Source organism: Ralstonia sp. OTU4908, assembly GCF_038440115.1.
Taxonomy (GTDB): domain Bacteria; phylum Pseudomonadota; class Gammaproteobacteria; order Burkholderiales; family Burkholderiaceae; genus Ralstonia; species Ralstonia pickettii.
In genome coordinates this window covers 1-46,183 of sequence record NZ_JASATD010000033.1, presented here as the reverse complement: position 1 = coordinate 46,183, position 46,183 = coordinate 1, and the positions used below count along the sequence as shown (strand labels likewise).

Genomic DNA, 46,183 nt, shown 5'->3' with positions numbered 1-46,183 from the left:
CGCGAGATTGCCAAGGCATATCATCAAGTCGAGGAAATCGCCGAACTGCGCGTCTTCGGGCCACGTGGTCAATTTCGGGAACACGCTGCCCAATTCTTCTTCCAGCTCCTGTCGAAACCGTCGCCGAATCTCCTTGGCTAGATTGCATGCGGCGGAGCTCGCAGGTAGCACAGCGGCGCTGCGTAGGTCAGCCCCACATATACATGTGAAGTACCTGTTGCGAAACATGTTCAGAGGCGTCCTCGGCCTGCAAGCGCAACGATCAACCAGATAGGCGCCATGCTCGGCACAGACGGCAAACGGAGCAAGACTCCATTCAAGTGCGCCGTAACCGCGCTCAGAGACGCACAACGGACAAAAACGACTGGCGTGCCGAACAATGTGGCGGTCACGCAAGAGTTGGTTCCCCAACAGGTGAAGGTCCCCGTCAACTGCCGTAGGTATCATCGCCGCCAACGAGGCAGGTTCAATACCAAGCAACGGACTAAGATGTTTATAGCAATAGCGCGACGGGTTCCCACAATGTGCACCAAGCGCCCGGAGCGTGGCACTGGCAGAGTCGAATGCGTTGTACTCGGCCACCCGCAAGATGAAGCTCTCAAAGCTCTCGTAGGGATAAGGCGAGACCTGAATGGGCGGAGCCACAGATGGTGTCGACCACTGACGCACGTCGCGCCGCCTCCATAGCGTCGCTTCTGCCTGTGGAACCTGAGGCCCCCCCGTCTCTCCGATCGGACAAAACATAGAATGAACTGATCCATATGGGATGCATGCAGATGCGGCCCAGCGCCTACGCTGGGCCGCGCCGGGCTAGCGCAAAGCGATATCAAAATTCTCGAAAGGTTCGTGAATTCCAATCAATGGGGCGAAAGTGAACTCTTCGGCAAACGGGTTCCTATTCGGCGGTACGTCGGCCCACACTTCGTCGCGGAACGCACGCGCCAGAACAGCGCGATCGATACCGCTCGCGCGGCCACTCAGAACAGTCCATACAGCGCGATCCAGACTCTTGATCAGGTAGTCGATTAGACCAAAGCAGGCGTGATAGAGACGGAGCAACGTATCACTCTCGGTAAGGTCAACGGTCGGGACGGGCAATATCCTCCCGATGCTGCCAACCAAGGAAGCGAATCGCCGTTGATCCTCGCTCGTTGCCCAACCGAATCGCTCCAGTTCAACGATGGCGGAGAACCTTCTGCGCAACTGCTCGTTAACCCAAAGCAGTTTACGGGCACGTTTCAAGCCGACGAGAACGACGGTGATTTCGGCGCTATTCATCAAGTTCTTGAGCCAGTCGGCAGCGTCGTAGGTGCTGCTTCGCTTGTAGTCAACCAGATGCTGCGCCTCGTCGAGGACTAAAACTTCGGTACGCAGATTCCGAAGAAGAGTCGCGACGCGGGCCATCTTCAGTTCTGCGGAGTGCCTCTGTGCGGTTGCGAGAGGATCACCAAGGCCGACCAAGATCGACGTTGCGAGAGATTTCTGCGTCGGCGAAGCCGGAATCTCAACATGCACGGCCCGACATGATTGTCCGGGAACACGTACTTGCGGAAATGTTGTGCTTAGGTACTCCCTAACGGTTGTGGTTTTGCCAGCCCCGCTCGGCCCCAATACCATAAGCCCTCGACTGCTTCGTGAACAAAGGACATCCTGATGCACTTCGCCAACTCGATCGAAAGCCTTCGATACTTGATCCGTCTTGATGAACTGATGGCGCAGAGAGAATTCACTCGATGCACTCATGATTGATCTCCTGGAATGGCGGGAAGGGTTCGAGGCCGGATTTCGAGCGTCGGCGACGCTGGCTCAAAGTCGAAAAGGATGGACTGAGCAGGAGGTGGTGACTCGTTTGCCACCGGTTTGACGTCGCGTTGACGCCCCTCCTTGTCGAGCTCCATCTGCGCGGCGTAACGTCGTTGGCGCAGCTTGTTGGACCTCTTCGCCGTCTCAACGTCAGCCATGATTTGACGATAGGCTTCGAACACTGCATCGGGGTTGCCGGAATCTCCGCGACGTTCCCTGACCCGCTGGCGAGCTGCGCGGTAGACGTCTCGGCTCATCCCGACCATCGTCGAATCCTTGTTCGGCACCTGTAGAAACAGATTTCGATCGGGATCGCGCACCCATACGTGCCCCATTTCATCCCGAAAACGGACGTCGACTCGCGCTTTTTCCCCTAAGCGCAACCGCAGCTCGGATAGCTCTTCTGAGTGGTACTGCTGACGATCGACCTCGACTCCATAGTGATGGAGGCGTGGAGTTGCCCGATGAGAAAGGACGCACTCAAGCTCATCCAGATCCAGGGGCAAAAGGGGGGAACGCTCAACTTCACCTTGTTCCCATGCCTTAGCGGGCGTAAGACCACCTAAACCTCGATGCGGCGTCTGGAGGTAACGATCGACTACCCATTTCATGACGGCCTTCTCGAGATCAGCGAGGGTGAGACAGGCGAACTTCTCTGACGGGTAATCACCGCGCTCACGCGTGTTGGAGAACGTAGTTCCCGGCAAACGGTGAATCAGATCCTGGGCCATGGTGCGAAAGAAACGCTCAACCGCGCCCTTCATCTCGGGCCCCCGTGAACGGGGAAAAAGAACCTCGATACCGAGTTCGTTGAACGCTAAGATCAGCCCATCCGCATGAAACTCGGCGGCATTGTCAGGAACGATGTAGCGAGGCAGCCCACGAGCACGCCACTCGTTGACGACCATCGGATAGTTGGCGAGCCATGCATGTTTTGGGCGGATAGCTCGCTCGATTGTTCTGAGAACACTTTCGGTGTTCGGTGCGGACAGGTGGATAAAGAAGGCCATAACCATACGGCTATGGCGATCGAGTATGACCGTGATGTACGGGCGACCAATGACCTCACCACTTTTCGGGTCGACGATAAGCACGTCCAGCAGCGTGTGATCGATCTCCCAGCGCTCTAGGATCTTGTCGACCGTCAATTGACCCGTTGCGTTACGGTGCTTTCTGTCCGCCGCATGTCTTCCGAGACGCTCGCAGTCCCTCTCATATCGATCCAGTCGATCGATATAGCGCCTAAGCGTCATTTCAGACGGTAGCCTCAACTGCTGAGACGGCAAACGCCCCCTATTCACGCCGTTCACGCGCGATCGAAGGTCCTCATAGACTTGACTGATGGTTGGTCGCTCGGACTTGAGATATGCCTCCTCGAGGGACATCTGGAGCAGATCCTCCAGATCACCGCGGATAACCGCGGTGCGGCCCTTCTTGCAGTGCTGCGGGACAAGCTGAACGACACACGTTGTGCGATAGCGACGTGCCCATCGTCGCACAGTCAGCGGCGAAGGTACCGGCTTCGCATCGTTTAGTGCCGCATGGATTGCCGTTAGCCGCTTGCGTAGCTCGTGGTCGTTGGGCAACCTTGAACCATCTGGCTGGAAGAGCGCCTCGAGGTAGGACCGTCGGCGCAGCGCTTCATCTGAGTGCGCTTTGGGAAAACAGGTCAGATCTGGCGGCGCGTTCCTGATCAGGGGAATGGTGTCGATGTAAGGCTGCTCCGGATCAAGCACGAGTTCCCGCCGCTCATACAGCCGATAGAACTCGGCTTCAGCCAGCACGACCGGCTCGCCAAAGTCATCCTTGAATGCAAGCCGCCTGTCCATCAGCCGATTTGCGAGCATCAATCGCCTGCCATTAAGGAGAACACTTAGTCGCGCTCTAAGCGAAAACGTCTGCATGACGATGCCCTCCTTCAAGGTAGATGGCAGCGTCCGGAGCGATTGGCTGATCGAGATCAACGCCCACGGTGCCCAGTCCCAGCAGACGCCAAGCATCACAAAGGCCTACCAACGAAATGAAATCCGACATCGCCTGAGGAGACTCGCTCTCAAGCTTGTGCCGAACGTGCGCGAGTTCGACGCTAGAGAGGGATGCTCGCCGGTGGTACATCACCTCCAGCACGTTTGACGCGCGAGGTTCTGTGTCCAGCTGCTTGTCTGTGACTACACGGAACCGTCGCCCAGATTGAGCAAAGTGATCTGCTGCAGCATCCAGACGTCGCGCCACCCGCTTTGATTTGAGTCGGACGTCAGGTTTCACTTCGAACCAGCCCTCCGTACCGTCTACGAAGCGGATACGGACATCGGGAACATATCGCTCGGGACTGCCCCCGACAGAGATCGACTCGAATGAAGGCTGAACTTCGTAGCTATGCACCATGGGGGACAGCTCACACAAGCGGATGAATTTTCCCTCGAGCATTGATTCGCATTGCGTTGGATGCCCATTCTTTAGTGACGGGATGTACGCTCTGAAATGGTTAGAGCGCCGTGTAATGACTTTGCGTACAGGCATATAGATCTCCCAGCCCGCTACCTCAGTGCCTCACGCACTGACGCAGCAAAGGCATGCAGTTCTTGAGCGTGCAGCACGCCCTCCAGACGACACGTGGCTGTCCTGGATTCGTGTGGAACGCACGAGCGGCGGCCCTCGCTCGACCACAATCGGTCAAGCCAGTGGCTGTCAGCTAGAAGAAGCAAACGGAGGCTTGACGCTTTCGGCGGGAAGGAAGAGACTGGCTTTGCGAAGCTGGGCCTCTACCGAGGTTCCGTCAGAAAGCGCTGCAGCCCCGGGTTGTGGCGCTTTTTGTTTTTTTACATGGCTCCTCCTTGGTCAGGTCGGCAAATCTTTCCGTCTCGTTGCGCTTCAGGCGAAGTGCGACAAGAGCGTTCGCAAGAATCTCAACTTCCGCCCCCGTCGAGATAGGGTACGGATCCGTTGATATCGAGTTTGAGCGGGGGAGAGGTGCCGTCCCGGGAGATCGGCGTAGGCGAACTGCGGTCTGTCACGATAGGTCTCTTCTAGCTTTTCAGAGGCGACCACCGGCGGGCGGCGCCGATGCGAGAGAGCTGCCAAGAAAACTTCAGTTTTTGGGCGTAATAACTCCCCTCTTTGGGTTGTGATTCCCAAAGCCAACCGAAGTTAACCGATGGTCGATGTGCGAGCGGCCTTGACCAGCCGACAGCGAGGAGGGATACTTCAAGCGTCAACGAGAAGTATTGGCCTCCACGCGAGGTCAGCGACGGGGCAGACCGCCAAGGTTTGTCCCGTTTTTACATTTCGGCATCCTCCTTTGCTGTACGTCGGCGCAACCTTGCCGGGCCGTACATAGGCTGATCCACAAGCAGCTCATCAATCCGAACCAGTTCACGTATCGCTCGGATCTGCGCCGGATACAGCCGGTCAATTTTTTCCCAGAGCTCGTGGCACAGCAGATACGTCTCTGTTGGTACATCCACGGGAAGCACAAAGCGTCGCCTCGACCTTTCCGCCGCGTGCCGCATCTCCAAGTTGTCTTTCTCGTTGAGAGTCAGACTTCTGTTGAGCTTTCCCAGAAACTCTTCGCTCGGTGGTTTGTTGCCAAGCTCTAGGGCGGACACGTACGCCTGCTCGTACCCCAGCTGTCTGGCCAGCTCATGCTGACGCATGCCACTACGCACACGTAGGGCCCGAAGAAAAGTGGCGAATGGACTGGTCATTGAGCCGTATCTGGACAAGGCACTTAGTACACAGGAAAGCGGTGCTCCGCAGCTATTGAAGTACATGTCCGCCCCCATGCCAAGTACAATTTCTCTCGTAAGCCATTGATTTACAAGGAAAAATTAACACCTAATTAACACTTAGGTGAACGTAACTCGACGTAAGTCGTTGATTCCATTGAGGGGACGCAACTCATAAGCGAAGGTCGCTTCGAGGCCGTGGACACTCACGACGATGGTGGGAACCGGCCGTTGAGTGAGCTGTTCGCGCCGCCCCACGGCCAGAGCAACAGATCCTGTCGAAGACGCTCTACAAGCCATGGTCCCGGATGTACCGTATTAGCTGGGCCCGGCAAACATGACGCCAATGCGCACCTACGGGCCGGTCAACATGCGCGACGCCCAGTGCGTCGAGCGGTCGTTCGGGTAGGACAGGGCATGACCTGACCCGGAAAGGGAGGAAACCCGATGAATAAGCAAGATCTGCAAAACTTGCGCATGCATCAAGAGGCAGTTCGGATGGTTCGCGCAGATCCGTCGCTAGAGGCGCAGGCACTGGAAATCCTGCAGCGCTGGGATACGGCGGCCTCTATCCGCTCCAAGCCGCTTCACGATGAATGGAAGCGCATCATTGCCGAGCGCGATTGGAAGCTGGCCTTGGAAGAGTCCGATCGTGGCCAGCAACTGCGCCAAGCCTCTCCCATGATGACCCTGCTGCCCGAGCAAGGCCGGCTTGACATCATCCAGTCTGCGCGCACCATGCGTGCATCCAAAGGCCCGCGCAGCCCGTGGAAGATGCACTACTTTGTCGATACCGAGTTCACCGACTTTATCGATTGCCAGCTCATCAGCCTGGCAATCGTGGGCGAGGATGGGACTGAGTTCTACGGAGAGGTGTCGGACTTCGAGCTGTCCGCGTGCAGCGAGTTTGTGCGGGCGGCTGTGCTGCCGCAGCTCGGCCAGTTTCCCGGCCGCTCGATGCCGGCCGCACAATTGCGCGACGAGCTAGTGGCGTGGCTGCTCGCCGCGCCGGCAAAGCCCAAGCGGGTATTGTGCTTCGACTATCAAGGCGACTTCGACCTGGTGCTCGATCTGCTCGATGCCGAAATCCCCACTGGCTGGAAATGCGAGCACGTAGGCGGCCGGCTTGATATGGAACGACTAGAAACGTATTTCCGTGAGCACGGTGGCCGGCATCACGCGTTGCACGATGCGCGCGCCAACGCCTTCGCTTTCATGTGAGACCGCGGAGTTTCAATGACACGTGATGATCTGATCCTGGCAGTCCCTCTTTATGATTACCACGACCGTAGCTACGTCTGCGTGGTGGACGTGCCGGAGCCATGGCGCCAGCAATTTGCCGCGGCACTCGCGGGGAGTGCGTGCGTGTTGGTGCCAGGCAAGGGAGTTTGCGCGTTCGTGCACGACTGGGAGGCTTGGGTCCGTGACCAATGGTACGACCGGCCCGGACCAACAGGGCTCGATTAGCGCAAAACCATTCAGGTCCTTGCACCGAGGTGCCAACTGAATCTGAAATGATGTCTCAGTGCTAGATGCAAGGATTCGCCTCACTGACAACGATTCCTTCACGACCATGTCGGCACCAGCCCGCCGTGTCAACACACTCAGTCTGACGCGTCCCGCCGCCACTCCGGGAGCTCGGGGAAGGTGCGACGCTGAGAGATCCTAGCGTTGGCGCGCAACTGCTCTTTCATCTCAGGTGTGACTACTCGCCTCCGCTTGGAACGGCGAATCACTACCTTGGGTGGTTTTGCATCCGCCGCGGTTGGCTTTGCCGCATTCATCTGGCGCATCTCGGCATCCTTTGGATGTACTTAGTCTAGTGCCTCTCGTCGTACGGCGGTACGCGATGACCAGACACATTTTGAGGCTTTGCCATAGGCGGACGAACCCAAACAGAACGACAATTGCCAAGAAAGCTCAGCAGATCCGGCGCCCCAACAAAGTGTAGAGACAGGCGCCTCCGCGCCACGCTCCGCGTGGCACTCAATTGGCCAGCTACATTGGGCTTTCCAGATACCACGTGAGGCACACCATGAGCACCAAAGCGACCCTCGCCAATCACCCTTCCGAAGATAACGAGCCGGCGTGGCACCTCTATGAGGAAGTACTCGAAGCGGGGGTCGTGTATCTGGAGCTTTGCGGGGTAAGCGCGATATTAAGTACGCGCGAGCAGGGTGGCGCCGATGTAGTGCTGCGCCTGCCAATCGAGACGGCGAAGCAACTTGGATTGCATACGATTGTGCCATCCGAGCGATGGGAGCGAGCCTGCGACAGCAAGAAATAGCTCTGTGCTGTCGCGTGACTTGCCACAGGTCTGTTTTGTGGTGGCCCAGAAAAACCTACGCAGATAGCTCCGGTCCGGTTTGGGGGCGAATTACAAAAAATTAGAGCCCTCAATCGTTGACCGCAACCCGCGTGGCACCGCCGTGCTGCGTCACACGAGGCCTGCACCGCAGTTTGACGGCACCCTTCGAGAACGACTCGTCAGTGGCCTTGCTTGACCATATGTAGGCCTCACCGGCCTTAAGTTGAGCCATGCGTTCAGGCGTCAGATTGCCGAGTGCAGCGTTGGCTTTCTGGATGTGCTTCAGCCAAGCAGGCGAGTTGAACTTGTGCATGATGATCTGGCTGGACAGCTCGATCAAACTTACCGGCACGGACGGCGGATCTTGGCTCGCCACCATGATGCTCACACCCTTATGCCGCATCTCACGAACCACTTCGATGAGACCGGCGACCAAATCGGGGCTCTCAATGTACTTATGCGCCTCATCGAATACCACCAGCTTGTTGAAGCTGCGCCCATCGATCCGTGCATCGGCAAACAACTGTAAGAGCACGACAAACAGCCCGAGCGCCTCGTCCTTCTCGATGAATTCGTCTCGGAGGTCCACGATGATCAGCCGCCCAGGCTTCACCACGTCGGTAAGCGAAGTAGAGTCGTTGATGTACTCGGCGGCCAGGTCAAGTCGCATCCGAGCCAGTTCCTTCAGGTGATCAGGAATCGATGACGCTTCGATTCCTGCTCGCAAACCGTCAAGACTGATGTCATCGCGCATCGCCTTCATGATGCGCATGATCTGGCGGAGGTATGTGGCCTGATTGCCCACAGCTCCCATTAGGAACTTCCAGTGCGGCGCCTTCAATTCCGATGCGGAGAACTGCAAGGGCAGCACTTCGATATCGGGGTACTCTGCCTTTCGTTCTTCGATTTTGTCTGCGGGCACAAGTAGCAAGACATCGGCGAGTGCCTTCGGCTCTGCACCGTACACCTCCTTCAGCGCCCGGACCTGATCTTCAACACTGTTCGCACCCACCATCGACGTGAACTCTGGCTTGTAGTCCATGGTCGGACTGTAGTGGAAAATCACCGTGGACAGCGGCTCGGGCAAGCAGTTGATGCTTGGTATAGCCAGCGAGGCCATCTCCGCAACACTGCCCAATGTGTAGCTCTTTCCGCCCCCCTGCACACCGAAAAGGCTTATGGTGTGAGTCTGATTGAGGTCCAGCGCAACCTTGCGCCCGGATACCTCGCCCAACAGGCCATACTGCGGCGTCGATCCAGTCGCGCCGAGCATGATGTCGTAGGCAACCCGACTGTTCGGAGCTAGGTCTTCTCGCGCTGGCTGTGCGACGACGGGAACGTCCTCAGGTACAACCCCTTCACCTTCCGGCACCCGCACCGACATTGGAGGCGGAGGCTGCTCGTTCACCAGAGTTGGCGTTGGTTCAGGGGTGACGATTGGCGACTGCGCCGTTGCAATCGACAGAGGGCTCACCTGAACTACAGGTTCTGGCTCGCGCATCTGCACACCAACCTCGGGCAGCCGATACCCAACCCCTGCTCTGTCATCCCAAGCAAGCGTTCGATCACGCGGCGGACTGAGGAAGGCTGCTGTCTCAAATGTCGGCACGGCGGGCGCCAACTCGCGGCGGCGCAGCAGCTCTTGTGTAACTTCCCGCGCCACATCCGCAGACCCGGAGACTTGCAAGCTGGAAATGGTCTCGGTGTCCGTAACCGCAGACTCCACCAGTTGACGAATCAGGTCACTGCCAATTCGGTAGAACTCAATGCCGTTCTCGTGCTCGGCCGGTTCTGTTCCGGGCTTACTGAAGTCAAACACCACGGCGCTTCGCGTGAACTTCAGGGTGTAGGGAAGCTCATCCAGGCGCCGCAAAAAGTAATGCGCTTCTTGTGCCGCCTCTGGCAAAACGACGCCGTACCGCTCGGAGCGATCCAAGTAGAAACCCAGCAACGCCGCAAGGTCACGATTCTTGATCGGACGATCTGGACGATCTACCTGAGCTCGCCTTGGGTCAAAGTGGTAAGCAAGAACCTCTTCCGTTTGCGCAATTTGCTCGGCAATGGATGCCTTCAATTGGACGTAGGCGGCCACATCACCAACTTGGCTGTAGCACTTGACCTCAACCAATCGGCAAGTCACCTCGCGGCTGGATGGGTCGAGATCAAAAAGCGCAAGATCGGTTCTCCGGAAGTTGACCTCATCCCCCAACTCTTCGGCGTTCTGCCGGAGCGCCTTGTACAGTTCCAGATGCGCGTCCAACGGCACCACGATTTGGTTCTGGAAAACGCCTTGATGCTCAAGGAACAAGCGTGAGAGCGCGAGCCCCATCGCCTCGGCTCGTTGCGACGAGGAGGACAACAACTTCAGGGCCAATCGACCGGACAGCGAGCGAAGCTGATCCAGCATTACCAAGGCATGGCGACCTGTGTTTGGCAGACCATACTCGCCCAGGATGGGCACGAGCAAAGACTCAAGCTCGGCGACGGATCGCGAAGTGATCGCCAAGCGATGGCTCATCGCGTTCGCCATATCGGGCGAGTGATCGATCAGATAGTCCGGCCGCGTGGAGTGCCGCCGATGATCGAAGAACTCGATGCCGAGGTTCCGATCAATTGTGAGCACCCAATCACTGACCTCGTGCACCTGATGGAGCATCGCGCGCTCGTCGGCTGACAAGCTCAAGGCAACCACAGGGCGCGCGTGTGGCAGGTACTGGCTGCGTGCGACAGTCGCCACGGCTACCGATACGGCCCGGGGAATGCTCCCCATCAGGTCGGACAGCGCCTCCGCTCCGTCCAGGGGCTGTGCGACACCATGTAGCGGACGACGAAGCCAGGTGATGGACTGTTCGTCCTCCAGATAGTCCACTTCAAAGGGCTGAACGAGACCATGGACGAAAGAGGAGTCGTCGGTGTCACGGACATCTACGGCTCGAATTTCCTCTGCAGGGAACAAGTCAAACAGGAACGACAGATGCGCCACATGTAAGTCTGGGGCGTCTCGGAACTCCTTGATCGCCCGGATGGCCAATCGCAACTTCGGGTGCAGATGGCTATCGGTCGGTGTTGAGAACGCATCAGCTTCCTTCGCAGTTGTGCCAGAGTCGGGCGCCAATAGTTCCAGCAACGCTTCCCCTGTCGATGGAGCAGCCGGGTCAAGCACGAACAATCTAATGTCGTACCGCAGATCAGAGAATCCCGGATGCCGCTGCAGGGCCAGCAGGACTTCGGCCAATGCCCCTGCTCGTCCGGCGTTAAAGGCATTGATCGTCAGGGTCTCGACATACGGGTGTTGAATCAAATAGCGCTGCACACGCGCAGCCAGATAAGCACTGTCAATGGTGGCACCGCCGATTGCTGGCTCCGGCAATCCGAGCGCTGCACACACCTCTCCGACCAATCCACGGGGGTCTTTCTCATCGGTTGCGGCATACAGCGACCAGAATGGGTTGATGTTGTCCACGGCCAGCGCCGTCCGTCCCAGATCCTCGCCAAAGGGGATCACGGGGGGAAAAGCTGCCGGTGCAAGCTGCTTGATCACCGCATCACGAGTAGGGACTACGAACTCCTTGCCGCTAGACCGACTCAGCTCCATCCACGTCTGTCCGAGTTGGCCCCAGGCGACATGCCAGTTGGCACGCAGCGGATGCGTCGGACCCAGCAGCACAGCGTCTCGCCGCCTGCCCTGATAGTCCTCCAACACTAGAGCAACAGAATCAATGGTCAGCGCACATCGCAGCTCATCCATAGCTTGGCGTGCGACAGCGGTGTCGGTTGAGCTGGAGCGAACCAGCGCAGCATCCATCCAAGCTAAATAGGCTGCAGCGTAGTTTTGAGCAGGTTCCTGCAGATGCAGGAGGTCGCTCGCCTGCATGATCAGTCGGTGTTCGCCCTGCACAACTGCAGCAAAGAGGGCCGCACGCGCTTCTCTGAATCGCGTAACCTCATCAGAGACCGGCCACTTGAACGATATCGTTGAGCGTGTAGCGAGACCAGAAGCACTGACCGAAAGCCTCAATCGGTTAAGGCTATCCGGATCATCAAGGAACGCCCGCTCCAGGTTGGCCAACAAGCCAGACACGAGGACGTTCGCTTTCCCCTCCTTACCCAGGCGAATCTCCAAGGTCTCTGCGCTGGTCGCCACCTTGCTGCTTCGCTCCACCCATCCGCAACCCGTGACCGAGACGGAACCGGGATCTCGGTCCTGAGCCACAGCCGCGAAACGTGCGCGCAGCAACGCGTGCATCAAGCTCGCCTCGCGCGGTACGGCGCGTTGCGGTGGCTCCAACTCAACCTCATCATCGGTGACCACATAGAAGAGATCGCTCTCGTTGGCATTGGCATGCGCCTCAGATGCATCGCTGTTGAAGCGCACAGGATGGCCTTCGCCATCAACAAGCGGAATGCGGTCTCCGTCTTCGGTTTCTGCATACACGCGCACGAAGTGCCAGCCTTCTTCCCAGTCGATCTTGCCTATTGAGGAGAAAGCGATTACACCCAAGTCCGCGCCCTTTGCCCACGCTGCTTTGCGCCGACGTAGCCCAGTGGGACCGTTGTCGCGCGATACAACCTCCGCCACAAACCGGGATAAGCCATCCACCTTTGAGGGCACGGGATCAACACGGAAGGAGACGCTGAACTTCTTGAGCCCGGTCTTCGAAATGGGCAATACCCTGTGCCCAATCAGCTCGGCCAACCGTGGGTCTTCATTGTCATCTTTAACCACCGGCAAGTCTGGCAAAACGACATCACCGATGTAGATGGCGTCCGGGTTGACGCCCCCGTCCTCAAACAGCCACTTGTTGAACGCTAGGTTCCAGTTCACACGGTCGCGGACAATTGCTTGAGTCCACTCCCTTGGGTTGGCAACGCCGACTCGCGAAAAGAACTCGCCTAGTTGCTTGGAGAACATGGGATCAAGCAAGCCCAGCTCCAGGGCACGAACACGCTCGGTCTTCGTAGACCAAGTAATTCGCTCGACACACTCGCGGTTACGTGCCACCCGCGCTGGCGCGCGTTCAGGCTGCTGAAACAGCTCAAAGTCCGGCACCAGAGCTAGCTCAAAGAGCGCTGCCCCCATGGCATCCGGGTCAAATTCGTTGACTTGGCAGGTGAGGAGATACCTCGCCACGGTAGCATCGTCTGCATACCGCCAGCGGGCATCCCGCCGGCGCAACTCGCTCAAGCTTGCTTCTACGGCAACGCGCAAATTGGCGGGAACTTGCGTGATCAACTGCGCGTTCAGCTCTGCATATGCGCCATCAATCGCGACCTCTTCAAACGTCGCGACACCGAACGAATCTTCCGCCGAAGCACGCAGATCGTTCGGCACGAATACGAGCAGCGGGGGCCGAAGTTCATCGTTAGGTAGAGGGTTTCGCAGCTCAACCAGCTTGGTACTACTGACGGCCAAATCCGGCGCCATGGCTCGCAGGCTATCGTCCGCAAGAACCACGATATTGGCAGACGGCACAGCAGCCCGCAGGCCACCGGCCAACCGAATCATCAGCTCTCGGTCCAAGTCCGTGACCCGCATGCAATGCCCTAGGTCACGAGCAGCAAGCTGCTGGGATAGCCTTGGCAGCAAGACTGTTTCCAGCGCAGCGTTCAGCTCACGGCTGGTGAGTTCACGGAGACCTTGGCTCATTTGCCCGCTCCTTCGGCTCGTTCTGCAATCGTGTAGCGCGGGACAACTGTTTGGGTCACGTAGGCATCAGAAAGGTCTCGATAGAAGCCAATCTCCCGGAGGCGTCCGGTGAACGCTCGCACATTGCTCCGCAAGGCTTTACGTTCGTCGATAGTCGGTGTGCTAAAGCCCTCACCTGGGGGCAATTGATCGATGTAGAGTCCATAGCGCTCACGCAGGAACGATAGCAAGTCATCGATCCGCATTTCCCCTGTGAAGTAGCCCTGGTCACCTCCTGGCCGCAACACAGCAATCTGCAGAAGCACCTCCAGCAAGCGGCTCTCCAGCGAAAACCGCCGAGGTGCGTTTCGCGCGCGCGTTTGCGCAAGAAGTGCGCCCGACTTGTTCTTCAACATCGTTGCGTCCAGCGACTCAATGATGTACTTCCGGTGGAAGGAGCCACGCAGAGCCACCAGAATCTCGATGTAGGTCTCGAAATCAGAGAGTCCCATCTTTGTGATGGCCTCAACCTCGGCATCCAATCCAGCGTCTCCTTCAGACAGGGATTCCAGGAGCCCGGCCAAACGCTCGCCAAAGAACTTGTCGCGCTCTTCCGCAAAGGGCTCGCCTTGCAGGCCGTACAGCTCCCCCACTGAAAACACCGAATGCAAGGGACGGATCAGCTTGCCACGCCGCACGAGGTGCTCCGAGAACTCGTCCAATTTTTTGGCGACGAAGTACGCCCGGACGAAACTTGGGATACGTCGGTAATACCCATCTGCACTGCGCTCGGCCAGCGCCGCCGTAGCAGACTCTGCACTACCCGAGAGGTCAACGAACAAACCGAGCTTGTAAGGGCAGTCACCCTGTGGTTCGCGTTGCTCGCGTGGTTTCATCGGGCACGCCGATTCGGTGCACAGCGAATTCGCTCCCTCTAGCTTCTGCCAAGCGGGCAGCAGCTTCAGCAAGCGAAGGTGATACAGCGCCAAGTGGAAGGACAGCAGTACCTTCAGGTACTCCACCATCACCGAGCGTGGCATAAAGGGCTTGTAGAACAACAGTCGCTGGATGTCCTCAGCCATCAGGTCGGCCGAGCCAATACACACTGGCGCGAATCGATCACCGCCTGCACGCGTGTCCGCAGTGTCCTTTCGCTGAGACAAGAAGTGCAACAGCGTCGCTGTCTCGATGTCCGTTAGTGCCTTGTCGTTCAACTCGCGCGTGAGCTTGTCGAACCCATCAAAGAAGAAGCCCTTCAGATGCTCGATGGCCTTGTGACCAGCGAGGTCGCGCGCGTGGTGCAGCATCTGATAGAGATGCTGGGCCGCACCATAGTCACGTGAATGCTTCGGGTTGCGGAAGCGGTAGGTATAGCCATGCAGTGGGCGCGGGCCAGCCACGGCTGCGTTCTTCTTTCCCCGGTTCACAATGTCCATCAGGTGGGTTTCCACCCAACGCTCCACTATGTCTCGGTGCTGCGTGAAGCCCAAGAATTTGTCGCTGGCATCAAGGATGTCATCGACAAATTTGTCCACGGTCAGCTCGCGCTTGTCGCGGAAAACGCTCGGATAGCCGCCATGCTCCAGGCGCTCGAACAAGCCTGTGAGCACCCGGTCCATCTCGATGGTCTTGAAGTCGAGATAGCTGATCTTCGGGAGTCGAAACTCCCTGTCCTTCTTCTGCAATGCCATCAGTTCCCCCTGACGCCGCATTCTGCGGCTTCTTCTTGACGTGCGCCCGAGACTGCCCCCTGCAGCAAACGCATCTCTACCCGGCCATCGTCATGTCGGGCCAAGCGATAGAAGTCGTGCCCGGTAGTGGTCAGCAGGATTTCCCGATAGGGCTGTGCGTTGAGGCTGTTCTTGAATACGCCGAGGCAGAGATAGAAGCCTTGCATTTCCTCGACGCTAGGTCGGTAGCCTTCATTAAGACGCACCAACATCTCGAACACGTCGAGGTTGATGATCAACTCGCTACTGATGGCACCTGCGCCTTGGCCTTGAAACTTCAGCAGTAGACCAGTCGGGAGATGCTCAACGAAACGCGCCTGGGCCGCAAAGTCTTGTACTTGAAGCCCGAAGCCATCGACAGGGAACAGGCGGTAGCTACGGACCGTGCCGTGCTCGACCTGCCGCAACTGCAAAGCCAAGCTGGCACCCAGCCGCTCTGGACGCTGCAGCCCCTCGCCTCGGTTGATTGCATGCAGAATTTCGCTCGTTAGTTCGTCAATGGGCATTGCGCCTCGAACGATCTCCACCATGCGCTTGGCTGAGCGATACGGCAGCATCTTTTCCCAGCTGGCGTCGCGTCGCTCGAAGAAGTGCTTGCGGCGAGTCATGGCTACATACTCACGGTGCTTGCGCGCACGCTGACGTACCGATGAATCCGACACTTCACGCGGCAGGTCACCAAACAGTCGCTTCAACACCTCGAAGTCAAACTGCCCCCGACGCTCAAAACGGAACAAGGCCCTGTCGTCGGGCTGAACAAAGTCCAATCCTCGATCAAAGCGTGGGTCTTCCTGCTTGCCGACATCGAGATCGCTCAGCAGTGTGAGCAAGCGATCCGAGGTGGTTTGGCCCCCCCCCATCCAGCTATTAAAGTAAAAGCTGCGAGCTACTTCATCGTGCTTCCCAGCCACGTAGAGCTCATGAATCTCGCCACAGTCTCGGTTACCAATCAGCATGAAGGAAAGCGCCGAGCGCAGATCACGCATCGTGATGTGCAGGCGCCCGCGCAAATGCGCCATGGTGTAAAGCATCTTGAGGCGCTCGAGTAAGCGCGGGCCAGCGATCTCATCCTGGAAGCTGCGTGCGTTGTGCAAGGCGTAGCAGCTGCTCTTCAGGTCACACTTTTCGCAAGCGGCCCAGTTCTCGGGCCGCACGATGCTCCGCAGCGTGCGCTCCAGAATCGAGCCGCCTTCAGCATCGGCGACGATGCTACGGAGATTCAGGTTCACCATCGCCACGCCAGATTCAGTTTCCCCGGTTGAGAACGCACGCCGAACCAGCGCTGTGAGCGCGGAGAAATCTCGTTCATGGGTCGCGAGAAAGTCCACCAACCGGCCTTCATTGATGGCGATCAGCCGAGTCTCTTGCGGCTTCCATGTCTTCGCATCGCTGCCTTTGAACGGGGCAAAAAATTCCAGCAGAACCTGGTTGTTGTCCTTGTTACCCTCGTCCTGGCTCCCGTCGTAGTTGATCAGGTAGCGCTTGCCGTCCAAGCGCAGCTCGCTGCCATTTGCCAAGCCACGATCGACGGAGCCGCCCCGGGTTTCGACTTCCTTTTCCAGACGCTGTAAGAACGCCGTTTTGCCATCTCCCGCATTACCTGAGATCAGTACCAGTCGGAACTCACCTTGCAACACGGCGGGCAACAAGGCACGATCCAGCGCGGTGTCCACATAGGCCGAGAACCCAAGGGCGTCCATGCCACGTGTACCGGCATTGCTGCGACGACTCTGGCTGTAGAGCGTCAACAGGTGTGAGACAAAGGCATTGCTGTTCGGCGCTGATTCGGCCGGAGCGGCTTGGCCGTTGCTGGCAGCTGCCGCCATCGCAGCCACGCTGACCGTTTGGATACGCCGAGCATGGCGCACCTCTGCCAACGCATCCCGGAAGTCAACGGCGGTGTGATAGCGCTCAGCCCGACGTGGGGCAATGGCTTTCAGCACCACGTTCACCAGCTCCGGTGCCAGGTCGGAAAAGCCCGATAACTCGCGGGGGTCCGGCGCAGGCTTGTTGATGGGAGGCTCAGTGGTGTCCCAGGGGTAGCGGGAGGTCAGCGCTTCATACAAGGTCAAGCCCAGGGCATACAGATCACGGTCTGCGCGCTCGCCATTATGTGGAATGACTTCCGGGTCAAAGTCAGGCGGCAGATAGCGCCGGGAACCACCACCGCGCGACTCCTTGTCGTCGGCTCGCACCGACACATTAAAATCGATAATCTTGGCACCCTTCTGGGTCCACAAGAGGTTGCGCGGCTTGATGTCGCAGTGATGGAAGCCCTGCGCATGCAGGTGCTCCAAGCCCTCGATCACTTGCTTGCCTAGCTCCAGCGCGTCCTCGGGTGACAGCAGGCGATCTTGAATCATGTCGCCAACGTCGGCCCCTTCCACATACTCGAACACAAGGAAGGGTATGTCACGGCCAGGAATCACATCTGCATCCAGCACACGCACAACGTGTGGGTGCTCAGGGATGTGCACCAGGTGGCGGTACTCCTTCTTTAGGCGCTCCATGGTCGAGTGCCGGTCGCTGACGATGAGCTTCACCGTGCGCGCCACATCTCCCAAGGTATCGATCACCTTGTAGACGACACCAAAACTGCCGCGCCCCAATTTTTTCTCGACGATGAACTTGTGGGTCAGCCGGTAGCCTGCTGCAAGGTTGAGGTAGTCGGCTTGATCATCCGCCGCTTCAACGAGCTCTTGCCTCGATGCATCGACAGGCTCGATGGCAGAGTGCGCCACGGGTTGCAGCAAGGCATTCAATGCTGCCAACGCGGTCGATGCCGTCGGCCGCTGATGATCTTCAAATGCGCATAGGCTCTGCAGCCAGGCGTCAAATGCCTCGTTCAGCTCTGGCCGAAGAGCCGAGGGCTTGTTCAGAAATTCACCGGCACGATCCCACACCGTAGTCGGCTCGCCCGCGAACGGGCGCTCTCCAGTGAACAACTCATAGAGGATGACGCCCGCAGAAAAAATGTCTGATGCAGTCGATGCAGCGCCCGGCTCCCTGAACGCCTCAGGCGCCACATAGGCTTTCTCCACCAGATCAACAATGTCCGTCGCAATCGTCAGGCTGCGGTCCACGCCAGGCTTGGCGAAATCGAAGTCTGTGATGCGCGTGGTGCCATCCTGGCCGATCAAGATCGCGCCTGGAGTGAGGTTGCGATGCACCACCCCGTGGTGATGCGCGTGGGCTAGGGCGGCAAGCAGGTCTTTGGCGACTCGCCACTTCTGGTCCAGCGTCAGCCCCAATTGAGGCCGGGCCATGTGGACGGTAAGTGCTTGACCGGGTGCATCGTCCAGGATGAGGATGAAAGACTTATCATCATCGGTCGGAAAGAAGTCGCGCGCGGCCACGATGTTTGGGTGCAGCGGCAGCTTGGAAAGCGCCCGGTAGGCATTGGCGATGCGGTTGACCTGAGCCTTGCGAACGTCTTCAGGTTGATAAGGGTCAGCCTGGTACACCCGCAAACGAGCCGTACCACCCGCGAATGCATTCTCGGCACGGAACTCGGTGTAGGCCTCTGCCGCCCCCAGCTTCTCCTTCACCTCCCAGTGCCCCAAGCGCTGCACCGCTGAGGCGGGCTTCACCACCTTCAAGGCATGCAGGATCAAACCTTGCTGCTGAAGGATGTTCTTCGAGAAGCGCGCCGGGATGCGCGTGGCATCCTTGAAGTAGCGCTCGGCGTCCCTCAGCTTCACCACCCGATCCGCATCGAGCTGTTCGCGGTCGTTCAGGTAAGCATCGGGCGCGGTAAGCAGAATAGCGGCATCCACATAGATGTCGTCCAACTCATGCCGCCCTGGATTGACTTGGGTCACCAAGCCCTTCACCGTGCGGGCGTGGCCTCGCAACTTGCCCAGCGGAGACGGATACGGCGCACGCCCCTCGGGGTACCACTTGTTGCCGTAGACATCGATGGTGCCGCGCGTGCCCTTCACGTCGATGAGATAAAATGCGTGTGGGGTCAGCAATGCGATGTCGATTTCAAAGCGTTCGCCTTGGCGCTCGATCTCGAAGTTGTGAAGCAGGACAAAACTGTCTGGCAAGCGATCCCGCAGGTAAGCAATGGCGCTGCGCTCTGCATCGTTGACCGGCTGGCCGACTGGGATCACTTTGGCCATTTCAAACTCCTCCGCTCAGTATATTTTTCTCGACTAGAGTTCTCGCTTGCTCTTCGGCTTCCAGTCCTCTGTCATAAAGCTTGCACGCTCTGTCCACCAACGCTGCAATCTCTCGCTCTTGGCCGCCCCCCAAACGCGGAATGGGTAAGCGATACATCATCGCGGGATGTTGCTCCTGCTGTTTCCCTCCGGAGCTGATGGATCGAAGCATGCGGAAGGCTAGCCTTGAACGCATAAACGCAAACAAATACCCCGGCTCGATCGCTCCTTCAATAGGAACACAACGGAAGAAGTCACCGCTATAAGCATATTGAGCAGTTCGTTTTGTGACAATCACCGCGCGGCAATAGAGCTCGAACTCCCCCAAGGTTCCGTGCGATGGGATAAGCGTGGTCCCGGGGGGGACAATTAATCCGAGGCCGGCCACAGATTTACGTGCGATCCACCGCCCCTCGGGTCGAAGGTGGAACGCCGTCCTCTGCCCCAAGAGCATGTATCCATGTTCAGGATCGGCGTCGATTCGTGTAAAGATGATCTTGCCTTTAAACTGGCTCGGATCGCACAAAGTGCCAAGCAAGGAATATTCTCCTGATTGGATCCGTTCGCGAATACGAGCCACGCGCGGGTCGTAATTCAGCGCGCGAAGGCTTTCTGACGAAACAGAGCGGTCACCCCAGCCAAGCGCTGAATAGTCCCTATGCCAAATATCATCTCTCAGCTCACTAAGGCCGAGAGCACTCAAGAGGGTATGGGTGGCAAGCTGGGTTAGCCTACTGGATTCACTAATATCGTCGGCCGCAGCTTTTATCAAAGAGTCGACTTGCGACTCCAAAGCGTCACCAAAGCGCGGCACAGGTAAGGCCGCAATGTGCTCTGGCTCAATATGCTGAATGATTGCGCCGTAGGTTCCAGAAACCACCAAGGGCACTCCAAAGCGACTCGAAAGGAATGCGTACAAATAGCCGGGCGCCACCTTTTCAGTATTCGGAACAACCTTCATAACATCTTGCGACGACCACATTCCGCTCATTTCCGGGCGAACGTATGTCATGCGGCCAATCGTGCCAGAGCAAGAGATGAGCGTCATACCAGCCTGCAACTGGAGGTAAGACAGTCGCGATGACTCCGCATCTTCCCGACGCAGCAAGGGCAAATTAGTTAGGTCAGCCTGCAGCATTGACCCACTGCTAATGAAGGGCACGCCGTATTCAGGCGATTCAACATAATTTCGCCTGAACATTGGACCGTTATAGATGCCTCCAGCATGCCCAGCTGTCAGGGTGCTCAGAGCATCCTTGCGCACCTTCAGTTGCTTGAGGGTGTCGCGTGCTTCTAATGCCCCTGACATGTAAGGGTTGCAGTCCAGACGCCGACCACCTTCGTCAAGCCAACCGGACCGAACAATGCGTGCATTTTTGAAATCCGCGAAGATCATGCAGGCATCTCCGCAGGGAACCAAGCCTGCAATTGCGCCACGAGACGTCGGAACTCACCGTCTTCACACGCTGCCACGGGCACTCTTGATGCGATCCGTTTGAAAATGGAAGAGGACAGCTTCACTTCCAGAGCCAGAGAAAAGTCGTCACCGCGCCCAGCGAACACCAGTTCGCGCAACGCTGCTGCACGAGCCGGCAGGCTGCCGCGCTTCAGTGTGAAGACAGAGGCGATGTTGTCTGCGCGTAGCAGCTCTCCGAAGAGGTTCGGCAGATCGATAAGCGTGGTTTTGCCGGAGCCGTTCGCTCCAACGATGACTTGGAATTCAGACGTATCCACGCCCAACTGCTCAAAGCAGCGATAGCGTGTGGCTTCGAGTCGCGTGATCATTTGTTGGGCTCCGGGTGTTGGGCACGGAACTCGGCATACGCCTTGGCGATTTCGGGCAGGTCGTCGTCAAGGATGCGCTCTTTACGGTGCAGAGTGCGCACTTGCAGACCGCCGCCGATGCGGACCTTCTCTTCGTGGCTGACATCCACTAGGATTTCCTCGCCGTCAGGGTGGCGCTTGTATAGCGTGTTGCCACGACGGTCGAAGCCCACTTTCTCGGCTACGGCCATGAAAACGGGGTAGTCTTTTTTCTGGCCCAGATCTTCCGCCTGGATCACTTCGGCGGGCTTGCGCTTCAGGAAGAGGAGGCTGGTCAGGATGTTGACGTTGGCCTCTACGATGAAGGACTCCACCGGCAAGTCGATGCTGGCCAGCACCCAACAGTGGCGAAGAATCCAGTAGCGAATGTATTCGTCACCAGGGTTGCCCAAGATGCCGTCGGGCAAGACGATACCTGCCCGGCCGCCTGGCTTGAGCCACTTAACGCAGCGCTCGATGAACAACACCTCGGGCGACACGGCAGGCTTGATGGTATTGGTCATCACGAAACCATCGCCTTGCCGCTCCCAGCGGCGAGCCAACTCGTACTGCTCCAGGATGGTTTTCTCGGTGACGGGGATGTCGGAGCCGAACGGCGGGTTGGTCATCAAGACATCAATCGTGCCGAGCGGGATCGCTGCTTTCGCTGCTGGGACGCCGGGAAGGTGACCCGCCGGAAATTCCAGCGAGTTCATGTGATATAGGTGGCCCAGCGAATTGCCAGCCATCATCACGTTCATCTGCGCGGCACGAACCAAGAACGGGTCAAAGTCAGCGCCGAACAGGTTGTTGGCTGCGAAGTTGGCCAGCCGGTCACGAATCGAGACGAACTCTTCGGTGTTCTCGTCGCCCGCCTTGACGTGCTTCTCTTCGTGGAAGACCTTGTTGAGATAGTTCAGGGTCTCGACCAGGAAGCCACCCGTACCGCAGGACGAATCCAGCACGCGCTCATGTTCCCTGGGGGCCAGCATCTTGACCACCAAGCTGATGGCGCCGCGCGGCGTGAAGTACTGGCCGCGATCTCCGCGCAGGTTGGTGCCGACGATTTCTTGATAAGCCGTTCCCTTGGCGTCCACATCGGTGCGACCAAAGTCGTAGCGGGCCAGTTCTGAAACGATGAAAGCCAACGCCCGGTCGGACAAGGTGATCTCTTCGTTGCCCTTAAACAGGCCGTCATACTTCTTCTTTACGGCCTCGAAAAGCGGCTTGATGCGCAGGCGGATTTGCTCCCTACCCACGGCCTCGAATGGTTCGAACGGCCCCACCCAAAAACGACGTGCGTCGTTGGGCTGTTGCTCATCGTACATCTTGCAGAAGATGAGATACAGGAACTGCCAGAAGGCGGCGTCCTTGGGCATGCCTTCGTTGCCGTGGATGTAGTTGTGGCAGCGGCGGAAGGCCGTGCGCAGCATGACTGGATCTGCGGGGCGCAAGCGCCCCCTGGAGCGGCCTTCGACGCTGAAGGTATCGTCACCCAACGGCCAGTCCCCAATGGGCTTGAACTTAGTATCAAAACGGGTGACCTCCTTCTTGAAGAAGAAGAACTCCAGGCCGTTGGTCCAGAGGCCGTAGTCGCAGCTTTCGACTTCAGCCATCACGGTTTCCAACACCTCAAATTCTTTGCGCGCCTCTTCCGGGTCGCGCATGCGATAGGCGCCCTTGGTGCCGAGCTTGGGCTCCTTCTCAACCACCACGGCGCGGTAGAGGTTGTCCATCGTGTGAGCTTTGCCAGGCTTGAAGATGGCAATGTCGAGCTTGCGGTTCTTGCCCAGCACCTTGACCTTGAAGTCAGGCTCCATGTCCTCGGCGGCGATGCCGTACTCATGGATGATCGCGCGAGCAATGCGCTGGCGGACTTGTTCCTTGTCGCTGTCCTTCACCGGGTTGCCGGTGATGTAATCAAAGATCTTGCCCTCTTCGAGCGCGCTCTCGGGCGCTTGGACTGCTTGGTCGAGGTCGCTCATATCGTCATTGTCCTGTACGGAGCGCTGCTTAGGCATTGCGCGGCTCCTTATCATCAAAGTCATCACTGCTGGCAGCGGCTCCGCCCGCCCGCACCCAGGCGTCCACGTCTTCCCTCTTGAACTTCCAGAAACGACCAACCTTGTGCCCCGGCATACCTTTAGAGGTCACCCAGGTGTAGACGGTGTCTTTGGCTACACCGAGGTAGTCGGCGATTTCATCGACAGAGAGCCAACGGTCGTCCATGTCTGCATCCCAACAGAAATGCACCGCCCGAATGGCGGCAACTGTCCGCAGTTTACGTCATTTCAAGCCTGACAAATATGGGTTTAACCGGCTTTGATAGGGTTAGACCCGGTCGGGCTTGGTTGAGCGGACCGCCAGTCAGGCCTTCAGTTTCGCAAAGTGAGGCTCACGCACTTAAGGCTTCCGGATTGGGGGCTGAGCGCCAAGGAATACCTTCTGCGCAAAGGAGCGCAATTGGCGATTGTGTGCCCCAGCCCACGCGAGACGAATGCTTGTCGACATACTCAACGGGCAGAAGAAGCCCGGCAGTCGCAGGGCGCAAGCTCTCAAGTACTTCAAGGCCTTACACCTGGTCGAAACGCTGGGCAAAACAGTCCTGCCCAAGGGCGCAAATCGTCGTTGTTCTGGGACTTGGAAGTTGACGCAAAAGCTAGCGCGACGCGATCTACAGCCTGATGCTGGTGCTAGGGCCGCGCATGCGGCATCGAGCAGCATGACGATGGAGATGTCAGGTGCGGAAGTGGTGACGACTGTCGCCGCTCCGGCAGCCGATACCCAAGCCGCGTTCCCAACAATTCGTTCTTGGGATAATGGGCATAATTAGGATGCCCTGCTAGCATGCTTGGAAAGCAAAACGCAGGAGGGGAATTTGGACGCCGACGATATCGGAAATGGCCGTTCAGTGGCGATCTACTGGGACTTTGAGAATCTCCACGCTGGACTCGTCGAGGCCAAGTATGGGGAAGGTGCCTACTCCAAGCAGGACAACCGCTTCAAGCCACAGGAGCCGTTAGTAGATATCCAGGCGTTGGTAGAACTTGGCTCTTCGTTTGGCCCCGTTGCGATCAATCGGGCCTACTGTAACTGGCAATTCTTCGGCCGATACCGAGATGCGCTGCTGCAGAGCGCAGTAGAACTCATTCAGCTCTTCCCTCCTGGCGCATCTGCTAAGAACGGCGCTGACATTAAGCTCTGCTTGGATGCCACGGAGGACATTAGTCGCTTCAACCATATCGGCACGGTCATCATCGTCGGTGGCGACAGCGATTTCATGCCTGTAGCCCAGAAAATCAAGGCCGCCGGCCGTACCCTCATTGGTATTGGTAATCGCAAGAACACAAATAAGCACTGGGCAAAGAGTTGCCACGAGTTTCGGTACTACGACAGCCTAGTAGAGCCGGCCTCCACTGAGGAAACGCGACCAGCGGCAGAGGATGCTTCCTCGCAGCCGAAAGATCCTGCGGCAGACATGCTCCGGCGCGCGATTCGCTTGTTGGCCGAATCGAAGGGAGACGCCTGGGTCCACAAAGCTAGTGTCCTACCGATGATCAAGCGTCTGGACCCAACCTTTGATCCCAAGGATCATGGTTATGCGAGCTTCAGCGAGATGCTCAAGGCATTAGATGCTGTTGTCGAAGTCAAGAAGGGAGAGAAGGATCACCTTCTGCGGTTGCACTAATCCATCAACTCGATCCCTAGCTTAACCGCCAAGCCCCGCTCAAAAAAAAACAACACGTGCGACAACCGCGCGTCACCGCGGAAGTAATTCATGCCCTCGTGGACGCCACGGCATTATTTTTAGGCGTTGGAACCGACTACCAGACTAGGTGAAGACTCCATCTGCGTGGGAGTGCGCGCTCGGGGTCGACCTGAATGGCACGGCGGTCCAGTTAATTCCGGTTTCCTACAGAAATTTCTGCCGGCCGCCTTCCGCGCTGTATCAACCCGATGCCTAAGGAAAAAGGTCGCGTCCCTTGGAGGAGTGCGACCTTTTTGCAATGGTGCGAAATGTTAAGGGCGTGGATCTGACAATCCACGGCAATACACCAGCCCAGATCGCTTCACTTATTTGTGAATAACATCAACTTTTCTGGGATCCTACAACCCCTCAAACATCAATATTCCGCGCCACCAACGCATTGCTTTCAATGAAGTTCCGGCGCGGTTCCACGTCATCGCCCATCAGCGTGGTGAAAATCTGGTCCGCGGCAATGGCGTCTTCAATCTGCACGCGCAGCAGGCGGCGCTGGGTGACGTCCATGGTGGTTTCCCACAGCTGCTCGGGGTTCATTTCGCCCAGGCCCTTGTAGCGCTGGCGGCTCACGCCGCGCTCGGCTTCGCTCAGCAGCCAGGTCATGGCGGCGTGGAAGTCGGCAACGTTCTGCTCGCGCACCTTGTCGCCGGTGCCGCGGCGCACCTTGGCGCCATCGCCAATCAGGCCCTGGAAGGTGGCGGCGGTGCTTGAGAGCGCGGTGTAGTCGGCGCCGGCCACAAAGTCGGCGTCGATGTGGCTGAGGCGCTGGTTGCCGTGCTGGCGGCGGACGACCATGATGCGGTACTTCTCGGTTTTCTCGTCGTACTGCATGAAGGCGTCTGCGGTGGCGCCGCCGTTGGCGTTGCTGGCGTTGCCTTGCATTTCCAGCAGGCGGGCCTTGAGCGTGCGGGCGCTGGCTTCGGCTGCGGCTTCGTTGGACAAGTCCAGCGACACGCCTTCGGCAATGGCGCGCAGGGCGTCGGCGTCAATCACGCGAGACAGGCGCTCGATCACGCCGCGGCTGAGCTGGTACTGGCGTGCGAGTTCGGCCAGGGCGTCGCCGGCAATCTCGGTGCCGTCGGGGCGCACGAGCACGGCGGTGTCCAGCGCCTGGCGCACGAGGTAGGCGGCCATCTCGACATCGTCTTTGATGTAGCGCTCTTCCTTGCCGTGCTTGATCTTGTAGAGCGGCGGCTGGGCGATGTACACGTGGCCGCGCTCGATGATCTCGGGCATCTGGCGGTAGAAGAACGTGAGCAGCAGCGTGCGGATGTGCGAGCCGTCTACGTCAGCATCGGTCATGATGATGATGCGGTGGTAGCGCAGCTTGTCGAGGTTGTAGTCGTCTTTGCCAATGCCGGTGCCCATGGCGGTGATGAGCGTGAGCACTTCCTGGCTGGAGAGCATCTTGTCAAAGCGCGCGCGCTCGACGTTCAGGATCTTGCCCTTGAGCGGCAGGATTGCCTGGAACTTGCGGTCGCGGCCCTGCTTGGCGGAGCCACCTGCAGAGTCACCCTCGACGATGAAGAGTTCGGACAGCGCGGGGTCTTTCTCCTGGCAGTCGGCCAGCTTGCCGGGCAGGCCCATGCCGTCGAGCACGCCCTTGCGGCGCGTCATTTCGCGGGCCTTGCGGGCGGCTTCACGCGCGCGGGCAGCTTCAACGATCTTGCCGCAGATGATCTTGGCGTCGACGGGCGTTTCCAGCAGGAAGTCGCTCAGCGCCTTGGCGACGACTTCTTCCACCGGCAGGCGCACTTCCGACGAGACGAGCTTGTCCTTGGTCTGCGAGCTGAACTTGGGCTCCGGCACCTTGACGGACAGCACGCAGGTCAGGCCTTCGCGCATGTCGTCGCCGGAGGTGTCGACCTTGGCTTTCTTGGCGATCTCGTTGTCGGCGATGTACTTGTTGATGACGCGCGTCATGGCGGCGCGCAGGCCCGTGAGGTGGGTGCCGCCGTCGCGTTGCGGGATGTTGTTGGTGAAGCAGAGCACCTGCTCGTTGTAGGCGTCGTTCCACTGCATCGACACTTCTACGGCCACGCCGTCTTTCTCGCCTGCGGCAAAGAAGATGGTGGGGTGCAGCACGGTCTTGTTCTTGTTGATGTACTCAACGAAGCCCTTCACGCCGCCCGAGAAGGCGAAGTCTTCTTCCTTGCCGGTGCGCTGGTCGGTCAGCCGGATGTGCACGCCGTTGTTCAGGAACGAAAGCTCGCGAATGCGCTTGGAGAGGATCTCGTAGTGGTATTCGACGTTGGTGAAGATCTCTTCGTCGGCCAGGAAGTGCACTTCGGTGCCGCGCTTGTCGGTGGTGCCCAACACGCGCAGCGGCGAGACCTCCACCATCTGACCGTCCGGCCCTTGCACCGTTTCGATCAGGCGGTTTTGCGGAACGCCCTGTGCAAACTCGATGTAATGCACCTTGCCACCCTGGCGCACCGTCACCTTCATCCACTTCGACAGACCGTTCACGCACGACACGCCCACGCCGTGCAGGCCGCCCGACACCTTGTAGCTGTTCTGGTTGAACTTGCCACCGGCGTGCAGCTCGGTCATGGCGATCTCGGTCGCGCTGCGCTTGGGCTCGTGTTTGTCGTCAAACTTGATGCCGGTCGGGATGCCACGGCCGTTGTCGATCACGGAGATGGAGTTGTCCGTGTGGATGGTGACCTGGATCTCGGTGCAATGCCCGGCCAGTGCTTCGTCGATGGAGTTGTCCAGCACCTCGAACACGAGGTGGTGCAGGCCGGTGCCATCCGAGGTGTCGCCGATGTACATGCCCGGCCGCTTGCGTACCGCCTCCAGGCCTTCCAGGATCTGGATCGAGGCGGCGTCATAGCTGTTGGCCTCGGCGGGGGTGGATTGCGGTTTCTGCTCTTCGGTCATGTCGTTCTGCTCGCTGCCATGGGCGCGGAAATGGTTATCTCAACGCACACAGCGGGGTTGCTTAAAAACGGCGAAGGGGCGGATCGTCACGATCCAGCCCCTCGTCTTGCTTTGGGTGCAGCGGTGCGTCAAATGCGCATCGGCATGACGACGTACTTGAAGGTGTCGTCGTCGGGCAGGGTGATGAGTGCGCTCGAATTGGAGTCGCCCAGGCTCACCTGCACTTTTTCGGCCTTGAGGTTGGCCAGCACGTCCAGCAGGTAAGTGACGTTGAAACCGATATCCAGCGCATCGCCCTGGTAGTCGATTTCGAGTTCTTCCTGCGCTTCTTCCTGGTCAGCGTTGGTGGAGCTGATCTTCAGGACGTTGGTGTCGAGCATGCAGCGCACGCCCTTGAACTTGTCGGTGGTCAGGATGGCCGTGCGTTGCAGCGCCTGCTGCAGGAAGGCACGGTCGATCGTGAAGCTGTTGCGGTACCCCTTCGGGATCACGCGCTGGAAATCCGGGAACTTGCCTTCGACCAGCTTGGAGATCAGCTCGATATTGCCGAAGGTGAACTTGACCTGGTTGGAGGCGAGTTGCACCGAGACGGGATCGTCCACGTCTTCCAGCAGGCGTTGCAGTTCGAGGATGGTCTTGCGCGGGATGATGACTTCCTGACGGCCGCCGGCGCCTGCCGGTTGCTCGCCGGTTTCAACGCCGCAGTAGGCCAGGCGGTGGCCGTCGGTGGCGACGGCCATGACTTGCTTGCCATCCACCACCAGCAGCATGCCGTTGAGGTAGTAGCGGATATCTTGCTGGGCCATCGCGAAGTGCACCATCGCCAGCAGGTGCTTGAGCGTCTTCTGCGGCAGCGTGATGCGGGCACCGAAATCGGTCGCCTCTGCAACGGTCGGGAATTCTTCGGCGGCCAGCGTCTGCAGCGCAAAGCGGCTCTTGCCGGATTGCACCGTCATGCGCTTGTCGTTGAGCGTGAGGGCAACTTCGCCGTCAGGCATGGCACGCAGGATGTCGACCAGCTTGCGCGCGGCCACGGTGGTGGCAACGTCGCCCGCGCCGGCGCCGCAATCGGCGTGCGTGGTGATCTGGATTTCGATGTCGGTGGACAGGAAGGAAACCCGTTCACCTTGCTTGGTGATCAGCAGATTGGCCAGGATCGGCAGCGTGTGTCGGCGTTCCACGATGCCGCTCACGATTTGCAGCGGACGCAGCAGGTTGTCTCGCGAGGTTTTGACCAATTGCATGAAGGCGATCCTTGGCTTGAGAGGTGACACCGCGCGCGCCCCAGCCTGGGCCACATGGGCCGGTGCCTGCAGGAGCATTCGCGATTAACCCAAAGTTGTTGTAAATCAAGGGGTTAATCACAAATTATACCGCAAATAAGGGGGCGCTGGATAGCGTCACGCGCGCGGCAAATATGTCTATTGTGCATGAAAAGACGCCCGCATTCGAGCGGGCGTCTGTCGAGGCTTGATTCAGGGCGAATGGCGCTGCCATGCGCTCTGGTGACCATCGCGCGGTCAGCCCTTGAGCGTTTGCTCCAGCACGTGCAACTCATGGTTGAGCTGGGCGTCCTTGGTGCGCTCGTCGGCGATCTTTCGTACGGCGTGCAGCACCGTGGTGTGGTCGCGTCCGCCGAACAGTTCGCCAATCTCGGGCAGGCTCTTCTGCGTGAGTTCCTTGGCCAGATACATGGCGATCTGACGCGGGCGCGCGATGTTGGCCGGCCGCTTCTTGGAGTACATATCCGCGACCTTGATGTTGTAGAAATCCGCGCAGGTCTTCTGGATGTTCTCCACCGAGATCTGGCGGTTCTGCACGGTCAGCAGGTCTTTCAACGCCTCGCGCGTGACCTCGATCGTGATCTCTTTACCGTGAAAGTTGGAGTACGCCAGGATCTTGCGCAGCGCGCCTTCCAGCTCTCGCACGTTCGAGCGCAGGTGCTTGGCCACGAAGAAGGCCACCTCTTCCGGCACGGTCACGTTCTCGGCCTGCGCCTTCTTCATCAGAATCGCAACGCGCATTTCCAGCTCGGGCGGCTCGATCGCCACGGTCAGGCCGGAGTCGAAGCGCGAGATCAGGCGGTCGTCGATGCCGGTGATCTCTTTCGGATATGTATCGCTGGTGATGATGACCTGCGCCCGGTTGGCGATCAGCGCCTCGAACGCGTAGAAGAATTCTTCCTGCGTGCGGTTCTTGCCCGAGAAGAACTGGATGTCATCGATCAGCAGCAGATCGAGCGAGTGGTAGTAGCGCTTGAAATCGTCAAACGCCTTGCGCTGGTACGCCTTCACCACATCCGACACGTACTGCTCCGCGTGGATGTAGCGGATGCGCGCACGCGGGTTCTCCATCAGCATGAAGTTGCCGATGGCATGAATCAAGTGCGTCTTGCCAAGGCCGACACCGCCATACAGGTACAGCGGGTTGTACGACTTGCCCGGGTTGTTGGCGACCTGAATGGCGGCAGCGCGCGCCAGTTGGTTCGCCTTGCCGGTGACGAAGTTGTCGAACGTCAGGATCTGGTTCAGGCGCGAGCGCTCATGCACGGAATCGTCCACCGGCGCCTGCGGCGGCGCGGCCAGGCTCGTGACCACGGCGGGCGCCTGCGGCGGCATGCGGTACGACTGGGCGCTAACCTCGGCGGCGTCCATCACGGGCACGTCGATATCGGCGGCGGCATGGCTAGCCGTTGCCAGCGCGGTTTCGCGATACACGGACGGCGCGGGGCGCAGCGTGGCAGCGTCATGCGAGACACCGTTGCCGGCCGGCATTGCCTGCCGCTGTTGACCTGCTTGCGCCCCCAGCGGCTGCATCGGCACTGGCGCGAGCGCCGGCTGAAGCGCCGCCTGGCGCTGGCCGGCGGTCGGGTCGAGCACGAACTGCACGTCGACCGTCGCCTCCCAGTAGTCGCACGCGAGCGACTGGATGCGGCCCGAGAACTGGCTCTTGACCCAGTCGAGCTTGAAGCGGTTGGGCGCGGCAATCCGCAGCGTGCACGCCTGTTCGTCAAACGACAGCGGCGTCAGCGGCTTGATCCACGTCTTGAATTGTTGCGGCGTCAGCTCACTCTCGAGTTGAGCGGACGCCGCATGCCAGAAATCCTGCATCGTTATCGTTAGGTGTTTGACCGGCGCCACACGCGTCTGATGACGTCCCCGGGAGGGCCGGCCGCCGGGCTCCTGGCGCAGGCCAGAAACCGGGTGGCTTTCGTTATTGGAACGGGATTGTACCCCCGGCCGAAAGTTATCCACAAAGGATAAGTCTGTGGATAACCTGTGGACCTGTTGTGAGTAGCGGTGGACAACCGATTTTCTTGACTTGCCGCAAACCCAGTCCCGACAAGGCTTTGCGCAGAGCACCCCAAGCCGCACAAGGCGATGGGGACAACTCGCCGCCGGGTGGATTATGTGCGCCGGACGCACGTTATCCCCAGTCAGCAACGCTTGACAGATGTGGGAAATGCCGCTTAAATGTCGGGTTCTGCGATGCGCAGCAGGGGAGCGCACGCTTGTTCGTGTCAGATGCGGGGCGAAAAACACTTCGTCGCGACTGATCCGGCTTAGGCCCGATGCTCTCGGTGCCCGATGTTCCGGTGACACCCTAGACCTGAACAACATAGCGCACGGCAGTCTGCGTGGGCGATTTCTCTGACTGAATCGACACCAGGCCGCGGCGGTAGCCCTAGGCCCGGCGCGTGCGGCAATGTCCGCACCACCCATTAACAAGAGAGTGCATCATGAAGCGTACCTATCAACCTTCCGTTACCCGTCGCAAGCGCACCCACGGTTTCCGTGTCCGCATGAAGACCCGCGGTGGCCGTGCCGTGCTGAACGCACGCCGCGCCAAGGGCCGTAAGCGCCTGGCCATCTAAAGACGGCCGCGCCAAGGGCGGCGGCTTCGGCCGTTGCTCATGGCTCTGCGGCACGCTGGCGATGGGCCTGCACGCCTACCCCAAGGCCGCGAGGCTGACAAAAACGGATGAGTTTTCATCCGTTTTTGCTTTGCGGCCGGTCCGGCGTAGTCGTCACTTCGTGCTGTATGTGCGCGCCAACGGCGCTGCCCAAGCACGCCTTGGCGTGGTGATCGGCAAGAAATTCGCCAAACGCGCTGTCGAGCGCAACCTCATCAAGCGCCAGTGCCGCGAGTTGTTCCGCCTGCGACAGCCGCTGCTGGGCGGGCGCGATGTGCTGATCCGCTTGCAGGCAAAGTTTCCGCGCCAAGACGTGCCCACCGTGGCGGCCTTCAAGCGCATCTGTCGAGAAGAACTGGTGCATCTCTTTGAGGTTGCCGCGCGTCCATTGCCGGCCCCACCGTCGGCCGCACCGTCCCAGCCCACCGCTGGGAGCACGCCATGACGCGCGTGCTGCTGATTCTGCTGCGCATCTACAAAGTGGCGTTCAGCCCGTTTGTGGGCGCGCAATGCCGTTTTCTCCCGACCTGTTCCGACTACGCGCGCGATGCCGTGCTCGCTCATGGGCCCGGTTACGGCAGTTATCTTGCGGCAAAACGTCTATGCCGCTGCCATCCGTTCGCACAAGGCGGGTATGATCCTGTGCCGCCCGCTGCTGGCGACGCTGTGCCCCGCTCCACCGATCCCGCATCGACCGACGCGACCGCAGCTGACTCCCAGCCTGCGCGGCCGTCGATCCAGGCAGTGCCGGAAAACGTAGCGAGCAGTCCGAGGTTGGACCGAGAAGCGCAACCGTACAAGGGTACGGCGAGCATCGCAGGTTCAAGATCGGGCTGCGCAGCCGTTTTTCGGCGCTGGCTTCACCTTCCCAGACCGTAATCCGACATGGATATCAAACGCACCATTCTCTGGGTGATCTTCTCGCTGGCGGTTGTCCTGCTGTTCGACAACTGGCAACGCGCGAATGGCCACCAGTCGATGTTCTTCCCGACACCGCAAACGGCCACCACGACGGCCGCTGCGCCGGGCAGCACGCCCGCAGGCGACGTGCCGAAGAGCGCCTCGGCGACAGCAGCCGCCGGGTCGCAAGCCGCCCCGGCCACGGGCGCCGCTTCGCAGGCACCGGCTTCGGAAAAGATCGTCATCTCGACCGACCTGCTGCGCGCCACCATCGATACCGACGGCGCCATCGTGACCAAGCTGGAACTGCTTGACCAGAAGGACCACGACGGCAACCCGATGGTGCTGTTCGACCGCAGCGTCGAGCGTACCTATCTGGCGCGCTCGGGCCTGATCGGCGGCGACTTCCCGAACCACACGACGGTGTTCACGGCATCTGCCGGCCCGCGTGACCTGGGCACGGGCAACGATGTCTCGATCACGCTGACGGCCGACAAGGGCGGCGCCAAGCTGGCCAAGACGTACGTCTTCAAGCGCGGCAGCTACGTGATCGACACGCGCTTCGACGTGACCAACGACGGCACTGCGCCGATCAACCCGACGCTATATATGGAACTGGCCCGCGATGGCGGCGCTGTGGAGCAATCGCGCTTCTACAGCACGTTCACCGGCCCGGCCGTATACACCGACGGCGACAAGTTCCACAAGATCACCTTTGCCGACATCGACAAGGGCAAGGCACAGGTGCCAGCCCCGACCGACAGCGGCTGGGTGGCGATGGTGCAGCACTACTTTGCATCGGCTTGGATTCCGGCAGACAACGTCAAGCGCGAGTACTACGTCAACCGCGTCGATACCAACTTCTACCGCATCGGCATCCAGGAGCCGCTGGGCACCGTGGCGCCGGGCGCCAGTGTGTCGGCCACGGCACGTCTGTTCGCCGGCCCGCAGCAAGCGCGCATGCTTGAGTCCATCACGCCGGGCCTGGACCTGGTGAAGGACTATGGCTGGCTGACCATCGTCGCCAAGCCGCTGTTCTGGCTGCTGGAAAAGATTCACGCACTGCTGGGCAACTGGGGCTGGTCGATCGTTGCACTCACCGTGCTGATCAAGCTGGTGTTCTTCCCGCTGTCGGCCACGAGCTACCGCTCGATGGCCAAGATGAAGGACCTGCAGCCGCGCATGACGGCCATCCGCGAGCGCCACAAGGGCGATCCGCAGAAGATGAACCAGGAAATGATGACGCTGTACCGCACCGAGAAGGTCAATCCGCTCGGCGGCTGCCTGCCGATCGTGATCCAGATTCCGGTGTTCATGGCGTTGTACTGGGCGCTGCTGTCGTCGGTCGAAATGCGCGGTGCGCCCTGGATCGGCTGGGTGCACGACCTGTCCACGCCCGACCCGTTCTACATCCTGCCGGTGCTGATGGCCGTGTCGATGTTCGTGCAGACCAAGCTGAACCCGACCCCGCCGGACCCGGTGCAGGCCAAGGTGATGATGTTCATGCCGATCGCGTTCTCGGTGATGTTCTTCTTCTTCCCGGCCGGCCTGGTGCTGTACTGGGTGGTGAACAACTGCCTGTCGATCGCGCAGCAATGGTCGATCAACCGCATGCTGGGCACCAACAACAAGGCGGCACCCGCCAAGTAAGGCGAATCCGCTTCAGCAAAGAGGGCACCTTCCGGGTGCCCTTTTTTGCGCCCGCCCGAAACGCGTCAACCGCTTCAAGCGGTGCGTGGCAAACGGCCTCGATGTTGTGGCCATGCGGGTCGCGCACGAAAGCGCCGTAGTGGTTCGGGTGATGGTGCGCGCGCACGCCCGGTGCGCCATTGTCGGTGCCGCCTGCGGCTATCGCCGCAGCGTAGAACGCCTCGACCTCGGCACGCGTGTCGACGCAGAAGGCCGCGTGCAGCAGCGGCTTGTTCGGCCCCTGCCCCGCCATCGCCGCCGAACTTCACCACGCCGCCGTGCCGGGCGGGCGTAAACCTGCCACATCGGCGTGGTCCGTCACGGCCGCCAGAAACTCCAGCACCTTCGCCAGGCCAACGGCGCCCAGCGCCTGTTCATAGAAGCGCCTCCTGGCTTCGAAATCGCTGACGACGACACCCGTGTGATCGATCGTCCGAAACTCCTTGGTTGGAAGCTGGCGCGCAACGGCTGGGCTGCCGCACAATACCGCCCATGACCGCTGCTGACCAACCCACGGCCTTGCCGAACGCTTCCCCTGCGCCGCGCGCGCCCATCCTCACCATCCCCATCGCTGCGATTGCCACCGCGCCGGGGCGGGGCGGCATCGGCGTGGTGCGCGTATCGGGGCCCGACGTGCGCGCCGTCATGCAAGCCTTGTGCGGACGTGTGCTGACGCCACGCCAGGCAACCTACCTGCCGTTCCTCGACGCCGAGGGTAATGCCATCGATCGGGGCATCGCCCTGTGGTTTCCGGCGCCGCATTCCTACACGGGCGAAGACGTGCTGGAGCTGCAGGGCCACGGCGGCCCGGTGGTGATGCAACTGCTGCTGCAACGCTGCCTGACCGCCGGCCGCGAGATCGGCCTGCGCGTGGCCGAGCCCGGCGAATTCACGCGCCGCGCCTTCCTCAACGACAAGATGGATCTGGCGCAGGCCGAGGCCGTCGCCGACCTGATCGAGGCGAGCACCGAAGCTGCCGCACGTTCAGCCGCGCGCTCGCTCGAGGGCGCGTTTTCTCAGGCAGTGCATGCGTTGGTTGAGCGCGTGATCCATCTGCGCATGCTGGTAGAAGCGACGCTGGATTTTCCCGAGGAGGAGATCGACTTCCTGGAGGCGTCCGACGCGCGGGGCCAGCTCGCCGGCATTCGCACGGCCGTCGATGGCGTGCTCGCGCAGGCTCGTCAGGGGGCGCTGCTGCGCGAAGGCCTGCACGTGGTGCTGGCGGGGCAGCCGAATGTCGGCAAGTCGTCGTTGCTCAATGCGCTGGCCGGCGCGGAACTTGCCATCGTCACGCCGATTGCCGGCACCACGCGCGACAAGGTGCAGCAGACGATTCAGATTGAAGGCATCCCGCTGAACATCGTCGACACGGCGGGCTTACGCGATACGGAAGACGAAGTCGAGCGCATCGGTATCGAGCGCACCTGGGCCGCCATCGCCCGCGCCGATGTCGTGCTGCATCTGCTGGATGCGGCGGACTATCGGGCCAACGGCCTTTCCCCCGAAGACGCTGCGATCGACGCGCGCATCGCCGAGCACGTGCCCGCCGGCGTACCGACCCTGCGCGTCATCAACAAGATCGACCTCTCGGGCGTAGCTATACCGGGCCGCGTGGATGCCGAACCGCCCGAGGTGTGGCTCTCGGCGCGCGATGGCCTGGGCGTCGAACTGCTGCGCGCGGCGTTGCTCGAGATTGCCGGCTGGCAGGGCGGCGGCGAGGGGCTTTACCTCGCCCGTGAGCGCCATCTCGCGGCGCTGCGCACGGCCCGCGAACATCTCGCCACGGCGGCGGAGCACGCGGCACAGCAAGCGCAATCGCTGGATCTGTTTGCCGAGGAACTGCGGCTTGCGCAGGAGGCGTTGAACAGCATTACGGGGGCGTTCTCCAGCGATGATTTGCTGGGGGTGATTTTTAGCCGGTTTTGCATCGGCAAGTGAGCGCTATGTCCGCCTACCCCGTCTCCATCAAAGGCGTCCTGCGCGCGCCCGCGGGCGAGGTCGTCCTGCTGCTCAATGAACGGGAAGAGTGGGAACTGCCCGGCGGCCGAATCGAACTCGGCGAGTCCTCCACCGAATGCCTCGTACGCGAGATAGCCGAAGAGCTGAACTTGCACGTTGAGGTGGGCGCGCTGGTCGACTCGTACCTGTTCGAAGTCGTACCGAGCAAGCATGTGTTCGTTGCCACGTATGCGTGCGCGCTGCTCGGCCCGTTCGAGCCGACCGTCAGTCATGAACACAAGCGCCTCGGGCTGTTTGCGCCGGATGCGTTGCCGACGAATTTGCCGGAGGGCTATCGGGCGTCGATAGCTGCGGCGCTGAAGGCAGCAGCTTAGCGCGATGCGTGCGCTCTTCATTTGCAGCCGCAATCGGCTGCGCAGCCCGACGGCGGAAGCGGTCTTCGCCCAATGGCCAAACGTCGAAACAGATTCGGCGGGCTTGGCGCCCGACGCAGACGTACAACTCGATGCCGACCAGCTCGACTGGGCTGAGGTGATTTTCGTCATGGAGCGCAGCCACCAGCGGCGCCTGTCGCAACGGTTTGGTGCGCGGCTACGCGGCAAGCGCGTGGTGTGCCTGGATATTCCTGACGACTACGTGTTCCTGCAGCCCGAACTCGTCGCCTTACTGGAGAAACGAGTCGGATCGCATCTACGCGGTTGATTGGCAAGCATGCCGATCAATCCCGCCCCCACCGCCAGCGCGGCGGCTCGCCCTTCCACCAACAAACGAGCACCAGCAGCGCCGTGACGCCCGCCACGTACACCACAAAGCTTGACTGTGTAGTGCCCGGGTGCAGTCCGATGATGCCAACCACCAGCAATACGGCATAGATGGCGAGCACCACCCAGCCCTGCCAACGCGAAGGCAAGCCCCATCCCCAGCCGTAGCGCTTGGCGGGGAACCAGTACTCGTTGGGATCGGTAGGCAGCATCGTTCTGGGGAAACGCGTGCAGAGGATGGTCGCTACTGTACTCCCGCACAGGATCGGCGCAACAAACGCCAACAGCCAGCCGGTCATTTACCGCTGGCGGATGTCGTTTGCAACAGAGAAGGGCGCGCAGGGCGAACCGAAGGGGCGGACAATGGCGCACGGGCCATCAACCGCATCTTGCTAGCTTCTGTATCGGGGAGTGTAGCGTTGGTTGAATCCGGAAAGGCTTCCGGTACGCACGAGGCGTTACGAACCAAGCTCGGCGGAACGGAGGTCGATTGACTTCACACCGCCAGCGGCAGCACCCGATTGGTGCTACCGAAACAATCGCGCGATCTTAGTAGAGCTTCTTCGGCAGCATTTGCGAACGCAGGCGTTTACGCGTACGCGACACAGCGGCAGCCTTCTTGCGCTTGCGCTCGGTCGTCGGCTTTTCGTAAGCGGTGCGGGCGCGCAGTTCCTTGATCAGGCCAGTGCGCTCGATTTCACGGCGGAAGCGGCGCAGTGCAACTTCGACCGGCTCGTTTTCTTTCAGACGGATGGTGGTCATCGGGTCCCTTGCTCAGTATTCGGGTGGACGGCGAAACAGCGGATTATATACCGCCCAGAGGGCGTTCAGTGTAGTTGAATCTGTTTACCGATGCAAGGCACTTCCGATTGTGGCGGAAAGGCCATTTCTTCGGCCCTTTTTACGCCGATGCGTGGCCTTGATACTACGCCGCGAGCAACCGCCCGCCAGGGGCAGACGCGGGAGAGGAACGCCGCTTGCTTAACGCGAGCATCTCGCCAGGCCCTCTACCGTGGAACGCGTTCCCAACTCTGCGCCCGCGCCGGTTGCTGCAACGGCCACCCTCCTCGCCGAAGCGCTGCCCGAACAGCTGCGCTATGTCGACGACACACGCCCGGGCTACACCCGGCGCCGGCTGCGCGGCCAATTCGTCTATTTCGACACGCGCGGTCAGCGCATCCGCGACCCGGCGGTCATTGCGCGCATCAACAAGCTGGCGATCCCGCCGGCCTATACCGACGTCTGGATCTGCCCACATGTGGGCGGTCATCTGCAGGCGACGGGGCGTGACGCGCGTGGGCGCAAGCAATATCGCTATCACGCAGAATGGCGCGCCTTTCGCGATGCCGATAAATACGGGCGGCTGCTGGCCTTTGGGGCAGTGCTGCCGCGGGTGCGCGAGGCGATCACCGCCCATTTGGAGGCGCCGGGCCTGTCGCGCGAAAAGATGCTGGCGACGGTGGTCTACCTCCTGGACGTGACGCTGGTGCGCGTAGGCAACGCGGCGTATGCGCGCGACAACCGCTCCTATGGGCTCACGACGCTGCGCAATCGGCATGTGGAGGTACACGGCAACACGGTGCGCTTTCAGTTTCGCGGCAAGAGCGGCGTGGAGCACGACGTGTCGGTATCGGATCCGCGCCTGGCGCGCATTATCCGGCGGTGCGTTGATCTGCCGGGACAGGAATTGTTCCAGTACATCGACGAAGCTGGCGACCGCTGAGTAGTCGATTCCACGGATGTGAACGCATACTTACAAGAGATTGGCGGCGCGGATTTCACGGCGAAGGACTACCGCACCTGGGCCGGCAGCGTGCTGGCGCTGGATCTGCTGCGCGGGCGCACGTCGACGAACGTTACCGAGGCGCGCCGGCAGGTGGTGGAGGCTGTTGCTGCCGTGGCCCAGCGCCTCGGGAACACGCCGGCCGTCTGCCGCAAATGCTATGTGCACCCGGCTGTGGTGGACGCGTTCCTGGCGGGCGAACTGGAAGCGCTGCCCCCGACCCGCGCGCGCAAGGGTCTGCGACGCGAAGAAGTGGCCTTGCTTTACTTTCTCGAGCACATCGCCAGCACTAAGGGCACAGGCGAAAAAAAGCCCGCCTGAAGAAGGCGGGCTTTGGAGCGAACAGACGCGGACTTACTTCGATTGCTGCGGCGTCATATCCGGCGTGGCAGGCGCAACGCCCGGCGCGGCCGTCGGCTGAGCCTGCTGTGCGGCCACGGTGGTGCTGCGCTCTTGCAACCCGCCGCCCAGCGCCGTGTACAGATCGATGGCGTTGGTCAGGCGGGCCAAGCGCGTCTGCACCAGCGTCTGGTCGGCGCTGAACAGATCGCGTTGCGCGTCGAGCACATCGAGGAAGCTCGACACGCCATTGCGATAGCGCTGATCAGACAGCGTCAGGCGATCCGCCGTGGCATCGCGGAATCGCTTCTGCGCGGCCACTTGCTCCTCCAGGGTGCCGCGCGCCACGAGGGCGTCGGACACTTCGCGGAACGCGGTCTGGATCGTCTTCTCGTAGTTGGCAACCGCAATCTTCTGGTTGGTCTTGGTCAAGTCCAGGTTGAAGATGTTGGTGCCCCAGTTGAAGATCGGCAGCGTCAGGTTCGGCACGAACGACCAGAACTGGGTCCCGCTCTTGAACAGGTCATGCAGCGCGCCGCTGGCCGTGCCCACGTTGGACGTCAGCCCGATGCTCGGGAAGAACGCTGCCCGCGCCACGCCAATGTTGGCGTTGGCGGCAATCAGCTTCTGCTCGGCCTGGCGGATGTCCGGACGTTGCTCCAGCAGCTCCGACGGCAGACCCGGCGGAATGTCGGCCACGATCTTCTCCGACGACACCGTGGTCGGCGCGGGCAGATCGGCCGGCAGCGGCGCGCCCACCAGCAGCACCAGGGCGTTGGTCGCCTGGGCGTACTGGCGAGTCAGCTGTGCCACCGACACACGCACCGATTCCACCAGCGTCTCGGTCTGACGCAGATCCAGCGCCGACGAAGCGCCAACGTCAAAACGCTGCTTGGCCAGCTTGTAGTAGTCCTCGCGGCCCTTCAGGGTCTGCTGGGCCAGGTCCAGCTGCTCGGCATAGGCGCGCTCGTTCAGGTAAGCCTTGGCCACCTGCGAGATCAGGCTGATCTGCGCCGCACGCCGGCCTTCGTCCGTCGCCAGATAACTTGCACGCGCAGACGACGTGACGTCGCCCACGCTGAACAGGTTCACCTGGTAGTTGCTGATACCCACGCCAAGCTGGTACTGCTTGTTGTAGATGTCGCCGCCGGTGGTCGAAATCGACGGCGGCGTATGGCTGCGCGTGTACGTGGCAGACGCGTTGACCGGCGGCAGCAGGTCGGCGATCTGCAGGCGGTACTGCGCACGCGCGGCCTCGACGTTGAGCATGGCCACGCGCAGGTCACGGTTGTTCTCAAGCGCCAGGCCGATCAGCTTTTGCAGGCGTGCATCGGGGAAGAACTCGCGCCAGCCCAGTTCGGTCGCACGGGGTGCGTTCTCGCCGGGCTTGGCGGAGTCTGCCGGCACGGCATAGCCGGCCGGTGCCTGCGGGTACGCGCTCGTTATCGGAGCATCCGGGCGCTCATAGGTGGGCGCCATCGAGCAGCCGGACAACACGCCGGCAGCCAGCAGGAGCGCCGGCAGCAGCGCGGGGGTTCGAAAGGTCATCGTTTTCTGCATGTTCAGATTTCCTCGTCCAGCGGACGGTGCGCGGCATCCAGGCGGCGTTGACGCTCGCTGCCCTTGAAGATGCGGCGGACCACCACGAAGAACACAGGCACCAGCACCACGGCCAGCACCGTCGCGGTGATCATCCCGCCCATCACGCCGGTACCGATGGCGCGTTGGCTGGCGGAGCTGGCGCCGGTGGCAATCGCCAGCGGCAGCACACCCAGGATGAAGGCGAACGACGTCATGATGATCGGGCGGAACCGCAGGTGTACGGCTTCCAGCGTCGCGTCGATCAGGCTCTTGCCTTGCGCCTGCAAGTCCTTCGCAAACTCGATGATCAGAATCGCGTTCTTGGCGGACAAGCCCACCACCGCAATCAGGCCGACCTTGAAGTACACGTCATCCGGCATCGCGCGCAGTGTCACGCCCAGCAGTGCGCCGAGCACACCCAGCGGCACCACCAGAATCACCGCCGCCGGGATCGACCAGCTTTCGTACAGCGCCGCCAGCACCAGGAACACCGCCAGCAGCGACAGCGCATACAGCGCCGGCGCCTGCGAGCCCGAGGCCTTTTCCTGCAGCGACTGGCCCGTCCACTCGTAGCCGATACCGGCCGGCAGCTTGGCGGCCAGGCGTTCCATCTCGGCCATGGCGTCACCCGAGCTGGCACCCGGCGCGGCCGCACCCGAAAGGCGGACAGCCGGATAGCCGTTGTAGCGCACGAGCTGCACCGGGCCGACGATCCAATGCCCCTTGGCGAACGTCGACATCGGGACCATGTTGCCCTGACCGTTGCGCACGTACAGGTTCATGATGTCTTCGGGCTGCATGCGGTTGATCTTGTCCGCTTGCACGATCACACGCTGCTGACGACCGTAGTTCGGGAAGTCGTTGGCGTATGCCGAACCCAGCGCCGTCGACAGCACGGCGTTGATGTCGGTGAACGAGACACCCAGCGCATTGGCCTTCTCGCGGTCGATATCCACCTGGTACTGCGGCGAATCTTCCAGACCTTCAGGGCGCATGCCGGTGATGACCTTGCTTTGCGCCGCCATCCCCAACAGCTGATTGCGGGCTGCCATCAGCGCGTCGTGGCCGAGGCCCGCGCGGTCCTGCAGACGGAACGTAAAGCCCGTTGCGTTACCCAGTTCCGGAATCGGCGGCGGATTCAGCGGAAAGACGATCGCATCGCGAATGCCACCGAACAGCGCACCGAAGGCCCGGCCGACCACGGCATCGGCGGTTTGATCCTTGCCCTTGCGCTCGCTCCAGTCCTTGAACGGGGTGAACACAATACCGGCGTTCGGCCCGTTGCCCGAGAAGCTGAAACCCTGGACAGCCACGATGTTCTCGACCGCCTTTTCCTGCTTGTAGTAGTTCTCGACCTGCTTGATCACTTCCAGCGTGCGGTTGGCCGATGCACCCGGCGGCAGCTGGATGTTGGTCACGATGTAGCCCTGGTCTTCGGTCGGCAGGAACGAAGACGGCAGGCGCAGGAACAGGAACACCACCGCCACGATCAGCGCAACGTAGATCACCATGTAGCGGAAGGTCTTCTTGAGCATGCGTTCCACGAAGCTTTGATAGCGGTTCGTGGTGGTGCTGAACATGCGGTTGAACCAGCCGAAGAAGCCCTTCTTCTCATGGTGCGAGCCTTTCTCGATCGGCTTGAGCAGCGTCGAGCACAGTGCGGGCGTGAGCGTCAGCGCCATGAGTGCCGAGAAGAAGATCGATGACACCATCGACAGCGAGAACTGGCGATAGATCGCGCCGACCGAGCCCGAGAAGAACGCCATCGGGATGAACACGGCCATCAGCACCAGCGTAATACCGATGATGGCGCCTGTGATCTGGCCCATGGCCTTGCGGGTCGCTTCGCGCGGGGGCAGGCCTTCTTCGGCCATGATCCGCTCGACGTTTTCCACCACCACGATGGCATCGTCAACGAGAATACCGATCGCCAGCACGAGGCCGAACATCGTCAGCACGTTGATCGAGAAGCCCATCGCGTTCATGGTGGCGAACGCGCCCAAGAGCGAGATCGGCACCACGATCGACGGCACCAGCGTGTAGCGGATGTTCTGCAGGAACAGCAGCATCACCAGGAACACCAGCGCCATGGCCTCGAACAGCGTCTTGACCACTTCCTCGATCGAGATCTGGACGAACTTGGAGGTGTCGTACGGCACCTTGTATTCCACGCCCGCCGGGAAGTACTTCGAGAGTTCTTCCAGCTTGGCCTTCACGGCCTTGGCAGTGCCCAGCGCGTTACCCGTCGGCGAAAGCTGCACACCAATCGCCGAGATCGGCTGGCCGTTGATCCGCGCAGACGTCGAGTAGGTCTGGCCGCCGAGTTCCAGGCGCGCCACGTCCTTCACGCGCACCAGCGAACCGTCCGGCTTGGCGACCAGCACGATGTTGCCGAACTGCTCGGTGGTCGTGAGCTGACCTTCCACCACGACCGTCGCCGCGAGCGGCTGGTCGGAGACGGACGGCAGATCGCCGATCGTACCGGCCGAGACCAGCGCGTTCTGCGCACGGATGGCGTTGTAGACGTCCGTGGGGGTCAGCTTGTAGCCGACCAGCTTGGCCGGATCGATCCAGACGCGCATGGCGCGTTCCGTGCCGAACAGAATCGCCTGACCGACACCCGGCACGCGCTTGATTTCATTCAGCACGTTGCGCGAGATGTAGTCGCCCAGCGCCACCGGATCCATCTTGCCGTCGGTGGATGCGAGCGTCGCGAACAGCAGGAAGTTCGAGCGGGCCTTGTCGACCTGCACACCCTGCTGCGTCACCTGCGAAGGCAGACGCGCTTCCACGCGCTTCAAGCGGTTCTGCACGTCCACCTGCGCCAGCGCCGGATCGGTACCGGCCTTGAACGTCACGGTGATCTGCGCCTGGCCGTTACCGCCCTGGCTGACCGACTCCATATAGAGCAGGCCGTCCGCACCGTTCATTTCCTGCTCGATGATGCTCGTGACGGATTCGTCCAGCGTCTTCGCGTTTGCGCCCGGATACGTTGCCGTGATGATGATGGACGGCGGTGCAATGGTCGGGTACTGCGAGATCGGCAGCTGGGTGATCGAAATCGCCCCAGCAAGGATGATGAACAGCGCGAGCACCCAGGCAAAGACCGGGCGATCGATGAAAAACTTTGCCATGCGATGGCTCCTTGTTTACTGCTTGGCTGCCGGTGCGCTGGCAGCGGGAGTGCTTGCAGCAGGCGCGCTGGCTGCCGGTACGGGTGCTGCGCCGCTACCCTGGCCGCCCTGACCTTGCGAGCCCTTGCCCTGGCCTGCCGACATCGGTTGCCACGGCACGGCCTTGACCGGCGCGCCCGGACGGACCTTCTGCAGGCCGTCGACGATCACCTTGTCGCCCGCCTTCAGGCCGCTGGAGACGATCCATTCCGTACCGGTCGAGCGGTCGGCCTGGACCTGGCGCACCGCTGCCATGCCCTTCTCGTCGACGACCATGACCGATGCGCCGTCCGGGCTGCGCGTCACCGCTTGTTGCGGCACCGTGATGGCCTGTTCGTCCACGGCCTGCTCCAGGCGGGCACGCACGTACATGCCCGGCAGCAGCGTGCGGTCGGCGTTCGGAACAATCGCGCGCAGCGTGATCGTGCCCGTAGCAGGGTCCACCGTCAGGTCCGAGAAATAGAGCTTGCCCGTTTGCGCGTAGGCGCGGCCGTCTTCTGTCACGAGCGTGACCTTGGCCGCGTCACCACCGGCCTTGGCCAGCTTGCCGTCCTTGAGCGCCTGCTGCAGACGCATCACTTCGGTGCTCGACTGCGTGAACGTCAGGTAGATCGGATCGATCTGCTGAACGGTGGTCAGCAGCGTCGCCTCGCCCTGGCCCACCAGCGCGCCTTCGGTGACCTGCGCCAGACCGGCACGACCGGAGATGGGCGAAGTCACACTGGCATAGCCGACGTTCAACTTGGCGGTCTCCACGGCAGCGCGGGCGGCGGCCACGTCAGCGGTGGCTTGCTTGGCGGCGGCGGTGGCGTCGTCGTAGTCCTGCTTGCTGATGGCGTTGGTGGCAACCAGCGGCTTGTAGCGCTCGGCCTTCAGTTGCGCCTGCGTTTGTGTGGCTTCCGATCGCGCCAGCTGTGCCTTGGCGCTATCCAGCGATGCCCGGTACTGCGCCGGATCGATCTGGAACAACTGCTGGCCGGCCTTTACGTCACTGCCTTCCGCGTAGGTGCGCTTGAGCACAATGCCCGCGACCCGAGCCCGCACCTGTGCCACACGCGTAGCCTCCAGGCGCCCCGGCAACTCGCTGGTCAGGCCAACGGAATGCGGCTGCACGGTCACAACGCCGACTTCGGTCGGAGGCATGCCGGCGCCGCCCGGCCCTTGTGCCTGCTTGTTACCGCAGGCTGCAAGTGCCACCACCATGAATGCGGCGGCAGCGAGTTGGTGATAACGGCGGGTGTTCGTCATAGATGACCCCATGTGGCGATAAGCGGAATGCCGGGTGCCGCGTCGCCGCGCAAACGAGTGCGACGCCAGCAAACCGTCAGCGAAACCAAAAAAACACAAAAAACGAAAACGTCCGATGCTAGCTGCATCCGGCGGCATGCGATATGGCCTTTGCGACGAAGTCGCAACAACTCGGACCAGAAAGCTAGGACGCGGGAGCGATCGGCAGCCGATCTCCGACCCGCTGACCGACAGACACGAAGTCGGCCCCGGGCAGCTTACCCGCATGGAGTGGCGCATACGGCCATGGGCAAGCGACGGACTGCGCGCTATTATAGATACGTTCGCGTATGTATGTAAGTGACGCCATTGAGGAACAGGGGCTCCGTAGACACCTTTCCTGCGGTCGTAGCAATGACGGCGATCAAGCGAACATGCAGCGGATACCGCGCTGCGACAAGGATTGTCAGCCAACCGGCCTGCTGTCGCGTTGTGCGAAGCGCAATAGTGCGTTGCCTGGAATTGTGCATTGCACAAAAGCCAATCGAAAGAACGCCGCCCGAGGTGGCACAGCGTTCCCCTGGAAGATCATGGTCAGACGAACGAAGGAAGAAGCACTGGAAACACGTAACCGCATCCTGGATGCGGCGGAAGACGTGTTCTATGCGCGGGGCGTGGCACGCACATCGCTATCGGATATCGCGCAGGCCGCGGGCGTGACACGCGGCGCCATCTATTGGCACTTCCGCAACAAGACCGATGTGTTTGCAGCCATGTGCGAGCGCGTGAAGCTGCCCATGGAGACCATGTGCACCCCGCTCGGGATGGAGGCCGATGATCCACTGGGCGAACTGCGCACGGTGGGCAACTTCCTGCTGCGGCAACTCGTGGAGGACGCGCACTGGCGCAAGGTCTTCGAGATCATGTTCAACAAGTGCGAGTTCGTCGAAGACACCAGCCCCATCCTCAAGCGTCAGCAGGAATCGTTCGAGGAAGGCATGACGCATCTGACGAGCATCATCGAGCAGGCAACGCGGCGCGGGCAACTGCCGGC

30 protein-coding genes and 3 pseudogenes are annotated in these 46,183 nt (G+C 60.6%); 12 read left to right on the top strand and 21 right to left on the bottom strand.

Annotation, left to right across the window (positions count from 1 at the left end; all coding sequences use genetic code 11):
- The 5 genes from AAHM38_RS25725 to AAHM38_RS20715 form a co-directional block, all read right to left on the bottom strand.
- Positions 1–744, bottom strand: a 744-nt coding sequence (locus tag AAHM38_RS25725) for a TniQ family protein (protein WP_446740143.1), incomplete at its 3' end; no start/stop codon positions are given.
- 66 nt (positions 745–810) lie between these two features.
- Positions 811–1,743: a TniB family NTP-binding protein gene (locus AAHM38_RS20730; protein WP_116576849.1), complete on the bottom strand. Its 933-nt coding sequence runs from the start codon at positions 1,741–1,743 to the stop codon at positions 811–813.
- The gene (locus AAHM38_RS20725) at positions 1,740–3,707 is read right to left on the bottom strand and encodes a DDE-type integrase/transposase/recombinase (protein ID WP_116576850.1); all 1,968 of its coding nucleotides are present in this window, start codon (positions 3,705–3,707) and stop codon (positions 1,740–1,742) included. The genes AAHM38_RS20730 and AAHM38_RS20725 overlap by 4 nt, the downstream gene beginning before the upstream one ends.
- Positions 3,688–4,188 carry a Tn7 transposase TnsA N-terminal domain-containing protein gene (locus AAHM38_RS20720; protein ID WP_257019893.1) on the bottom strand — a complete coding sequence of 167 codons (501 nt, stop codon included), beginning with the start codon at positions 4,186–4,188 and terminating at the stop codon, positions 3,688–3,690. Before AAHM38_RS20720 ends, AAHM38_RS20725 begins: the two co-directional genes overlap by 20 nt.
- Positions 4,189–5,081: 893 nt before the next feature.
- Entirely contained in the window at positions 5,082–5,507 is a 426-nt protein-coding gene (locus AAHM38_RS20715; RefSeq protein WP_116576852.1) for a helix-turn-helix domain-containing protein, read from the bottom strand.
- A 468-nt stretch (positions 5,508–5,975) separates the two neighbouring features.
- Between AAHM38_RS20715 and AAHM38_RS20710 the strand changes: the two genes are divergently transcribed.
- Both AAHM38_RS20710 and AAHM38_RS20705 read left to right on the top strand, forming a co-directional pair.
- Positions 5,976–6,749, top strand: coding sequence for a 3'-5' exoribonuclease (locus tag AAHM38_RS20710; RefSeq protein ID WP_257019891.1), 774 nt, complete (start codon positions 5,976–5,978; stop codon positions 6,747–6,749).
- An 814-nt stretch (positions 6,750–7,563) separates the two neighbouring features.
- On the top strand, positions 7,564–7,815 hold the full coding sequence (locus tag AAHM38_RS20705; RefSeq protein ID WP_116576855.1) for a hypothetical protein: 252 nt from the start codon (positions 7,564–7,566) through the stop codon (positions 7,813–7,815).
- A gap of 109 nt (positions 7,816–7,924) precedes the next feature.
- Here AAHM38_RS20705 and mads8 read toward each other — a convergent pair whose 3' ends face one another.
- The 7 genes from mads8 to mads1 are packed head-to-tail and all read right to left on the bottom strand — an operon-like array spanning position 7,925 to position 23,387.
- Positions 7,925–13,483: a methylation-associated defense system ATP-binding protein MAD8 gene (gene mads8, locus AAHM38_RS20700; RefSeq protein ID WP_116576856.1), complete on the bottom strand. Its 5,559-nt coding sequence runs from the start codon at positions 13,481–13,483 to the stop codon at positions 7,925–7,927.
- Positions 13,480–15,153 carry a methylation-associated defense system protein MAD7 gene (gene mads7 / locus AAHM38_RS20695; protein WP_116576881.1) on the bottom strand — a complete coding sequence of 558 codons (1,674 nt, stop codon included), beginning with the start codon at positions 15,151–15,153 and terminating at the stop codon, positions 13,480–13,482. Before mads7 ends, mads8 begins: the two co-directional genes overlap by 4 nt.
- Complete coding sequence (mads6, locus tag AAHM38_RS20690) at positions 15,153–19,316, bottom strand: methylation-associated defense system protein kinase MAD6 (protein WP_116576857.1); 4,164 nt, start codon at positions 19,314–19,316, stop codon at positions 15,153–15,155. The genes mads7 and mads6 overlap by 1 nt, the downstream gene beginning before the upstream one ends.
- A 1-nt stretch (position 19,317) precedes the next feature.
- On the bottom strand, positions 19,318–20,751 hold the full coding sequence (gene mads5 / locus AAHM38_RS20685) for a methylation-associated defense system restriction endonuclease subunit S MAD5 (RefSeq protein ID WP_116576858.1): 1,434 nt from the start codon (positions 20,749–20,751) through the stop codon (positions 19,318–19,320).
- Positions 20,748–21,140: a hypothetical protein gene (locus AAHM38_RS20680; protein ID WP_116576859.1), complete on the bottom strand. Its 393-nt coding sequence runs from the start codon at positions 21,138–21,140 to the stop codon at positions 20,748–20,750. The genes mads5 and AAHM38_RS20680 overlap by 4 nt, the downstream gene beginning before the upstream one ends.
- A complete protein-coding gene (gene mads2, locus AAHM38_RS20675; protein WP_179817630.1) occupies positions 21,137–23,143 on the bottom strand; it encodes a methylation-associated defense system DNA methyltransferase MAD2 in 2,007 nt (668 codons plus the stop codon). Before mads2 ends, AAHM38_RS20680 begins: the two co-directional genes overlap by 4 nt.
- Before the next feature lie 28 nt (positions 23,144–23,171).
- Positions 23,172–23,387, bottom strand: a complete 216-nt coding sequence (gene mads1 / locus AAHM38_RS20670) for a methylation-associated defense system helix-turn-helix domain-containing protein MAD1 (protein WP_116576860.1) — start codon at positions 23,385–23,387, stop codon at positions 23,172–23,174.
- A gap of 649 nt (positions 23,388–24,036) precedes the next feature.
- Between mads1 and AAHM38_RS20665 the strand changes: the two genes are divergently transcribed.
- Positions 24,037–24,846 (top strand): NYN domain-containing protein, encoded by an 810-nt coding sequence (locus AAHM38_RS20665; protein WP_116576883.1) that lies wholly within the window; start codon positions 24,037–24,039, stop codon positions 24,844–24,846.
- A 429-nt stretch (positions 24,847–25,275) separates the two neighbouring features.
- Here the strand turns inward: AAHM38_RS20665 and gyrB are convergent, their stop codons facing one another.
- The 3 genes from gyrB to dnaA form a co-directional block, all read right to left on the bottom strand.
- Positions 25,276–27,804: a DNA topoisomerase (ATP-hydrolyzing) subunit B gene (gene gyrB, locus AAHM38_RS20660; protein WP_116576861.1), complete on the bottom strand. Its 2,529-nt coding sequence runs from the start codon at positions 27,802–27,804 to the stop codon at positions 25,276–25,278.
- A gap of 128 nt (positions 27,805–27,932) precedes the next feature.
- Positions 27,933–29,048 (bottom strand): DNA polymerase III subunit beta, encoded by a 1,116-nt coding sequence (gene dnaN, locus AAHM38_RS20655; RefSeq protein ID WP_004628148.1) that lies wholly within the window; start codon positions 29,046–29,048, stop codon positions 27,933–27,935.
- A gap of 276 nt (positions 29,049–29,324) precedes the next feature.
- Positions 29,325–30,914, bottom strand: a complete 1,590-nt coding sequence (gene dnaA / locus AAHM38_RS20650; RefSeq protein ID WP_012760841.1) for a chromosomal replication initiator protein DnaA — start codon at positions 30,912–30,914, stop codon at positions 29,325–29,327.
- A 629-nt stretch (positions 30,915–31,543) separates the two neighbouring features.
- Here dnaA and rpmH point away from each other — a divergent pair.
- From rpmH to yidC, 4 genes and pseudogenes are all read left to right on the top strand, one after another.
- Positions 31,544–31,678 (top strand): 50S ribosomal protein L34, encoded by a 135-nt coding sequence (gene rpmH, locus AAHM38_RS20645; protein WP_003262958.1) that lies wholly within the window; start codon positions 31,544–31,546, stop codon positions 31,676–31,678.
- Positions 31,679–31,739: 61 nt separating this feature from the next.
- Entirely contained in the window at positions 31,740–32,162 is a 423-nt protein-coding gene (gene rnpA / locus AAHM38_RS20640; protein WP_015856165.1) for a ribonuclease P protein component, read from the top strand.
- Positions 32,159–32,455: pseudogene (gene yidD, locus AAHM38_RS20635) on the top strand (membrane protein insertion efficiency factor YidD); the annotation flags it as partial. The gene rnpA and the pseudogene yidD, both read left to right, overlap by 4 nt.
- Before the next feature lie 147 nt (positions 32,456–32,602).
- Positions 32,603–34,267 (top strand): membrane protein insertase YidC, encoded by a 1,665-nt coding sequence (gene yidC / locus AAHM38_RS20630; RefSeq protein WP_015856163.1) that lies wholly within the window; start codon positions 32,603–32,605, stop codon positions 34,265–34,267.
- A gap of 79 nt (positions 34,268–34,346) precedes the next feature.
- Here yidC and AAHM38_RS20625 read toward each other — a convergent pair.
- Positions 34,347–34,736 (bottom strand): annotated as a pseudogene (locus AAHM38_RS20625) (VOC family protein); the annotation flags it as partial.
- A 62-nt stretch (positions 34,737–34,798) separates the two neighbouring features.
- On the opposite strand from AAHM38_RS20625, the gene mnmE reads away from it, so the two are divergent.
- From mnmE to AAHM38_RS20610, 3 genes are read left to right on the top strand one after another with little or no spacing between them, the layout of a single operon-like run.
- A complete protein-coding gene (mnmE, locus tag AAHM38_RS20620) occupies positions 34,799–36,244 on the top strand; it encodes a tRNA uridine-5-carboxymethylaminomethyl(34) synthesis GTPase MnmE (protein ID WP_116576863.1) in 1,446 nt (481 codons plus the stop codon).
- Between the two features lie 5 nt (positions 36,245–36,249).
- Positions 36,250–36,639, top strand: a complete 390-nt coding sequence (locus tag AAHM38_RS20615) for an NUDIX hydrolase (RefSeq protein ID WP_015856135.1) — start codon at positions 36,250–36,252, stop codon at positions 36,637–36,639.
- 4 nt (positions 36,640–36,643) lie between these two features.
- The gene (locus tag AAHM38_RS20610; RefSeq protein WP_116576864.1) at positions 36,644–36,967 is read left to right on the top strand and encodes a low molecular weight protein tyrosine phosphatase family protein; all 324 of its coding nucleotides are present in this window, start codon (positions 36,644–36,646) and stop codon (positions 36,965–36,967) included.
- 16 nt (positions 36,968–36,983) lie between these two features.
- On the opposite strand, the gene AAHM38_RS20605 is transcribed toward AAHM38_RS20610, so the two are convergent.
- Both AAHM38_RS20605 and rpsU read right to left on the bottom strand, forming a co-directional pair.
- Positions 36,984–37,235, bottom strand: a complete 252-nt coding sequence (locus AAHM38_RS20605) for a hypothetical protein (RefSeq protein WP_116576884.1) — start codon at positions 37,233–37,235, stop codon at positions 36,984–36,986.
- A 340-nt stretch (positions 37,236–37,575) separates the two neighbouring features.
- Positions 37,576–37,788 carry a 30S ribosomal protein S21 gene (gene rpsU, locus AAHM38_RS20600; protein WP_003262970.1) on the bottom strand — a complete coding sequence of 71 codons (213 nt, stop codon included), beginning with the start codon at positions 37,786–37,788 and terminating at the stop codon, positions 37,576–37,578.
- Positions 37,789–38,038: 250 nt separating this feature from the next.
- Between rpsU and AAHM38_RS20595 the strand changes: the two are divergent.
- Positions 38,039–39,130: pseudogene (locus AAHM38_RS20595) on the top strand (DNA topoisomerase IB).
- Between the two features lie 33 nt (positions 39,131–39,163).
- Here the strand turns inward: AAHM38_RS20595 and AAHM38_RS20590 are convergent.
- From AAHM38_RS20590 to AAHM38_RS20580, 3 genes are read right to left on the bottom strand one after another with little or no spacing between them, the layout of a single operon-like run.
- Positions 39,164–40,708, bottom strand: a complete 1,545-nt coding sequence (locus AAHM38_RS20590; protein WP_015856131.1) for an efflux transporter outer membrane subunit — start codon at positions 40,706–40,708, stop codon at positions 39,164–39,166.
- A gap of 2 nt (positions 40,709–40,710) precedes the next feature.
- Positions 40,711–43,863, bottom strand: a complete 3,153-nt coding sequence (locus tag AAHM38_RS20585; RefSeq protein ID WP_004628196.1) for an efflux RND transporter permease subunit — start codon at positions 43,861–43,863, stop codon at positions 40,711–40,713.
- Between the two features lie 15 nt (positions 43,864–43,878).
- Positions 43,879–45,150, bottom strand: a complete 1,272-nt coding sequence (locus AAHM38_RS20580; protein WP_041668418.1) for an efflux RND transporter periplasmic adaptor subunit — start codon at positions 45,148–45,150, stop codon at positions 43,879–43,881.
- Positions 45,151–45,719: 569 nt separating this feature from the next.
- On the opposite strand from AAHM38_RS20580, the gene AAHM38_RS20575 reads away from it, so the two are divergent.
- Positions 45,720–46,183 (top strand): TetR family transcriptional regulator (locus AAHM38_RS20575; protein ID WP_342234315.1); only part of this gene is annotated, 464 nt, incomplete at its 3' end.

Coding starts and splice junctions, on each gene's coding strand:
- AAHM38_RS20580 (WP_041668418.1), bottom strand. CDS start 45,150: ATGACGAACACCCGCCGTTATCACCAACTCGCTGCCGCCGCATTCATG.
- dnaN (WP_004628148.1), bottom strand. CDS start 29,048: ATGCAATTGGTCAAAACCTCGCGAGACAACCTGCTGCGTCCGCTGCAA.
- mads7 (WP_116576881.1), bottom strand. CDS start 15,153: ATGGCATTGCAGAAGAAGGACAGGGAGTTTCGACTCCCGAAGATCAGC.
- AAHM38_RS20705 (WP_116576855.1), top strand. CDS start 7,564: ATGAGCACCAAAGCGACCCTCGCCAATCACCCTTCCGAAGATAACGAG.
- AAHM38_RS20715 (WP_116576852.1), bottom strand. CDS start 5,507: ATGACCAGTCCATTCGCCACTTTTCTTCGGGCCCTACGTGTGCGTAGT.
- mads8 (WP_116576856.1), bottom strand. CDS start 13,483: ATGAGCCAAGGTCTCCGTGAACTCACCAGCCGTGAGCTGAACGCTGCG.
- rpsU (WP_003262970.1), bottom strand. CDS start 37,788: ATGACCACCATCCGTCTGAAAGAAAACGAGCCGGTCGAAGTTGCACTG.
- AAHM38_RS20720 (WP_257019893.1), bottom strand. CDS start 4,188: ATGGTGCATAGCTACGAAGTTCAGCCTTCATTCGAGTCGATCTCTGTC.
- yidC (WP_015856163.1), top strand. CDS start 32,603: ATGGATATCAAACGCACCATTCTCTGGGTGATCTTCTCGCTGGCGGTT.
- AAHM38_RS20590 (WP_015856131.1), bottom strand. CDS start 40,708: ATGCAGAAAACGATGACCTTTCGAACCCCCGCGCTGCTGCCGGCGCTC.
- AAHM38_RS20730 (WP_116576849.1), bottom strand. CDS start 1,743: ATGAGTGCATCGAGTGAATTCTCTCTGCGCCATCAGTTCATCAAGACG.
- mads6 (WP_116576857.1), bottom strand. CDS start 19,316: ATGGCCAAAGTGATCCCAGTCGGCCAGCCGGTCAACGATGCAGAGCGC.
- AAHM38_RS20585 (WP_004628196.1), bottom strand. CDS start 43,863: ATGGCAAAGTTTTTCATCGATCGCCCGGTCTTTGCCTGGGTGCTCGCG.
- mnmE (WP_116576863.1), top strand. CDS start 34,799: ATGACCGCTGCTGACCAACCCACGGCCTTGCCGAACGCTTCCCCTGCG.
- AAHM38_RS20680 (WP_116576859.1), bottom strand. CDS start 21,140: ATGATCACGCGACTCGAAGCCACACGCTATCGCTGCTTTGAGCAGTTG.
- mads5 (WP_116576858.1), bottom strand. CDS start 20,751: ATGATCTTCGCGGATTTCAAAAATGCACGCATTGTTCGGTCCGGTTGG.
- rpmH (WP_003262958.1), top strand. CDS start 31,544: ATGAAGCGTACCTATCAACCTTCCGTTACCCGTCGCAAGCGCACCCAC.
- AAHM38_RS20615 (WP_015856135.1), top strand. CDS start 36,250: ATGTCCGCCTACCCCGTCTCCATCAAAGGCGTCCTGCGCGCGCCCGCG.
- rnpA (WP_015856165.1), top strand. CDS start 31,740: ATGGGCCTGCACGCCTACCCCAAGGCCGCGAGGCTGACAAAAACGGAT.
- dnaA (WP_012760841.1), bottom strand. CDS start 30,914: ATGCAGGATTTCTGGCATGCGGCGTCCGCTCAACTCGAGAGTGAGCTG.
- mads2 (WP_179817630.1), bottom strand. CDS start 23,143: ATGAGCGACCTCGACCAAGCAGTCCAAGCGCCCGAGAGCGCGCTCGAA.
- mads1 (WP_116576860.1), bottom strand. CDS start 23,387: ATGGACGACCGTTGGCTCTCTGTCGATGAAATCGCCGACTACCTCGGT.
- AAHM38_RS20725 (WP_116576850.1), bottom strand. CDS start 3,707: ATGCAGACGTTTTCGCTTAGAGCGCGACTAAGTGTTCTCCTTAATGGC.
- AAHM38_RS20610 (WP_116576864.1), top strand. CDS start 36,644: ATGCGTGCGCTCTTCATTTGCAGCCGCAATCGGCTGCGCAGCCCGACG.
- AAHM38_RS20710 (WP_257019891.1), top strand. CDS start 5,976: ATGAATAAGCAAGATCTGCAAAACTTGCGCATGCATCAAGAGGCAGTT.
- gyrB (WP_116576861.1), bottom strand. CDS start 27,804: ATGACCGAAGAGCAGAAACCGCAATCCACCCCCGCCGAGGCCAACAGC.